A 57,671-nucleotide genomic window follows, 5' to 3' on the forward strand; every position below is an offset into this window, starting at 1 on the left:
ATGGCTAAATGTCAATTAACTCCTCCAACGATTGAAATGCCGTGGCAGGTCTTAACCTGAATATGTACCAGCATTATAACCTATGTTTTCGCGACTGTAAACACTTACCTTAAAGGTTTAGTTAAATTAACAAGGTTAGTAAAACGAGTAACGTGACGAGGGATGGCATTCCTTGAAGCCAGAAAATTTCTTTTTTTACGGTCAAGCTACCGAAGAGAGCTACGACGACGATAAAGATTAGAAAAATCGCGGTTGTGATGAGTTGCGAGCGGCCATTGAGAACCCACTGGCTGATCAATAGGCTCACGCCAACCATCCCGTTATAGATACCCTGATTAGCCAAGGCCTTTTGTGCTGGAACCTGGCGGACGAATTCGAGTGGCATCCCAAAGGTTTTAGATTGTGTCTCTGGGCGTCCCCACATTTCCAGACCCATAATAGCCAGATGTTCGAGTGCAACGATGTAGATTAGAAAAGTGAGTATGATATCCATAAGTAATTCCTTCTTTCTGAAGTAAGTTCATGTTAGAATAACAAGTTGTTAGGGGTCACCAATAAAACCAAAAAAGGTTAGGACTTTAAGTTAGTTTTTAGTTTGATGTGTAGAATAGTATTGTAAGCGTTAAATTAACGGGGAAGAGCGGAAAGAGATCGAATTAATCTGCGGCATATCAGGCTTGATGACTAATTGAATGGAGGAATTATCTATGAGACTCCTAGATTTAAGTGGACAACAATTCGGCAGACTGACGGTTATTCGTCGTGACGGAACCGCAAAAAACGGAAATGCCACCTGGCTGTGTAAATGTAGCTGTGGACGCTTGGTGACGGTTGATAGTTACCGGCTACGCCATGGTATCACAGTCAGTTGCGGTTGCTACCGCCGCGACATTAGTAAGGCACGGTTGACTCAGGATCCCCGGACGCGTAAGCAAATTGGGAATGCTACCAACCTGCCGTTGGTTAATGGCTCTAACGTTGCGGCCTTAACGAAGATTAGTTCCCGCAACATTTCGGGGGTTATTGGGGTTAGCTTCGATAAACGCTCCGGAAAGTGGGCTGCACGCTTATTCTACCACGGTCGCTACGTGTTGAATCAAACTTTTAGTAATTTTGACGATGCAGTGGCCGCACGGCGACGAGCAGAGCAACAACTCGTGAAAAATAATCAAGTTCAACTGGAGGAAACGGTCGAGGGTTAAGGGCGGTCTCAAGTTGAAACGAAACCAAGTCATCTTTAGATAGGTGGCTTTTTTGTTAGGGATGCTTGACGTTGGTGACTGGGGCCGATATGCTTGGAAAAAGAGATTAGATGAGAGAGGCGTGATGAGATGGCGTATCGAGAAGAAACGGATACTATTGGCACGGTGAAGGTTCCCGCGACGGCATTGTGGGGTCCTCAGACGGAGCGGAGTCGTCACAATTTTACGACGGGACCACTGATGCCCTTGCCAGTCATTCGGGCCCTCCTGCGGATTAAACGGGCAGCAGCGGTGGCAAATCGCGACCTGGGTGAGATTCAAGAACAGAAGGCCCAGTTGATTATCCAGGCGGTGGACACCTTATCGGCTTTAGATGATGCTAAACTCCAACAAGATTTTCCGCTTCACGTCTACCAGACAGGTTCGGGGACACAGACCAATATGAACGTCAATGAGGTTATCGCGCACCAGACACAACGGCTTGATGTGACCAGCGGGGTTCTGGCTAATGATGATGTCAATCACAGTCAAAGCTCCAACGATACTTTTCCCACAGCGATGACGATCACGGCGGCTGTAGCAGTTCGAGACTTGTTGTCGATAGTAGATAGGTTAATTGCCGAATTTCAAAAGAAGGAAGAAGCCTATCAACATGTCGTCAAAGTCGGGCGTACGCACCTTCAAGACGCGACACCGCTGACCTTTGGCCAGGAGGTTAGTGGATGGGTCAGCATGCTGACCCATGACCGTGATTATCTGAAGACTTTGGCGCCAACACTATTGGAATTACCGATTGGAGGAACTGCTGTCGGAACGGGTCTGAATGCCGCTCCGGGTTTTGCGATTGCGGTGACAACGCAATTAGCCACGGATTACGATCTGGCATTTACCGCTAAGACCAATAAATTCTTTGGCTTGGCCGCTCATTCCGGATTGACAGTCGTGCATGGTGCGCTGACCACGCTGGCCAGTGATCTCATGAAGATTGCCAATGATATCCGTTTTCTGGCGAGTGGTCCGCGGGCTGGATATGGTGAGCTGGCTATCCCAGCTAATGAGCCGGGATCTTCGATCATGCCAGGAAAGGTCAATCCAACGCAAGCTGAAGCGTTAACGATGGCGGCGACGCGAGTGATGGGAAATGATGTCGTCATGACTGTCGCAGCGTCTCAAGGTAATTTTGAAATGAATGTGTACAAGCCCATCTTGATCGCTACTTTTTTGGAATCGACGGATGTTCTGTCTGGGACGATTGAAGGATTTACCACAAAACTTGTTGCAGGACTGACCGTCAATGCAGATCGGATGGCAGCATTAGTTGACCAGTCCTTAATGTTAGTCACCGCCTTATCACCTCACATTGGCTACCATGCCAGTGCGGCGATTGCGCAGGAAGCTGAACGCTCAGGGAAAACATTACGTGAGGTGGCCTTGCAATCAGGCAAGGTGACCGCCGAGCAGTTTTCGGCTTGGGTTGATCCGCTGAAGATGACTAATGTGGACCGCCAAAAATAATAAGCTGAATGTAACCACGAGTGATGAGTAACGATCAATCGTGGTTTTTAAGTGCTGAAAAACTGGGCGGGAAAGTTGCCTGGAACAAGCAGTTTATATGTCTGTCACGTGTTTGTGAAGATATTTGAGATAAATTTGGTGTTACGACCGGGTACGTTGCAGGGATATCTGTATGATGTCGTGTGATCACCCTATCTGGATCATTATCGCTGTGAATGGCGGTATCGTGACTTGCTGGTCCAGTACCTAGTATTAAAAAAAGCGGCGTGAAGTTAAAAGCTTCATGCCGTTTGACGATCCATTTATCAAGGCTCAGCGACCCATATGAGGGGTCCAACGTCGCCAGTCAGTGAGGACATAAGTGGCACCAGTTGCAACCAGTCCAGCTAATAAGACAATGCCGAGGCGATTCAAAATATGTGACCAGCTGGTTGTCGGCGTGCCGGCATCTTGTTTAACTGCGGACCAACGTAGTGGAATCGTTGCTGCCCGCGTGATTACCGTGTGAGAAACTGGGGCTAAACGGTAGGAGTCGGTGGCAATAGTTGACCCAGAGGCCACCAACTTAGGTCGTTCGATAGGGAGATTATCATTGACTGGCAGTCGGTCAGCGTGACCTATCACCGGCGAAGCCAGAATGAGTAACCCAAAGCAACCAATTACAGCAACGATACCAGTGCGCCAGAACTTTTTCATAAAATCACCCTCCAGTCAAATATGGGAACTCTTCTTTACTGGCAACGACCATAACTTACCACCTTTAGTGAGGAGGGGGGAGATCATGGTTCTTATTAGTTAGGTAGATGGCCAGACTAGATCTGAGATCAAAAAAGGACGACTATTATCAGTCGTCCCGCAAATTAAAGATTAGTTTAGGGTGATGTAGTAGCTAGGTGCCCAGTAGGTTTGACTGAAGACGCCAATCCCATCATTTTCGTTCTGGGCAGCCACGTATTGACCGTTGCCTAAGGAAATTCCATCATGGTAAGGGGCACTTTCGGAACCCCAGAACAGGATGGCACCAGCTGGCGCATTAGCCACGTCATAGTGGTGTGTGCCTAGGGTTGTTTGCTGATAGGTAGTCCGGGCACTCAGGCCAAAGGCATACTGAACCAAGCCTGAACAGTCAAAGCCAGATAAGCTGCTACCGCCGTAGACATAAGGAACGCCACTCTTGGCAACTGATAAGGCTTTGGCCACAGCGCCAGAAGCATTGCTAGTAGTTGCTGTATTGACAGTATTCGCTGCTTGACCACTCGTGTGTGTGTAGCTCGTATTCGTGGTTGACCCAGTTGTAGCCGTGGTTACTTGCGTTGTTTGGGTTTGTGGCGTTGAAGTCGTCATATGGGCCGAAGCTGTTTGCGTGCCAGCCAGTAACATGGCCGCTGCCCCTAAGGTACCGATTAAGATCTTTACAGTAGTTGTATTGATAATGTTCACTCCGCTTTTTTTGTATTTGGTATCGCAATTAACTAACGATAAGGTCAGTATACCTGGTAAATTTTGCGAGAGGGTTGCGTCGAGATGACAAATGAAGACAGTTCGATTACCAATATGACGGCGGTGCCGAATCAGTCATGTATTCAGTTGTTGAACTAAAAAAAGCATGTGTTACCAAACGGTAATCATGCTTTAGATTATATTCAAATTAATGTTGAAACGGTGAACTAATCAGTAGACAGGTGACTGGAGCGCTTGCCCGTGACGTGGTCCAATGACATTTCGTAAACGGCAAAATTTCCTTTTTCAGAGGCGATGTATTCGCGACCACCCTTGAGCAGACCAGGTGCGTATTTTTCGGAGGTTAACTCCATCGCATGCTGCATGACTTCAGGGTCAGTCACTAGGGTCGCAGTTCCGAATGCAATCACACTAGTGTAGTACATCGTGTAAGATTTAGATTGAACGGAGTGGCTGCCAACGACGGACAAAGAAATCTTTTGATGATGGGTTAATAAGTCGTTTTTGAGTCCGGTTGTTGCACCATGGAAATAAATTTTATTGCCATCATAAACATAGCTAATTGGCACAGAATAAGGATATTCTTCGCCCCATAAGGCCAAGGTGCCATAGTCGGCTTTTTTTAGAATTTGTTCTGAATCAGTATCTGAGAGCTGTTGTTTAGCTAAACGCATGTCACGAAACATAGGCGATTCCTCCAAAGTCGTTAATTGTCAGTGACCATGAATGCTTTTGTAATCTCTAAAAAGTTATGATGATTGCTGACTGTTCTAATTATAGCACTTTATTGTAATTGCAACATAACAAACAAAGCATGCAAACGATGGGTGTGAGAGCCATAAATCACGAGTTGTGGCGAGCGATTTATGATGAGATGTTCAGTGCTTATGTCGCTAGAAAAATAAATTAGTAATCTATTATAGGGGGTGAGCAAATTAGAGAGAGAAGAGCCTCTGTGATTAGCAGCGGCTCTCAGGGAAAGAATTAATGTTCTTTACGCAAGTGGTACCCAATATATCCGAATCCAAGACTAAGTGTGAGTAGACCAAGTCCTAAAATGATCAAGTTCTGGTTTGTGTGTTCGCTCGTTTGTGGTAGGATCTTCATTTGCTGATTGGAAGAAGGGGTGGTTGCACTATTTGAACTCTTTGATGAGGAATATTGACCAGATTGTTCAATGGACCCTCCTGCACCACCAGAGACAGTTGGAACGCTGGTTCCTGGATGTCCTGGAGTCGTCACTGTTGGTTTTTCTGGATTAGTGATGCCGGGAACTGAAGGGGTAGGATGAGGTACAGTAACTCCTGGTACTTCGGGTTCTTCTGGGTCCTTAGGTTCTTCAGGTTCTGGGATTTCGGTTCCAGGATTTTCAGGGCCAGGTGTTTCGGTCCCAGGGTTCTCAGGGCCAGGCGTTTCGGTTCCGGGGTTCTCGGTCCCAGGATTTTCAGGCTCTGGTTCAGGTTCTGGTTGAGGTTCTGGTTCAGGCTCTGGTTCAGGTTCTGGTTGAGGTTCTGGTTCAGGTTCAGGTTCTGGTTCAGGTTCTGGTTCGGGCTCTGGTTCAGGCCCTGGTTCAGGGTCTCCTTCTATCCCAGGCCCCTCCGTTCCGGGTTTTGAAGGGACATATGGAATGTTAAGTCCGCCGTATCGAGAGTGACCGGTCGTGAAGTAATTATTAAAGGTAATGATACCTGTGTTTTGAAATGCTGGAATATGAACTTTTCCGGCAGAAGTTACGCCCATCTTCAATGGAAAATTAAAGTCCCCATCACAGTGAACATTAGCAGGAAGGTAGAAGTACATCACATCGCCACTTTTGATAGGAATCGAGTTGTCAATGGTCCATCTATAACGCACAGTGAACTTTAAATTTTCGAGATTTTCAGTGTGGGAATAAATTTTTCCATTGGAACCGACAATGACGGCATCTTCGGCTTGTAATCCTTTTCCTTGAACGACTTTGGCTTCACCGATAACTGAAGGGGTAGCTAGTAAAAAGCCAATCAGTCCCGATGCTGCTAATAAACTAAAACGCCAAAATTTTTTCATGACTAATTCCTCCTAAACGATTAGTTTTGGTTCCTCCTCAGCACACAAAAAATAACATGTTCATAGGATAAACGTTTATAAAGGACATTTGTTTGTTAACTAGCCGAATGATGTATGTAAGTTGCCACGACAGCGATGTTCGTCGATTTAGTGTTAGGGGTAGACGATTGTCACGACAATATAATGGACTTTTCAAGGCCAATCTGGTTGGTATGCCTTATGTCCAACAAGTTAGTGGATAGTTAAGTCCTCTCAAGGGTGACCGGGTGATATTGTAAAGGAGTGGCAGAAAACGGGCATGGCGTAGATTTCTAATGATAAAAAGATACCGTCGGGTTGAAATCATTTTGAGTCAGAATATGGCTAGAAAGCCATGGAAAATATAAAAAAAGCCCGTCATAACGGCCGATCTATCAGCCAGTTACAACGGGGTTAAAATTATTTATGGAGCCGGCGGGGATCGAACCCGCGTCCTAGCATATTGCCACCTCAACGTCTACACGCATAGGCAGACTATTTGAATTTTCGCTGAGCAACTTGCCGTCTGTCAGGGCCCTCATGCTCAGCTAACCTGATTTTTCTCTTCTAACGTACTTCAGGTGGGAGTCGTTAGCGTAAGCCCGTTAAATTTAGGACCCAGATCTAGACCGCGGGCAAGCCTAGGAGGATCTACGTTAAGCGCCTATTAAGCAGCTAAAGCGTAAGAATTGTTATTATTTTTTGCAGTTATAATAAACTGGACCTTTTAACGTAGATGCCGCTACGGCGCGCAGCTCAGGCTCAACCTATACCAGTCGAATCCAGAACGGCCCCATGACAATACTGTTCTAGTCTACCATAATGTTGCGCTGCTGCAAACAATTTACCTTGTCGGGGGCGAATTTAAGGAAAATTTCCATCTCACGGTATAGTATAATAGGTAGTTAAGGAACCACATGGCTAAGGGACTGCCGGTAAAAGTTACAGAATCTTCATTATTCCATCATGACGCCTTCTGATTATCCTGTTAATTTCAGGACACTATGGCGCACCGACCTTTTACCGGCCCCGAATTTAGTAGCCCTAACTTTGGAGGTCACAATGAAGTTATTAATGATTGAAGATAACCATTCGGTGTCACAGATGATGTCGATGTTTTTTAAAAAGGAACAATGGGATGCGGAGTTTGCCTACGATGGTAATGAGGCCGTGAAGCTTTTTGCAGCTTCACCTAATGACTGGGATATGGTCACGTTGGACTTGAACCTTCCAGGACTAGATGGCATGCAGGTTAGTGCGGAAATTCGAAAGTTATCACCAACCGTGCCGATTATTATGCTGACGGCTCGTGATTCAGAAAGTGATCAGGTCTTAGGTCTTGAGATGGGGGCGGACGACTACGTGACAAAGCCCTTCAGTCCAATTACGTTAATTGCGCGGATTAAGGCTTTACATCGGCGGGCAGAGCTGGGACCGACCACTAAGACAACGGCAACCGAGTCGTTAGATGATACAGAAGCTTTTGACGTGGTGACGGAAAACTTTAAGCTGAATACCAAGACTCGTGAAGCCTACCTCAATGGCCAGCAAATTCACGATTTGACTCCCAAAGAATTCGATCTGTTGAAGACCTTAGCTCAGAAGCCACGGCAGGTCTTCTCCCGTGAACAGCTTTTGCAACTGGTCTGGGATTACGAATACTATGGAGATGAACGGACCGTGGACGCTCATATTAAGAAACTCCGACAAAAAATTGAAAAGGTTGGCCCTCAGATTATTCAAACGGTTTGGGGGGTGGGTTATAAATTTGATGATAGTGGAGCCGATCAGCGATGAAGTTAATGTATCAACAAATGCTAGGGTTCTTTGCGGCCATCATGATTATCCTAATTATCATGGGGGTCTCGTACTCACAGATGACTCGGCACATGGTTTACAGCAACACCTGGAATTCTCTTGAGAAGTATTCCAATAGTTTGATTGAGCAGTCCCTGCGGATTAACTCCGAGGACAGTCACGATGTGGATTTCGATACAGAGTCTTTGGAAAGTAGCGAACAGTTACTTCAGAATCAGGCGGTGAGCACCACCATTTACAGTGCAAGTAACAAGGTGGTTTTCCCGGCTAACGTCTACCAACAGGCTATCAACCAGTCAGATTGGAAGAAACTTAAACAAAATAAGATTATTCACAAGGTCGTCGACAAACGGGTTCGCACCAAGAATGGTCGAATCAGTCCCGCGATGACCGAAGTCATGAAGCCCTACTTCTACAATCATCGACTAGTGGCGGTTGTCGTGATGGGGGCCTTCGTGTCTGACATCAATACCAGTGTCAATCAGATTAACCGCAACCTGATTCGAGCCCTCTTAGTGTCTATTGTAGTGGCGATCGTGGCCAGCTATTTGCTAGCTCGGTACTACACGTCACGGATTAATCAACTTCGAAAGGCTACCAATCAGGTTGCCAAAGGAAACTATGACGTCGAAATGGCCAGTCGCAATCGTGATGAGATTGATGACTTGATTAACGATTTCAATGGCATGACGCATTCGTTAAAAGACTCACAAGAAGAGATTCAACGACAAGAACAACGACGACGAGAATTTATGGCCAACGCCTCTCATGAGATGCGAACACCGTTGACCACAATTAACGGGCTTCTCGAAGGTTTAGCCTACAACGCCATCCCCGAGGAGAGCAAAGAAGAGAGTATCGACCTGATGCGGAGTGAAACCAGTCGGTTAATCCGGTTGGTCAACGAAAACCTGGATTATGAGAAGATTCGGTCCAACCAGATTTCACTCAATCTCCATGAATTTAATGCCGTAGATGCGCTCCATAATATTGTTGAACAGTTGAAACAGAAGGCTGATGACAGTGACGATCAGTTGGAGTTACAGGCGCCTCAGAAAATTCCGGTTTACGCCGACTACGACCGATTCGTGCAAATTATGTTTAACATCACGCAGAATGCCATCCAGTTTACCCAGCAGGGGACCATTACCATTTCCGCACAGCGTGGCTATGAGGAAACGATCGTGAAGGTTGCCGATACGGGGATGGGGATGTCTGATGAACAACTGCAAAACATTTGGGAACGTTACTACAAGGCCGATCCTTCCCGGAAGAATACTAAATATGGGGAATCTGGTTTGGGACTTTCGATCGTTCACCAGCTGGTTCAGCTGCATCATGGTAAGATTAGTGTGACGAGTAAGGAGCACCATGGGACCACGTTTACTGTGATCTTCCCTGATCAACACCAGACAAACTCTCAAAGAGCGAAGACAAATTCATAAATTCCCCGGTGATCAGGGTGTTCCCGTGATACAATGAGAAGAATCATTAAGGAGGAAACTTTTGAAGCAAGTACAAATTACAGGGAAGTCTGTCCGTAAGTTTGAGGATGGCTATCCAATCGTGTCCGTGACCGATTTAGAAAACAAGAATGATTTTGAAAATGGTGCCTGGGTCCAATTAGAGAATCATGGTCATTTCGTTGCCACCGCTTATTTTGCCAAACAACCCCGAGGAATTGGGTACGTCCTGAGCCTACGGGAAAATGAAAGTATTGATGATCGTTTCTTTGCCACCAAGTTCAGAGCCGCTGCAGCTCGGCGTTCAGCGATCACTGGCAGTTCCGCTTACCGTCTATTCAATGGAACCGGTGATGGTTTGGGTGGTTTAGTTGTCGACGTGTATGACGGGACCTATGTCTTTCGTTGGCAGAACACGGCCTTGAAACAACAGGCTAAGTTAATTTACGCTGGTTTTGCCCGTGCTATTGGGAAGAACCAAACGATTGTGGCGACTACGCCAGGCCAAGAACATGGGCAGCTTATCCAGGGCGACCTGGGCAAGCAACCTTTGACGGTGATGGAAAATGGTGTGGTTTATCCTGTTGATCTGTTAGCGGGACGTCAACAACTCGCCTTGGAATTCCGTGACATTCGGGCCTGGGCTAAGGAAAATAGTCAACAGCGCCGGATCTTGAATCTCTTCAGTGCTGAGACAGGGATTGTGACCGCAGCCATGCTTGGTGGTGCTGTAGAAGCCGTTACAGTTGATCCAACAAACCGGGCTACAACGGCCTTGCAAGCACAATTAGATGCTAACAATTTAGACCAAGCGGCTGTTGAGATGCGAACGATGGATGTTGCGAATTACTTGGACTATGCCATTAAGCATGACTTGAGTTTCGATACTATCTTCATTAATCCACCAGCCTTTATTCGTGGTAAGAAGCGAACCTTCACTTTGGAACAAGACCTGCAAGACTTGCTTGAACAGGCCCTCAAGGTGGCTCACGCTGGGACACAAGTCGTTTTGACGACGACTACGCCAATGTATGGCATGAAGCGCCTTAAGGAGACGGTCGGGGATGCCTTACAAAATTATACCGGTCATGTAAGTGTTTCCAATAACTACCTTTCACCAGTTGATTTTCAAACGAATCAAGCTGACCGCCACAGTGAAGCCTTAAAGGGTTTACTATTGACCATTAATTAATGAAAGCACAATGAAAGCAATGTAAAAGATCCTGATTGGTAAGATAGACCACTTGCCATTCGGGATTTTTTTAGAGAGTTTGAGTTTACAATTCGAATCGAAACTATTAAACTTACTAATGCTAATTGAGAAGGCTTACAATTATACAGGACTAAGTTGAAACGAGAGTTGAGGGTTACAAGATGAATATCTATATTTTAATGGCTTTAATCCCCGCGGTTTGCTGGGGAAGCATTGGATTAATCAGTGGACGCCTGGGCGGAACGTCATATCAACAAACATTGGGAATGACGGTCGGGGCGGTAATCTTTAGTCTATTTGCACTATTCTACTTCCACAGTCACTTAACTGGTATGTCATTGCTGGTTGGGATCGTTTCGGGTCTCTGCTGGGCTGTTGGTCAATTTGAACAATTCCAATCCATGAAGTTCATTGGAATTTCACGAACGGTGCCCATCTCAACCGGGTTACAATTGGCTGGGACGGCGTTAGCTGGTGTTGTGCTGTTTGGTGAATGGAACACGACACGAATGATTACCTTGGGTACGATTGCGGTTATCATTCTGATTGCTGGAGCGGTCTTAACTTCACTGCGTGACCCGAACGCCAAGGTAGCGGTCGGTGACAAGCAGATTCAGGCAGGTAAGGGAACCGTCGCCCTCGTGATTTCAACGGTGGGCTACATTCTCTATACGGTAATTGTGAAGTTCTCTGGCCTCAAGTCAGAAACAATTCTGTTCCCGCAATCATTAGGAATGGTTTTGGGCGCGTTGGTCTTTGTGATTTTCTCTCGTCAACAGGTGTGGCACAAGGCAACAGCTAAGAATATCTTGACCGGGGTTGTCTGGGGAATCGGAAACTTCTTCATGTTTATGGCAATTCCACGGGTTGGCTTGGCCATCAGCTATTCTCTGGCACAATGTGGGATTGTTATCTCCACATTCGGGAGCATTTGGTTATTAGGTGAAAAGAAGACGGGGCGTGAAATGGTGTACATCACGATTGGTTCTCTCCTCGTTGTTGCTGGTGGGGTAACGTTAGGAATTATGAAATAGCTATTTAGCGGGATTGACCGAGTTCGGCCAGTCCCGTTTTAAAACTTAAAATTGGACTAGGCCATTTACATTTTAGCAAGATGCGTTATAATTAACTCGTCAATAACAATAAAAGTGAGGTTATCTAAATATGGCACATATCGCCTTTGATCGTTCCAAACTTGAACCATTTGTTCACGACAACGAACTCGGAGAAATGCAAGCGCTCGTAACCGCTGCAGATGCCGAATTACGTCAAGGTACCGGTGCTGGTAGCGATTTCCGCGACTGGTTGACGTTGCCTACGGACTTTGATCGGGATGAATTTGCTCGGATTCAAGCTGCCGCTAAGAAGATTCAGTCGGATTCAGAAGTTCTTGTTGTCATTGGCATTGGGGGGTCATACCTCGGTGCAAAGATGGCCGTCGATTTCTTAAACGACACCTTCTTCAACTATCTGCCAGCCGACAAGCGTCAGGCGCCACAGGTCTTCTTTGCTGGGAATTCTATTAGTCCCGACTACGTGCACGATTTGATCAACTTGATTGGTGATCGTGACTTTTCTGTTAACGTCATTTCAAAGTCTGGGACCACAACGGAACCTTCCATCGCCTTTCGCCTCTTTAAGGAAATGTTAGTGAAAAAGTATGGTGAAGACGGTGCTAAGGGTCGGATTTATGCCACGACTGATAAGGCACGTGGGGCCCTCAAGACAGAAGCTGATGCCGCTGGCTACGAAACCTTCGTCATTCCTGATGGCGTTGGTGGTCGTTACTCCGTCCTGACTGCTGTTGGATTATTGCCAATTGCCGCTTCTGGCGCTGACATTGACCAATTGATGAAGGGGGCTGCTACTGCTCAGAAGGATTATACCAATCCTGATTTGAACGAAAACGAAGCCTACCAATACGCGGCATTACGGAACATCCTTTATCGAAAGGGTTACACCACTGAACTGTTGGAAAATTACGAGCCACGTCTGCAATACTTTGCAGAATGGTGGAAGCAATTGACTGGTGAGTCTGAAGGAAAAGATCAGAAGGGGATTTATCCATCTTCAGCTAACTTCAGTACCGATTTACACTCCTTGGGTCAATATATTCAAGAAGGTCAACGGAAGCTTATGGAAACCGTTATTACGGTCGACAAGCCACAACATGATGTGGCTGTGCCAACGGCTACTGATGATCTCGATGGCTTGAAGTACTTGGAAGGCAAACAAATGAGTTTCGTCAACCAGAAGGCCTATGAAGGCGTTGTGTTGGCTCACACCGATGGTGGTGTACCTAACATGAGTGTTCACATTCCTGATCAGACGCCATTTACCTTAGGCTACTTGATCTATTTCTTTGAAGTCGCGATTGCAATTTCTGGCTACCTGAATGGAATTAACCCATTCAACCAACCAGGTGTTGAAGCCTATAAGACCAACATGTTTGCTTTGTTAGGTAAGCCTGGCTTCGAGAAACTCAGTAAAGAATTAAACGATCGTCTCTAAAAATAAAGTTGATTAGTGACTTTTAAACCTAAAATGAACCCCCAGCGTTGGACATAAAATCCAACACTGGGGGTTTTGTTAGGTGCATTCTGAGATGAGGTATCTAGACGAATAATCGTCCGTAAAAATGCATTTAGCTTGATTAATTATTATTCCACTTGGTATAATCCCCGTCTAAAAGTTAAAGGGGAGATGATGTTGATGGTCACAACCGTAATGGTAAAAATGAAATTAAATTTTTGGGGGCTAGCGGCAACACCCGTCTTACTGAGCATGGGAGTTTTCGGTCGTATTCATGGGTGGCCAGGCAACTGGTTATGGATGGCAGTTACTAGTGCGATTGCTCTAATCTGGCAATTTGGATTACCTGCCTTCCGCCAGTTTTGGGGTAAGCTCGCCCGACACAGTTGGCTCATCATTCCGGGCATGATGGTAATGAGCCTAGTGTTAAGTTTCAGTGCTGCAGGGATCGGAAAAGTCTGTCATTTACTACGTTTTAATGCCAACCCCACGGGTAACATCCTTCAAACTCAAGGTTTGTGGCAAAATATCATCACCCTTTTACAAGTGGCCGGTCAAATTGTTGGTGAAGAAATCTTCACTGCGGCCATTGCCTTGCCAGTCATCTACCTGGTCTCTCGTCGGTTATCTTCACGTACTAGCTGGTGGATTAGTTGCTTGGTGAGCGCCCTCATATTTGGGGGCATTCACTTGACGACGTACAATTGGGATCTCTATCAATGCTTTGTTGTGATTGGTCTGACGCGAATTCCCTTTAATGACGCCTGGCGCAAGACTAACAGTCTATGGGGTGGTGTAATCGCTCATGTTTTATATGATTATTTGTTGTTGGTCAAAAATTTATTCTGATTATTTACCAGGCGAATTGCCAGACCAAGTGCAACACTTGATCAAATAAAATTTTTTCTGAGGTCTAGTAGTCTAGAGCCCTTTTCAGACGGTAATTGGATTGTCATTGGCAATCCAATTACCGTCTGGTGGCAGGTCTAGGCTTTTATTTTTAGAAAAGGCTTCTTAAACGCTTGTCGCAGCCTAAAAGTATCCAGACTAAGGAACTGGCTATATGCTTGATCGACGAACTTATACACCAGGCGCAATTAGTGCCCACATCGCCTCAAACCGAGGTTGGTAATCTGGCCATTCCCAGGTGTCCTTAAAGTTGGGTAACGTAAAAATTGAAAACGCCGAAAGAATCGTTTCTGCTCGTTCAAAATGTGGGTCGTGATAGGCCATCAGCTGATCAATGTGTTGGCAGGCAGGTTGTAAGACTTGCCGTAACGCCAATGGGTTGTTGTCAATGTAGCGAGTATTTAAAGAAAACATCTGTGTGTCTGCTTTGTTGGCTGCTTTTTTAGCGGTGACAAAGGCCCACAACCAATCGTGAAGTTCGGTTGCGGCGTCTGTGTTCGGCCTGGGTGTACGCGATGAAAGGGTCTGTGTCACGTGATCAAGTATTTGTGTTTGGAACCACTGTGAGGCCACAGCTTCCCAGAGTTCTTGCTTATTATTGAAGTGTTTGTACAGGGCACCATGCGTGATGCCCAGTTCATCAGCAATCATGTTTAAAGAGATATTTGTGCGTCCAGTTTTGGTAATTAACTCACTTGCGGTGCACACGATTTTTTCTTGGCTAATTTTTTCCACTAGAGAAGCCTCCTAACGAGATTATTTCTCGACTAAAAAGATAACATAAAAATCATTTGGTAACAATTATTGACAAAAGTTACTAAACAAGCTGTGATGGTCCAAGTAACAAAAAGTTACTGAACCTGTAAATGGAGGAACTGTGATGAAAGCAGCTCAATTAATGCGCTATGCAAAGGACTATCAACTGGATATTCGGACGGTGGCTACCCCACATCCAACCGCTTCTCAGGTATTGATTAAAGTAAAAGAAGCTGCTGTAAACCCGCTTGACTCACTGATTGGAACTGGTAGCTTACGGTTGATCCAAGATTACGCCTTACCTCAAACGATGGGAAATGAATTGACCGGGATTATCGTCGAAGTTGGGCAGAATGTCACGGAGTTTAAGCTGGATGATGCCGTGTACGCGCGTCTGCCAATCACACAGATTGGGGCCTTTGCAGAATATGTAGTCGTTGATGCGAACGCGGTGGCCTTATTGCCGAAAACCTTAGATTTCAAGACGGGGGCTGCTGCGGCATTAACTGGGCTGACAGCCTATCAGGGATTACACGAAATTCTTAACGCGCATGCAGGGCAAAGCTTATTTATTCCCGGGGGTTCAGGCTCGTTTGGCCAAATGGCTATCCCAATTGCAAAGGGGATGGGGCTTACCGTGATTGTCAGTGGTAATGCGGAAGCACGTGAACGGACGCTCGCTGCGGGTGCTGATCGCTATTTTGATTTTAGAACTGAGAACTATTGGGAGAAGCTGGCGGATATCGATTTCGTCATTGATACCTTAGGACCAGGTGAATTTGACCATGAGCTGGCCATCATGAAGCAGGGCGGGCGACTCTTGTCACTTCGCATGGGGCCCAATGGCGACTTTGCGAAGACCAATCAAATGCCATTTTGGAAGAAAATTCTTTTTAAGGCCAATGGACTTAAATTCGACCGACAAGCTAAACGCCATGGAGTTGATTACCGATTTATTTTTGTTCGGAGTGATGGGGCCCAACTGCGTAGACTGAGCCAACTGATTGATCAACGAGCAATCGTACCGGCCGTTGACGCGACGGATTTCACCCTAGATCAGGTCAATGAAGCACAGAAATTCTTGCAAATAGTCATCCCAAAGGAAAAGTACTTATTCATTTTGATTAAGGAGATAGGTCAATGACAGCCTATGTTGATGCACCAACTAAAACAATTGAAACCACCCAGGGCAATACTTTTGCCTATCGTGAAGTCGGAGATCCTACGGGTATTCCGCTGATTGGTGTCATTCACCTTTCTGGGAACCTGGATAATTGGGACCCAGTGGTGATTGATGGTCTTGCCAAGAAACATCATCTTCTATTACCAGATTATTTGGGTGTCGGTGGTTCGGTTGGTCGACCAGCAGCAACAATTCAGGAAATGGCAACGGATATGTTAGAATTTATCCATCATTTTGGCTTCACTAAAGTTGATATCCTAGGCTTCTCAATGGGTGGCTTTGTGGCACAAGAAATGATTACGCAGGAGCCAGAATTGATTCACCGGGCCATCTTAACGGGGACTGGCCCACGTGGGGGACGCGGCATCAGTGACGTTACCCGTATCTCAGACCGGAGTCTTGTCAAAGCCATTCTGACTCGTGAAGATGTTAAAACGTATTCGTTTTTTACAAGAACGCCGAACGGCAAGCAACGCGCACATGAATTTTTGTCGCGATTGAAGTTACGTCAATGTGATCGTGACCAGCAGATGACGTGGCCTGTCTACCGCAAACAATTGAAGGCGATTAATAAATGGGGAGCTGAACAACCAATCGATTTTTCCGGTATTGCTTTTCCAGTCCTCGTAGCCAATGGCGAGAATGACTTGATGGTGCCAACGCGTCCCAATAGCTACGAGTTGGCGAAGGCGTTTAAAAAATCGCGGTTAGTGACTTATCCGGATGCTGGGCATGCTGGCGTATTTCAGTACGGAACGGCGTTTGTTAAAGAAGCTAATCAATTTTTGCAGTAAGATGAATTGATGTAAAGAAAAAGTCCACAAATGTTGTTTTATCAACGTTTGTGGACTACTTATCACCCGCACGGGGCTCGAACCCGTAACTCCGCCTTGAGAGGGCGACGTCTTAAACCAGTTTGACCAGCGGGCAATGTCATTTACTAGCAATATCTAATTTACGCTATTCGCCAAAAAATGTCAATCTTTCTCTGCATAAAATTACATCGAGCTGGGAATTCATACAGTTTAGCGAACTTTTTCTTGGAAATTTGTTGACACTAATAGCCAAACAAGTTACTATTAAATAGTTGTTTCGATAACGGAAACAGGCTTATTGGGTATTAGCCAAATTGGTAAGGCGGCGGACTCTGAATCCGTAATTTACTGGTTCGAGTCCAGTATACCCAATTATTGTTTTACATTAGTCGCTATTAGACCTCACGAGGGTTGGTATAGCGGCTTTTTTAGTACATTGGGCTTTAAATTGGTGTCCATACGAGGTAGCCATATGACAGCCAAGTGACAGCCAAAATGACAGCCAGTTTTAGAGCAACTTCCCTGCTAACCATAAATCTGCGGTAGTTAGAAATCTAAATAGCTGGCAAGTTTCTGTGTTGCCTCGTTCTTTTCCTTATCCGTAACCGCTGTGTAAATATCTAAGGTGGTCTTGTAACTAGAATGTCCTAACTGGTCTTGTACTGACTTGATAGACGCTCCTGCCTCGAATGCTAGTGTGGCATATGTGTGCCGGAAAGCGTGAACGGTGACGTGTTTCAAATCATATTTTCTGAGAGTGTGTTCCAACCACTTTCTAGGTTTAGTCGGTTGGCACATGTCGTTATTCTCGTTAGCAAAGATAAGGTTGTGCCCCTGATTGGCGTTGAATCCGTATAGCAGTAGTCGCTTTCTCTGGTCAAGCTGCCACTGCTGTAAAATACGGCATGTCTTGGGGTCAAGGTAAACGGTTCGGTTACTGCGCGCGGTCTTGGGTGATTGCACCAGCAAACGCGCATTGTCGCCCCGTGATTGTGTTTTAGAGACGGTTACCGTGTTCTTGCTGAAATTAATGTCAGACCATTGCAGGCAGAGCATTTCAGATTTACGCATACCACTGAAAGCCGCTAACCTGAAAAACACATTGGCTTGTGGGTCGTTATCATCATCGTTCAAACACTCAAAAAAGTGTTCCAGTTCTGCCCGGTCAAAATAGTTTTCCAGATTGCTGCGGGAACGATTGTCTTTATTAACGGGGATGATTACCCGTTTAGCCGGGTTGTCTTTAATGAGTCGCATGTTAATTGCAAAGTCCAAAACACTAGACGTGTAGTTTAGCAGAGTATGGTACTTAACTAGCCCTGCTGTGAACCAGTCGTTAATCGCATTCTGACAGACCGCAATTGTAATCTTGCTAACACGGTACTCACCGAACACGGGTAGAACGTGAAGTCTGAACATCCGTTTAGTGGTTGCCCACGTGCTTTCCTTAACGGTGTTCTGATATTGCGTGAACCACAGGTCGTAAACGTCTCTGAAAGTTGAATAGTTCTGCTTAGAGGGAACCCCGTTAGTGTCTGCGTCTACTTGTAGCCGTGAAATAACTAATTGGGCTTCCTTTTTTGTTTTCAGACCTCTGCGGCGTGTATGCCGCTTTTTACCTGTCAGTGGGTCTATACCTAAATAAACCTGAACCATGTAACGCGTGTTACCTTTCTTGTCCTGATATTTCTTGATGTTAGCCATGATAATCCCTCCCAATAACTTGCGTGCTCTGGCAGGGCAATGGTTATGTAGGAGTATCACGTTGTAGATCTACGGTACTTTGAATCATCCCCGTTGATGGTTCTCTAATACTGGGGGTGGGTGACTAGGACTCTAAAACGTCAATAAGATAACTGAATTGTTCTTCTAGTTCGTCAATGGCTTGCTGCTGCGCGTCACTGTTTCCTGCAATCGCAGGGTTAACATTCATGCTTAGCAAAGTTATAAGAGTCTGAATACTAGACGCTAAACCGGGCTTGCCCGAACTCTCTGCGCTGTGCACCATCTTAACAGTAGTTTTAATGGTTCGTAGCGCTGGGGTGCCTAAGCCTGCTAGTACATCCGTTGCAACTGATTTTTGAATATCATTAATTAGTTGTGCATTTTCAGCATTTTTCATTTCGTCTAGTTGGCCGCCCACAATGCCCTCACTCACCTTTTCCGAATCATCCCCGGTTAGGGTGTCACCACCTTGCCAACCCTCAATAGCCTTGAAAATAGAATCGTTAGTGTGGGGTGAACCATTTAGTAAGTAGTCTACTGATACGTTACCTAGTTTTGCGATGGATTGCAGACGCTTGTTGTTCGGCATGTTAACGCCCCGTTCCCACCGCGAAGCAATACTAGCTGAGGCCGGTGGGTTAATCTGCTTCCCGAATGTTTCAAGGTCAATCCCCTGCGATAGCCGCAGTGACTTTATGCGGGCTCCAATTTCCTTACGCTTACTTTCTGGTTCTGTCATTACTAGCACCTCCTGCAAACATAATAACATAATTTGACGCCAATTGAATTATAAAGTTGAATTACATGGGATATTGTTGTATTATAATGACGTTATATGAACTAACGAATTAAAATTCCATATGGAGATGACTCTAAATGAATTCAAATGACGTTTCACGTTACATGTCATTTAAACAGGCCTGCGCGTACCTAGGGATTAAATCCCCGAACACGCTGCACAAGTACATCAACAACGGGTTGCCAGTGATTAACGTTGATGGCTCTAAGCGGATTGATAAGTTAGACGCTGATACCTTTATGGCAGACCATAAGCATTAGCAAACATCCGTTGCAATCTGGGAAAGTATCTATACAACCTAAGTACCATAAGTAATTATAGAGGTACATTCCCGGTAGTGGGGATGAAACATCCGTAGGAGGTAACGACTATGCAAATCCCTTTTGAACTAGCAGACACCGCAGTTAACCAACTGGGCGACGTTATGAAGACTATGGCAGTGAAAGCATTTAAGGAAGCTGGCAAGCAACAAGCGTTCGGCCCTTACATGACTAAACAGGAAGCTGCCAAGTATCTGCACGTTTCATCACAGACTCTTAACACATTCATTGCTGAGGGTTTAGAGGTCACAACGATTGGAAACATTATCCGTATCAGTAAAGATTCTGCAAACAAATTTATGGAAGCACACACAATCTAAGTCTCTGGCAGGGCAATGGTTATGTAGGAGTATCATGGGTGTAGGTCTACACCGTTTTGAATCATCCCCATTGATGGTTCTCTGATACTGGGGATGTCACTGCATTCAATTCTGACAACGTTATTTTCGTTCTAAGCGATTCTAAGGTGCTCCGGCATAGTTAGCCGTGATGTTTCTTAAACGCTCACACGTTAGAAACTGGCTTGTCAGGATTAATGGCTATCTAAAAACACGCACCACCAAATCACGGTAAAAGTTTCAGAGCAAAGTTGTAGCAAAGTACCACAGCAAAGCATGGGAAGGATGGAACACAATGACAGTCACTCAGTTACTACACATCTTAAACAGAGGCACCAACTTACACGCTCGCATGGATAACGATACCCTGTACCTTGAAGGTAGCCGTTTCTTGACCGTAGACAGTCACTCAATTATGTTTTGGCAGCGACCCTCAACTACTCTGACCCCTGCCGGTCTTGTGGCTATCGCAAGGTATGCTGCTCAATTCGCTAGAGTAGCTAAAACTCACAAGTAATTGTGAATTCCGCTATAAAAAAGGGGGGGCGCCCGGGTCTGCTGCGGATGTCCGTATATCAATACAGTAGGCTTACAAAAAATTCCAGTTTCAAAATAGCTTTCGTTAGGGGGGTAAACTACAACAGCTTACTCCCCTGAGTGTTAAGGGGGATGTTAGTGCAATGAGAACTGGCACATTTCATTTTTTAGAAGGCATACTGCGGGATTATCCCCGTTCTGATAAAATCATTGCGAACTATGAAGAGTCACTGCGGGTTCCGTACCATGATGGCAGGGATGAAAATATTGGTGGCGGTCACATGCAGAACAATCGTGATACCCGTGTAGAGGATATGGCAATTAGCATTGCTACTGACCGAACGTTACGCAACCTGCGCTTATACAAGGAAACGGTAGCGAGAGTTCTCGCGTGGAGTGACCCAGATACCCGCGCAACGATTGAATTGCTATACTTCCATCCGGGCAATCAACTCAATATGTCAGGGGTTGCCATGAAGTTGCACATTGGACGTACCGCAATCAGCAGGCGGCGTACTGCATTCTTTAAAACATTGGCCCGTGAGTTGGGCTACCTGTACTAACGGCAGTAGTTTCATACTGACAAGCGCGTTCTGCTGCATTTAAAACTAAGCAGGTGGGTAGTTGTCCACCAAATTAACGTGTGAGGCGTCCTGATATGCAGGAACGTCTTTTTCTTTTGCTCCAAAACGGAAACACCGTAGATCTACACCGTTTTGAATCATCCCCGCAGCAGAGTTTAGGTGCCTTGCACCGTGTTCCTGCTGACGGTCGAAACCAGCACACTTAAATCTGACAAGCTCATTTACGTTCTAAGCGATTCTAGGGGATGTCTGGCATACTTGCCCGTGATACCCCCTTAAACGCTCACAGAAATAAAACTGGCTTGTCACTTTTAGCAGCAGGCTATTAAATTCATCCCCGCAGTAAGTTGAATCAGTAATCAGGGTGGTATAAGTGTTTTAGTTTTACTTTTTGTTTTACTTTTTAAGGCCAATCTAAAACACCACTTAGCCCCTCTATACAGGCATTTATAGGTGCTTTGTTTTACTGTTTTACTTTTAAAGTAATATTTATTACTAAGGGTTATGCCTCTATATCTACCCCGTATACGTAAATAAGTTGTGCTAAAACACCCCAATCTAAAACAAAAGTAATTCAATCCCTTGGGGGAGTAGTGAACTAGCTGTTTTGCAAGCAATGTTGAAAGTAAAACAAAAAGCAAAAGGTAAAACAATAATTTAATACGAAACAATACGACGCTTAGAGCGCCAAGGGATTAGAAAGAACTTTGAAAATAATGCAACTCAGAACCATGCTGAAACACCTCTGCGCCCCTGAATCGAATCATCCCCATATCTGATTGCGCCCACCTTATTCCTGCTGACACAGACCGGCAACTATCAATCTGGAACCGCGAACGTGGCCTCTGAGAACGTCTCACTGCACCGGAAACGTTCCATAACGCTGTGGCCCACATCCGGGGATGATTGCGGCAGGCTACTGCCTATGCCATCCCCAGAGCAGGGCCTAAACACATCAGCATTGCCATCATAGACAATCGTGATATACTCAGCCCATGGAGTGATAGTCATAATTTAATTTGTGTCAGGCCAACCTATCACCAGCGCGATAGTATGAGAGTCCTGCTCAATCTGAGTCAGGCTCTTTTTTGATACATGAAGACAAAATAAAAACTGCCAGCCATTAAGCTAACAGTTCCATCGCCCTGCCAAAATAGAATCATGAATATGTGTGATTTACTGCCATTGACAGCCAAAATGACAGCCAATTTATAGTCGGATGTATGCAAATGCTGCTGCAATAGTCTTTCTAGGGGGTATGGTTCGTTCCCAGTATACCCAATCATTATCAACTCGGTAGTCGTTAGTGAGACGTGAAAACGTTGCGCTAACGGCTTTTTTAATGCTTTTAACTAACTAATAATTGCGTTTGATAAACGGCTGACTATCCTGTTATCATTCGCCATGGATGACTTATGTGCGCATCGGGCAAGCGTCCTGATGAAAAGCCAAACCATAGGGGGCGATGACAATCTTAACTTACTGGATTAGTGCCTTTTATAAGAAATCGTTAGACGTGTTTATGGTCATTTACTTATTCGAATTTGGGCTCCTGTTAGTCTTATACTCGCGTTTAAAGAGCAAAGTACCCTTACAATTGGATATGAACGGTGTGGTTGCCGTGACCGCTGCTAAGTATGTTGTTTTGCTAGTCCCGATAGCAGGCATGGTTGTTGAATTCTTATTGAAACCAGAATTTATTGATAGTAAATACATTGCAGATAGTTTACCTGGAAGTACGGTGAAGATATTATTTTTCTTGATACAGGTTTTACTGGTCGCCGCTTCCTTGTCATATTTATATATTGTGCTTACGGCTTATCTTAAATAAAGTCACTAGAGATAGTGGCTTTTTAGTTACAGCGAATAAATTTTCTGGTCTGACATGTTTTCAACCAAGTTATCTGCCACTTGGGTTTGCTGGCAATGGGCGTGTTAAACTAAAGAAGTAGTGCAACTGATATCCTGGGGAGGAATCTTTAATGAAGAAACAACTGATGTGTGTGCTTTTAGGTGTGACTGCCGCTATGGCAATTAGTCTAATCGACACAACCACGGTTCAAGCGGCTTATAAATATAGAACAGTAACTATTGCCGGTGAGACGGTTGACAGAGACCATTTGAATATGAGTACATATTACAAGGCAACCAAGACGGTTTCGGTTAAAATTGAGTATGAAAAAAATACAGACGAAACAAAAGGCTATACGAAAACAATGAAACTACCTAAGGGAACTATTGTTGCTGGAATGATTGTGCCCAAACATAAGTTGTCTAATGGAAAATGGGACGACCAGCTTTCCTTCGTGGTAGAAAATAGGTTGAACTATGCGTTGTTCAATCGGAACGTGAGGAAAGGCTATCGAGCCGGATACGGTATTGCTTATCCGGTAAGCACCTTCAAAAAGATTAAGACGCCTGCATACATGCCCACCTGGAGCTATGGCGATTTGTATTTAGGTGGCGCTAAAGCTATTGATACGACTTCCAAACGCAGTGCGCAGATAACCACAAATGGATACGTGGAACTTCATGAGATTAATAAGAATGCCACTTTAGACGAGCAATATACGGGAAGACCTTACAGCACAGCGAAAATCGCTAAAACACGGGTGAAGGATGCAACGCGCTATCTGTATCTGAAAGGCAAGTTAAAGGGATTGAAGACGGTTCGTGTGGGGGAAAAGGGGGCATATCAGTATCGATTGGCTCTAATGAACCGGCATCAGCCACAGAATCGTAGTTCTTACGATGATGATCGTGGCGAATACTATGACTTTTATAGTCTCTACGCTTTGGGTGGTGTGACTTATTACACGGCGATCACTTCGGGAAGTGACGTGGAAGACTAGGACTATTGAGAAGTGTTCGGTTTAACGGGGTGATTTTAAGCCTTGGTTTTACAAATAGATGGCGAGCCACCGGAAATGTCTGGTGACTTGCCATCTATTTTTCGAACCAGCCAGTGATTCAAATTTTGATTGCGGTCAACTAAAAAAATCCATCCACAAGAGATGAATTCATGTCGTTAAAGCTTAAAAAGATGTGGTTTACCGTAGAACCAGCCTTGTCGGAGGTCAACGCCAATACGATTGGCCATATCGTGTTCAGCTTGGTTTTCAACACCTTCCAGGATCAGGCGCAGCTTGTATTGGATCGCAATCTTTTGCCAGAAAGCGAGGGCTTCCGGGATGTCGGCTTCTCGCTTTTCTTGACGAAAGTTCTGCATGGCGAATTTGATCTCACTGGCATAGGACAAGATGGGCTCAAGGTGTTCATAGGTATTTAGCCCGGTTCCAATGTCATCTAAGCTGAGTTGAATACCTTGCTCGTCAAAGTAATGGACCTGATCGATGAGCTGCTGGTGGGAGACTTCATCGTCGGTGACTTCCTCTGTAACTTCCAAGACCAAATTAATTGGATAGATCTGGTGTTGGGCATTTACGATAGCTGTCGCAATGGTCGGATCAACGAACTGACTCTGATTGACGTTAAATGAGATGGAGCCAATCTTAAGCAAGAGTTTTTTGGCCGTGCGCTGGATCAGATCGGCCTGGACATCGATTGGAATCGAGGCGAAGTCGTGGGGAAGGATCCACTTGCCATCAACCTGCTGGCGAATCAGTAATTCATAGCCAATCAATGAGTTATTGGAAGTGTCTAACTGTGGCTGAAGAAAATAACGATACATGATTTGCAATCCTCCTTGCAGGTTATCTTTTACCATCATACTGTATTTTAAAACGTTTAAATAGAGGGAGCTAGTAAAACTTTTTGGGGACTAGCAGTTAATTAGTTACTGAATGGGTCGTTTATCTTATGTAAAGATTTATGGATTTATTAATCATCCTGATTTATGATAGAGAAGTGCTGGGATTTCCGGCAGAATTCAGTGATGGTTGCGACTATCACGCATTAAGGAGCGCGTTGAGTATGGCTTGGTCACTTTGGCTAGTTCCCCCAATCATTACCAGTATCTTTTTCGTTTTGGGTGTCATTACCCTTTACTGGGCTATTTTCAGCTGGATTACGGCGCATGTGAAAGCATCGAATAGACCGATCGATGTTAAGAAGGTCCAAATTGCCGTGGGCACGCTCTGTGCGGTGGGGTCAGTCTTTGCTCTGCAGCTGCTGGTTCGTGATAGTCATTTGTCGTGGACCTTTACAACCTTTCAATTATTGCTCTTAATATTTGTGGCGTATTTTCTTCAATTACGTATTCCCTATTGGGTAATTTTCATCGCATCTGTGGGCTTCATGTTTTTAAACGGCAATGTGAATCAACCACTCTCATGGGCCTACACAGTCCTCTTTGTCCTGTTTTACGTGGTCTCGTATCAGCAGAGTGTTCATCTGTGGCGTCGGCCTTTTTTGCGTTACCTAAGCATCGCGGTAATTTTCGCCGCAGTCCTTTGGGGCATTGTCTGTCTCCGGTTTCACTTGGACTGGCGAACGTATGCCGAAGAATTAGGAAACTATACGATCCTAGTCGTCTTGATGTATGGTTATTTTCAGATTCAGGATCGTGATCGGCGTATCAAGGAACGACTCTTCCAATCGGCCAACTGGGATGCACTGACTCACGTCCAGAACTTTGCTGCCTATGACCGAGCGGTGGGACATTATTTCCGACATAGCGCCAACCACCAGACAAGATTAGCTATGATTATGTTCGACATTGATCACTTTAAACAAGTGAACGATACCTATGGCCATTTGGCCGGCGATGAAGTTTTGAAACAGGTCGCTGCGCAAGTCACAGCGGTGCTAAAGAAGTCAGACCCGAAGGCAGTGCTCTACCGAACAGGTGGGGAAGAATTCAACATTCTCTTACCTGATTATGATCTAACGATGAGTACGGCTGTGGCGCAGCGAGTCTTCGAGGGGGTCAGGGATCTACGGATTACCTATAACGATGTTACTATTCGGGTTACCATCTCGGTTGGAGTTTCCGAACTCCGGGAAATGGATAGTAATCCCTTGGATTTTTACAAGCGGGTTGATGCCAACCTGTATCGCTCCAAGAAAAATGGTCGAAAACAGATTACGGTCGAGTAATTAAAAATTTTATCAAACGCGGAGGTTCTGCCGTGAAACTTGACAAAGAATAGTGTAAACTTGCTCCTAGTTATAACGAATGGAGCGATGACGGTGATTCTTTTATTATTAGCACTTCTTCTATTGTTCCCAATCCTGCGGCTGGTTTTTGGCCTGGCAGGATGGGTCTTAGGATTGGTTGGTACCCTAGTGATTGGAATCGTCATTCTCGTGGCCTTTGCTGCCTTATTTCGTTTTTTCTTAGTGGCAGTATTGGTCGTTGGGGGTGGCGTTTGGGCTGGACGCGCCTTATTTAATTGAGATAATCAAAAAGCTTCGGCAATGCCGAGGCTTTTTTCAGGTCACTATTCAAATGAGAGTTCCACGAGGTAGGTCTTTTTCGCAGTGACGTAGCCAGTGGTAATCCAGACCTCTTGGTAATCTAATTTAGAACTGGTGGTCCGTTCGAAAAAATAGGTGAGAAGATCGCCGTTCTTGGCTAGAAAGTCGTCATCCATTCGGTTAACCAGTAAGTGGTTTACTGGAAAGTAAATTTCGGGGTCCGAGACCGTCACGGAATCGGGGACACCAATGGCGACAACATTGCTATTGACCTGTGGAATGAAGGTCACCTTTTGTGGGTGTCGATGAATATAGGTTAAGACATTATAGATTGAGTCTGAATTACTCGCCACGGTTTGATTACTCCCTTCGGTGTCTTCATTGTAACAAATATTTGAAGCTTTACCAGTGCCTAGTCTGTTCCAAATCCTGTATTGCAAACGGACTTCAGGCGAGTATAATTATCGCATATGTAGTTTATAGAGTTACTCGATTGTCAATTAAAGAAAGAAGGCCGAGATTCAATGATACGACTTGCCCGAAAACATTTGGACTGGTGGGCGGTATTCCTGGCTGTGGCATTCATGGTGGTTCAAGTTATCTGTGATTTGTCATTACCTACGCTGACCTCTGATATTATCGATAAGGGGATTGCCCAAAACGATATCGGTTATATCTGGTCAACCGGTGGACGGATGTTACTATTAAGCTTTATCGGCGTACTGGGGTCTGCAGGAAACGTTTATTTTGCGGCAACTCAGTCCCAGAAGATGGGGCAACGCATCAGATCATCGATCTTTAAGAAGGTCACATTCTCCTCAACCGAAGAGTTTGAGACGGTTGGGAATGCGTCTTTGATTACCCGGACCACCAATGACGTGGTTCAGATTCAAAACGTTATGGTGCAAATGCTCCGGATGATGTTAATGGCACCTATCATGTTGATTGGTGCCGGGGTTCTGGCATATGTCAAGAGTCCACAACTCACGATGGTCTTCCTGGTCGCATTGCCTGTATTAGCAGTCTTTACCGGTGCGATCATGTACTTTGCTGTTCCGCTATTTAAGAGCTTACAAAAGAAAATTGATCGTATTAATTTAACCTTTAGAGAAGGGCTAACGGGGGTTCGGGTTATCCGTGCTTTCAATCAAGATCAATTTGAACAGGATCGTTTTGAAGGGGCCAACCAGGACTACACGAAGACTGGGATTAAGGTTTTCATGATTGTGTCGCTGATGTTTCCAGTGATTACTCTCATTATTAGTGGAACTAATATTGGGATCGTTTGGTTTGGGGGACAATTGATTGCTAACCAATCCATGGCGGTCGGAAACCTAGTGGCGTTCATGACCTACGCCACTCAAATCTTGATTAGTTTCATGATGGTTTCCATGATTTTCGTTTTCGTGCCACGAGCTCAAGCCTCAGCTGCACGAATTAACGAAGTCATGGATCTGAAGTCTAAGATCAACGATGTGGATCAACCAGTTAGCTTGAAGGACAGCAAGTCGAGCCTTGAGTTCGACCACGTGAACTTCCGCTACACCGGTGCCGAAGAGCTCGCCCTAAAGGACGTGAACTTCAGTGCCACGGCTGGGCAGACGGTTGCTATTATTGGGGGAACTGGGTCGGGGAAATCGACACTGGTTAACCTGATTCCCCGATTATTTGACCCCGAAAGCGGTCAAATTCGGGTCAATGGAACCGCGTTAACGGCAATTAGCCAACACGATCTTCATGACGTTGTGTCCATCACGCAACAGAAGGCTGTGCTCTTCTCCGGCGATATTCGGGGGAACATGACTTATGGCATGACAGACGCGACGGACGACCAAATTTGGCATGCTCTGGACGTTGCCCAAGCGAGTGATTTCGTCAAGGAAGAAGGCGGGCTTGAGGCCACCGTTGAACAAGATGGGGCAAACTTCTCTGGTGGTCAACGGCAACGACTCGTCATTGCCCGGACGATTTTGAAGCGCGCTAGTGTCTACATTTTCGATGACTCCTTCTCAGCGTTGGACTTTAAGACGGACTCTTTGTTACGGCAGGAGTTGCGTAAGGACCAACAGGTTCAAGATGGGGTTACCGTCATTGTGGCCCAACGGGTCTCAACGGTTGCTGATGCCGACTTGATCTTAGTGGTTGATGAAGGCAAAATCGTGGGTCAAGGGACGCATGATGAACTGAAAGCAAACAACAAGACTTACCAAGAAATTCTCGAATCACAACTGCGGAAGGGGGATGTTGTCGATGCGTAATGGACGTGGATCGGCCATGAAACAGCGGCCACAAAGCTTTTGGAAGACGACGTTCCGCTTGTTCCGCTACATGAAACGTTGGCTGTTTGGGATTTTTATTGTCCTGGCTTTTGCCGCGGTAGCGGTTATTCTGCAGATTAAGACGCCCAAGATCTTAGGAAAAGCAACGACTGAGTTATTTAAGGGTGTTCTGAAGGGCCAAGCAGAACTGAAGGCTGGGTTGCCCATCCATAGTTTTCCGGTCGACTTTGGTAAGATCGGTCAAATTTTACTGGTTGTTGGGATTATGTATGGGGTTGCGGCAATCTTTAACGTGATTCAATCGGTTATCATGAATTGGATTGCGCAAAAGGTGGTTTACCAACTTCGGAGTGACTTGAAGCACAAAATGCAACGGCTACCAATCAGTTACTATGACACTCATAGTAATGGGGATTTGATGTCACGGATGGCCAATGATATGGATAATATCGGAGGAACCCTACAACAGACCCTTTCACAACTTGTGACGAGTGTCTTGACCTTCTTTGGGGTCTTATACATGATGCTCACAATTAGTGGGTGGTTGACCCTGGTGGCGTTACTTTCCGTGCCATTGAGTCTGGTGGTTGTGATGATTGTGGCACCAAAGTCACAACGTTTCTTTGCAGGTCAACAAAAGAACCTGGGGCTATTGAACAATACGGTTGAAGAAACCTATGCTGGTCACACCGTGGTCAAGACGTTCAACCGGGAAAAAGCGACACAAGAACAATTTGAAGAACACAATAAGAAATATTATCAGTCAGCCTGGAAGGCCCAATTTGTCTCCAGTCTGATCTTCCCATTGATGAACTTCGTCAAGAACTTGGATTATCTGGCTGTCGCCGTTATTGGTGGAATTCAGGTGGCTCATGGTCAAGTGAGCTTGGGGAACGTTCAAGCTTTCTTGCAATACACCAACCAATTCTCACAACCCATCACGCAAATGGCCAACTTGACCAATACAATTCAGGCCACGATTGCCTCTGCAGAACGGGTTTTCGCTGTCTTGGATGAGGAAGAAATGACTGAACCGGAAACGACGCCGTTACCAACGGCAACTGCTGCTGGTGACAGTGTGATTGAATTTGATGACGTTGCTTTCCAGTATAACGAAGAAAACCCATTGATCGCAGACTTCAATCTGAAGGTGAAACCAGGTGAAATGGTGGCCATTGTCGGACCTACCGGGGCCGGGAAGACGACGATTATTAACCTGTTGGAACGCTTCTACGATGTTAACTCCGGACAAATTAAGTACCGGGGTCAGGATACGAAGACAGCGAAACGGTCTGATCTCCGTCGGAACTTTGCTATGGTGCTTCAAGATACTTGGCTCTTTACGGGGTCGATCTTCGATAACATCAAGTATGGTCGTGAGAACGCCACGGAGGATGATGTATACGCCGCCGCCAAGGCTGCTCACGCTGATACCTTTATCCGTCAATTACCGGAAGGGTATGACACTATCTTGAATGAGTCCGCAACGAACATTTCACAAGGGCAACGCCAATTGTTGACGATTGCGCGGGCCTTTGTGGCGAACCCCGATGTCTTGATCTTAGATGAGGCAACAAGTTCCGTGGATACTCGGACTGAAATGCTGATTCAACACGCTATGGAACGGCTGTTAGCTGGCCGGACCAGCTTCGTGGTGGCTCATCGACTCTCGACAATTCAAAATGCCGAGAACATCGTGGTCATGAATCATGGGCACATTGTTGAAACGGGTAACCATGACAGTCTCTTGGCTGCCAATGGGTTCTACGCCGACCTGTACAACAGTCAATTTACCGGAAACAACTTAGCCTAATTTATGCAATTAGAATAAGGACCCGTAGCGCTTGGCGCTTGGGTCCTTTTTGGTAATTATTTGGTAAACTTCTGTTCTCGAGTTCGGGATACCGTTGCAATCGGTGACTGTCGATGGGTAGAATGGGAGAAAGAAACAGGAGGTGGCAAGATGGGTTATCCACATACAAAGGCAGCCCTCCAGCGGCTCGTCACGGAACACGTGGTGCCGGGAGTTAGTTACGCCTTGATCGATGGTGATCGGGTCGAGACCGGTCAGATGGGGGTGGCGGCGCTGGTTCCTCAGCGTGAGACGTTACGTCCAGGAATGCAGTATGACGTGGCTTCCTTGACGAAGGTTGTGGGCACCCTATCGGTAACCTTACAGCTCTTGGCCCAGGGGCGGCTTAGTCTTGAAGATCCGATTACCCGTTGGCTACCAGAATGGGGAGATTCGCGGGTCACGGTGCGTCACTTGTTGACGCATACCTCCGGAATTACCGGGTATATTCCCAATCGAAACAAACTGCCGGCCGATGGCTTAAAGGCGGGGTTATTAGGCCTTCACGTGGGACCAACATTTAATCATAAAATGGTCTACGCCGATGTGAATTATATCTTTATGGGGTGGATTATTGAGAAAATATTAGGTCTGTCGGTGCAGACAGCCATTACGCAGCGAGTTTTGGAACCATTGGGGATGCGTCACAGTACATTTACACCCAATAACCCTTTGCAGTGTATTCCCACAGCTGTTGAACCTGGGCGGGGCTTAGTTCGAGGGATCGTTCACGATCCCAAAGGCTGGGTTTTGGCCCGTCACTGTGGATCGGCCGGGTTGTTCAGCACGGTTGATGATCTGGTACTCTTCTGTCAGGCCTATTTACATCCCGAGAGGGTAGCCAGCGTACTCCCCCCAACCCTGATTCATGATTTGCTTCGGGACTGGACGCCTACTGGTCAGGCTGGTCGATCGCTTGGGTGGGCCCTGACCGCGACCGCTTGGCCGCAACCCCATCGGGTGCTGTGGCACTCTGGCTTCACGGGAACCTATCTGGTATTGGATCCCGTGGCCGATCAGGCGATGGTCTTTCTCTCTAACCGGGTTCATCCCGTGGCTCCGAACGAACCGTATCTTGATCAGCGAAATGCGGTGATTGGAACTTACTTAGCGGAGAAGTCCCGCTTATAAATAATCGTAGTAATGAAAAATGCCACTCCGAGAAGCCTTTCTCAGAGTGGCATTTGTATTTAAATTTAGAAGGTAGCAGGAATTGGTAAGGCTTCCTGTTGACTAAAGTCGGCCGTTGGGAACTTCCGCTTTAGGGCGGCAACCAAGAGGTGCTTGGCGATGTCGCCGTTGCGAGTCAAGATGGGGCCGTGAAAGTAGGAGCAGTAAACGTTCTTGTAGATGGCACCTTCAGTGCCATCCTCGCCGTTATTACCCTTACCGGAAACCACGTTACCCAAGGGGCGTTCGTCAGTTCCTAGGAAGGTCCGACCTTGATGGTTTTCGAAACCGTGGTAGGTCTCGCCAGTCTCCTGGTTCTTGATCACGATATTACCAATAAATCGATTGTTGTTCTGGGCCAGCGTATAGTGGTCGAGGGCACCAATCCCAGGCAACTTTTCCCCGTTGGCCCCAATGTAGTAGTGACCTAAGAGTTGAAAGCCCCCACAGATGGCAAGCAACGGACCGTCGGACTCGATGAACTTGGTCAGTTCGGCTTTTTTAGTTTGGATGTCTTGGGAAACGATGGTCTGTTCGAAGTCCTGGCCCCCACCAAAGAAGGCGAGGTCATAGTCAGCAGCGTGGAAGTTTTCCTCCAGGCTGACGACCTTAACGTTTAAGTGAACATCCATTTGCTTGGCATAGTAGTTTAACGCTAGAATATTGCCGACGTCTCCATAGGTATTCATTAAGTCTCCATATAGGTGAGCCACGTTTAATTCGTAGGTCATACGCCTAATCCCTCCTTAATGTAGCCCTTAGCGGCTAAAATCTTTCGCATCTGTAGCATGGCCGTGTAGGTTGCCAGAACGTAAACACGTTCAGTCGGAACCCGTTTAATCTGTTCAACGACCTTTTCCAAATCAGGTTCAACGATGTGACGACTATCTGGAATGCCGGCCACCTTGAGGCGGAAGGTGATATCCTTGTAGCGTTCGCCACCGGTGATGACGGTCGGAATGTCCAGATTGGCTAGTTGTTCAAAGTCGCCATCCCAGATCCAACTCGTATCAATTCCGTCGGCGTAGTTGGCGTTGAGGAGTCCTACAAGAGAGAATTGATGGGTATCAGTACCAATCATATGAAGGACTTGATCCAAACCAACGGGATTCTTGACTAAGATAATCGTGACCTGCTTGCCATCAACGTCGATGACCTCTTGACGACCGAAGACGCGCTCATTGGCAGTAAAGGCCTGAGAGATCTGGTCGGGTGAAACCTCTAGAAAGCGGCCAACTGAGTAGGCGGCTAGGGCATTGTAGATGTTATACGTTCCACCGACACCGATTTTATAGGTATGTCCGTCCAGGTCAAAAGTTGATGATGTTGGGGTCTGTTCCCCCAACTTGGTCAACCGGTACGTCAGTTCTGGGCGGTGGAAGCCACAGTTAGGGCAGAAATACTTGCCCTGGTTACTGTAGGTTAGGGAATGATAGTGCAGAATGTGCTCACAAACGGGACATAGGACGCCGTCTGTGTTGGGCTTAGCCTTGAAGTCACCGTCTGGTTGGTTGTCAAACCCATAGTATTGAATGGGGTTTGGCAGTTCCTTAGAGTTAAAGATCGGTGAATCTCCGTTGGCAATGACGGTCGCTTTAGGTGCGAGAGCTACCCCGTCTAAAATCTTCTGATAGGTCGTGTAGATCTCTCCATAACGATCCATCTGGTCCCGGAAGATGTTCGTGAAGACGAAGGCCTTAGGCTGGATGTATTTGGTAACCTTGATCACGTTAGCCTCGTCGACTTCTAGGACGGCAATAGGCCGGCCGGTCTTGGGACGTTTGGCGTTTAGAAAGGTTGTGACAATCCCTTGTTCCATGTTAGAACCGGTTGGATTTGTCAGGATAGAAGGATACTTCTGACCCAGTACGGAGACGGTGAGGGCCGTGGTCAAAGTCTTCCCGTTGGTCCCGGTAATGACGATGACATCGTAGTTGGCCCCCAATGACTTCAAAATGTTAGGGTCGAGCTTTAAGGTAATCTTCCCAGGGAGAGAACTGCCCCCGTGAAGAAAGGTGTGGAGAAACCAGTAAGAGGATTTCCCCGCAAAGGTGGCAAAGCCGCTTCTCAATGACATGAATTGTCGCTCCTTAATTGCACTAATTTTTTAAAATTGCCGTTTCATTAATATTCAAACATTCATTTTAGCATTTTTTCCGTAAATAGGGGAGCGGTGGGCCTGAACTTTGTTAAATCGCAAGGAAAGTTTGCACGGCCTGAGGTCGAATTTTTAAGTGTAATCAGCTATAATAGATAGAAACTGTCAAAAAGGTGGGAGTAACGTGGCACAGCTGTTTTTTCGGTACGGTGCAATGAATAGTGGGAAAACGATCGAGATTCTAAAGGTCGCGCATAACTACGAGGAACAACATAAGCGGGTCATCATCATGACCAGTGGCCTGGACACCAGAGATCAGGTTGGTTACATTGCCAGCCGAATTGGGCTGAAGCGAGAAGCCCATCCAATCTTTGAAGAGACCAACTTGTATGACGAGGTCAAGCGCATCGACGAACACGCCAACTGCGTGTTAATCGATGAGGCCCAGTTCCTTACCAAAGCTCACGTATTGGAGTTAGCACGGGTGGTGGATGAGTTAAAGGTTCCTGTCATGACATTTGGTTTGAAGAATGACTTTAGAAATGAACTGTTCGAGGGATCCAAGTATTTGTTACTGTACGCAGATAAGATTGAAGAAATGAAGACCATTTGCTGGTTCTGTGCCAAAAAGGCCATTATGAATTTACGGTTTCACGACAACCAACCGGTTTACGAGGGCGAACAAGTCCAAATCGGGGGAAATGAGGCTTATTACCCCGTTTGTCGGCGGCATTATTTCAATCCACCATTAGATCAAATCGGTAAATAACGAAACGAGGTTAAGTAGAGAATGGACGAGATGTTTGACAAACTGCAAGCCGTAGCGGACCGCTACGACGAGCTGAATGAATTAATTAGTGACCCTGCAATTATTGCGGATACCCAACGTTTCATGAAGCTTTCGAAAGAAGAAGGTGAATTGCGTGAAACGGTGGATAAGTATCACCAATTCGAGGATGTCACCCAGCAAATCAAGGATGACGAAGACATGTTGTATGAAAAACTAGACGATGACATGGCTAGTATGGTCAAAGACGAATTGAAGGACCTGGAAGCACAAAAGGAACAGTTAGAGGAAGATATCAAGCTGTTACTGTTACCTAAGGATCCTAATGATGACAAGAATATCATTATGGAAATCCATGGGGCTGCCGGTGGGGATGAGGCCAGTTTATTTGCGGCTGATCTCTTTAGCATGTACTCCAAGTACGCTGAACGCCAAGGTTGGAAGATTGAAGTCGTTGATGAGAATGCCACCGAAGTTGGTGGCTTCAAGGAAATTGTCCTCATGATTACCGGAGACAAAGTTTACTCGAAGCTTAAGTTTGAGAATGGGGCTCACCGAGTGCAACGAGTGCCAGCAACCGAATCAGCTGGACGCGTGCACACCAGTACTGCGACGGTTGGGGTCATGCCTGAGGAAGAAGACGTCGATATTGACATCGATCCTAAGGACATTCGGACCGACGTTTATCGGTCTTCTGGTGCTGGTGGTCAACATATTAACAAGACCTCTTCCGCCGTGCGAATGACCCACTTACCAACGGGGATTGTCGTTGCTATGCAAGATGAACGGTCACAACAACAAAACCGGGCCAAAGCCATGCAGATTCTGCGGGCTCGAGTTTACGATTACTATAAGCAACAAGAACGTAGCGCCTACGATGCCGAACGGAAGTCCGCAGTGGGGACGGGGGACCGGTCCGAACGGATCAGAACCTACAACTACCCACAAAACCGAGTTACCGATCATCGGATTGGGTTAACGTTGAATAAACTCGACCGAATTATGAATGGGGAACTCGATGACATCATCGATGCCCTGATTCTTTCCGATCAAGCGGCTAAATTGGAAAATTTAAAGAACAATGACTAATGAGTACACGTATTTGGCAGCATTACGGTGGGGTGAGGACCAACTGAAGGAGACGACGGCCGATCCGGCTGCCGCACAGTACCTGCTACTGGGAAGCCACCAGTGGTCATTTACGCAATTGGTGCAACACTATCGTGAGATGATGCCGAATGCTGAATGGGCGACCTATCAGGCACAAATTGCCCGGATTGTTGCCGGTGAACCTGCTCAATATATTTTAGGACAAGCGCCATTCTATGGACAAAGTTTTCGGGTCACACCTGCCACGTTGATTCCCCGTCAAGAGACGGAGGAATTAGTCGCTTGGATCCTAGACGATGTCGTCGCTGTCAGCCAACGCGTGTTAGATGTGGGTACTGGGAGCGGCGCCATTGCCGTGACTCTCAAAGCCCAACGTCCCGAGTGGACGGTGACGGCCACGGATATTTCAGCTGAGGCTGTGGCCGTCGCTCGTGAGAATGCGACGGCCCAGCACGCTGAGGTGACTTTTGCGGTCGGAGATCTATTTACCCCGGTCGCTGACCAGCAGTTTGACGTGATCGTGTCTAATCCGCCGTACATTGATCGTTCGGAGACGTCTGTGATGGATGACAGCGTGAAACGCTTCGAGCCTGATCAGGCTTTATTTGCGGCGGATCACGGTCTGGCGTTCTACCGCCGTTTTGCTGCAGAATTATCCCAGCGATTGACGCCAACGGGACAATTCTTCGCTGAAATTGGCTATCAACAAGGCGCTGCGGTACGAGCGATCTTTGAAACCGCACTGCCAACGGCAACCGTGACGATTCGTCAAGACATCAACGGGCAGGACCGAATGGTTCGAGTTCAACTCTAAGTTTAGGGAATGGGAGAGAAGAGACGGAATGGAAACGAAAATTTTTAAACCCAACCAGATTAGCGAAGCGGCGGCTGCCATCAAGGCAGGACAACTCGTGGCCTTTCCCACTGAGACCGTGTATGGTCTAGGCGCGGATGCCACAAATGAGGCCGCCGTGAAACAGGTGTATTTGGCCAAGGGACGTCCGAGTGACAATCCCTTGATTGTTCATGTGACGGGCCAAGCAACCGTGGAACAATATGCTGAACCCTTGTCAGAAAAGGCGAAAGCACTGATCAAGGCCTTTTGGCCGGGGTCACTGACGTTAATCTTCAAGTTACAACCAGGGGCTTTTTCGCCTGCTGTAACTGGGGGCTTGCATACGGCTGCTTTCCGGAATCCGGACAATCAGGTGACCTTAGACCTCATTAAAGAGGCCGGGGTTCCTTTGGTGGGACCATCTGCCAACACCTCTGGTAAACCCAGTCCAACTTTAGCCAAGCACGTCTACCATGATTTAAATGGCAAGATTGCGGGAATCTTGGATGACGGGCCTACCGAAGTGGGGGTTGAATCGACGGTCTTAGACATGTCAACCGACGTCCCAACGATCTTGCGTCCGGGGGCCGTCACTGAGGAAGAACTCGAGGCAGTTATTGGCACCGTCCGGTCAACTCATCATAAGGTTGGTGCGACTGAAGTGCCTAAGGCGCCGGGAATGAAATACAAACACTATGCCCCGAATGCTCAGGTCTACATCGTCGATCACGTGACAGACTGGACGGCAGCTCTCGAATGGGCTGGTCAGCAGGACGATGCCATCGGGGTCATGGCACTCGATCACACGTTGAGTGGGTTGACGTTACCTAAGAATGCTGAATTTTTCTCACTGGGTCGCGATTTGCCCAGTGCTAGTCACCGATTGTTTGCTGGGTTGCGACACTTCGACCTGGAGTCACCTGTCAAGGGCATCTTAGCTCAAGGTTTCTCCGATGAGGGCTTGGGTGCAGCTTACATGAACCGACTTAATAAGTCTGCAGGTCAGGTTCACTTTACAAAAGCCTAATTATTATAAGTTTGATGAGCAAGGCGGTCCCGCCAGAGCTGAAAGTTTGGTAAAATGAAACCAACTACAGTTCAGGAGGGACCGCCATTGAATTTTAAAGAACAGGATCCAGCTTTATGGGGTGCCATTGCACATGAGGAGCAACGGCAAGAGGACACTATTGAGTTGATTGCCTCTGAAAACATCGTCAGTCACGCCGTCCGCACGGCACAAGGCTCCGTTCTTACTAACAAGTATGCCGAGGGATATCCTGGCAAACGGTATTACGGGGGAACACAGTACATTGATGTTGTCGAACAACTGGCGATTGACCGTGCTAAGAAGCTCTTCAACGCCGAATATGCCAATGTGCAACCCCATTCCGGTTCACAGGCTAATCAGGCGGTTTATGCGGCCTTTTTGAAGCCCGGGGACACCATTTTGGGAATGGGTCTGGATGCCGGCGGTCACTTGACTCACGGGGCCAAGGTCAATTTTTCGGGCAAGCTCTACCAAGCTTACAGTTATGGATTGAATCCGGAGACCGAACTCTTAGATTATGACATGATTCGTGATCTCGCCTTAAAGGTCAAGCCGCAATTGATTGTGGCGGGGGCTTCAGCTTACTCACGGACGATTGACTTTCAGGCCTTCAGAGACATTGCCGACGAAGTTGGGGCTTATCTGATGGTCGATATGGCCCATATTGCCGGGTTAGTTGCGGCTGGACAACATCCTTCACCAGTAGGGATTGCCGACGTTGTGACCACGACAACGCACAAGACTCTTCGTGGGCCGCGAGGGGGTCTCATCCTCTCGCAGGCGGAGAATGCCAAGCGACTGAATTCAGCTGTCTTCCCCGGTACACAGGGCGGTCCTCTGGAACACGTGATTGCTGGTAAGGCCGCAGCGTTCTTTGAAGACCTCCAACCTGAGTTTACTGATTACGCCCAGGCGATTATCGATAATGCCCAGGCCATGGCCGATGAGTTTAACAAGTTACCAACGGTTCGCGTCGTTTCCGGTGGGACCGACAATCACTTGATGACCTTAGACCTTTCGGCCACCGACTTAAATGGGAAGCAAGCCCAAGAGCTGCTGGATAGCGTCATGATCACGACGAATAAAGAAGCGATTCCTAATGAAACGCTGAGTCCTTTCAAGACCTCAGGTATTCGGTTAGGAACGCCAGCTGTGACAACGCGTGGGTTTAATCCAGACGAATGTCGCGAGGTAGCCCAGCTCATCGTGAAGACCCTCTTAAATCCTAATGACGAGACGGTGTTAGCTGAGGTCCGTGACCAGGTCAGAATATTGACAGCGGCTCACCCACTGAGTGCATTAGATTAATTATCAAAAAAACGTTTTCATTTTAAATTAATCCGTTGCAATGGCTTAGATAATGGTACAATTGTAAGAAATCACAAAGGAGCGTTTATTCATGGGGAAGTTTCAAGTACTTGACCACCCGTTGATTCAACACAAATTAACAATCATTCGGAACAAAAACTGCGGAACGCGTAGTTTTCGCGAGGTTGTTAACGAAATTTCGACGCTGATGGCGTATGATGTTTCACGCGATATGCCACTGCAGGACAAGCAGATCGAGACGCCAATGGGCAAGATGACGGCAAAGGAGTTAGCTGGTAAGAAAGTTGCCATTGTGCCAATCTTGCGTGCCGGTATCGGAATGGTCGATGGTATCTTAGAGTTGATTCCAGCCGCTAAGGTGGGTCATATCGGAATGTACCGTGACGAGAAGACTTTACAACCCCACGAATACTTTGTTAAGTTGCCGTCTGACATTGACCAACGACAGATTTTTATTGTCGACCCAATGTTGGCAACTGGTGGTTCTGCTATCATGGCCATTGATGCCCTGAAGAAGCGGGGCGCTAGCAACATGAAGTTTGTATGTTTAGTATCAGCACCAGAAGGTGTCAAAGCCTTACAAGAAGCCCATCCAGACGTTGATATTTACACGGCTGCGTTGGATGATCATTTAAATGAAGATGGCTACATTGTTCCGGGATTAGGCGATGCGGGTGACCGCTTGTTTGGGACAAAGTAAACAGAATTTTCAAGTCTGACCGAGTCCCCGGTCAGGCTTGTTCTTTTTATGAAAAAATGATGAGTAAGCGGCCAAATCAGCGGTTTAACGGGCTCTTGCTGGAAGCGTTCTCATTGTTTTCACAGCGCTTTTTACAAAGCTATGAAAGAAAATGATTTTCTTAGTGAAAAATAGGAAATAGGCTTTGTCTTTTCCCAATATTGGTGGTATCATTTTTAATGTGTTTGGGCGCGCTTTCTTACGTCTAAAAATTCGCGACAATGGTCTTAAATGATTACAGGTTGAAAGGACCAGGCGAAAATGTCTTCGAAAAGAGGTGATATTAGGTGGGAAGTGGTACAGTTTCAACCTTTCAAATTTGGAAGCTAACATTTAGTACTGCTAATGTGTTGTCAGGTTTGGTGGTGTTCATCCTGGCATTCGCAGTTATCTTCTTTACGTCTCGACATGTTTCGATGCGGCCTTCAAAAGGCCAGAACTTTCTCGAATGGTTAATTGACTTCACCAATGGTATCTTAGGTGGATCGATTCCAGCCAAGGAAGTGAGTGGATTTGGACTTTGGGGATTCACGTTATTCCTGTTTCTCTTTCTTTCAAACCAACTTGGTTTATTCTTCAACGTTGCGATCAATGGTTCTGCAATTGTTCGAAGTCCAACATCTGATCCAATTGTGACATTGACGATGTCAATGATGACAGTTGCTTTGGCTAACTACGCTGGACTTCACAAGTGGGGAACCAAGGGCTACTTGACGAGTTTTATCAAGCCATCGCCGATGTTCTTGGCATCGAACCTGTTTGAACAAGTCTCAAGTTTTCTGACTCTCGGTCTTCGTATCTTTGGGATTATCTTCTCTGGTGAAGTCTTACTAGAAATGGTTTGGACTTTCGCCGAATCAAAGGGTATTCCAACGTTGATCGCGGCTGTACCAATTGAAATGGCTTGGCAAGGACTCTCAGTATTCTTGGGCTCCATTCAAGCTTATGTTTTCTTAACACTATCTTCAGTATACATTGGTCGACAATTAGAAGGTGAATAGGCAATAGACCTATTCCAAATTCAAGGAGGAAATATTAATTATGGGTGCATTAGCAGCAAGTTTTACTATGATCGCAGCAGCATTAGCAGGGGCTTTCGGTGACGCTATCGTTATCGTTAAAACGCTTGAAAGTATGGTTCGTCAACCTGAAATGGCCGGTCAATTCCGTACCACGATGTTCATCGGTGTTGGGTTAGTTGAAGCTATGCCAATCCTAGGCTTCGTTGTCTCACTGTTGTTGATGAACAAGTAATGTTTCAGGTTACTTTGGATTCAGCAAAAGTTGACAATGAAGGAGGTGTCAATAGATGCTCTCACATTTAGTGATTGATGCAACGCTCTACAACGGTGATTCGATCTTTTACGTTGTAACCTTCCTTCTGTTAATGTGGCTCGTCAAGATTTTCGCTTGGGGTCCCATTACGAAGATGATGCAACAACGATCGGATAAAATTTCCGATGATATTGACCACGCCGAGAAGTCACGCGCCGAAGCTGCTACTTTAGCAGACCAACGTCAGGAAGCCTTAAAAGGTTCTCGCGTTGAGGCGCAACAAATCGTCAGCACGGCGAAGAGTGATGGACAGGAACAACGGGGTCAAATTATCGATAAAGCCGAAGCCGATGCTCAGGCCTTGAAGGCCAAAGCCAAGGACGACATTGCCCAGGAACGGGAAGCCGCTTTGGTTAGTGCACGGAACGATGTGGCGGATTTATCTATTGAGATTGCTTCCAAGCTAATTCAGCGTGAATTGAATGCTAGTGATCAAAAAGAATTGATCGATTCTTATATCGAAGGGTTGGGGAAACCACATGAGTCTTAATCGAACAACTGCAGCGAAGCGTTACGCCAAAGCATTGTTTGAACTCCTGGCCGAAAAGGACCAGTTAGACTCCGGTTACAGTGATCTTCAACAGCTTCGGCGAATCTTCGAAGACAATCCTAGTTTGAGTACGGTACTTTCGAATGCTAGTTTAGAATTGGACAAGCGAGAAGCCTTAGTCGCCGATTTAAAGCGCGATGCTTCACCTTACATCCAAAATTTAATTCAAATGGTCTTTGACTATGATCGTATGGATATCATGGTCGCCATTATCGAGCAATTTCAAGTTTTATATGACGAAAAGCAACAGATTGTATATGCAGATGTCACGACTGCTGTGGCGCTGGTTGGAAACCAAGCCGACGTTCTCAGTCAGACATTTGCCAAGCGCGTTGGGGCCAAAAAAGCAATTTTACGGTGCCAAGTCGACGCTTCTATTCTGGGCGGAGCCATTGTTAAGTCTGCCGGGATTGTCTATGATGGCAGTCTCCAGACCCGCATGAACCAGTTGCGGCAACGACTTTTAGCTTAGATTCTATGGAGAAAGAGGTGAAACTTTCATGAGCATTAAAGCTGAGGAAATCAGTGCTCTAATTAAACAACAATTAGAAAACTATACAGATGAACTCTCAGTTGAAGAGACTGGTACAGTAACTTACGTTGGTGACGGGATTGCCCGTGCCCACGGTTTAGACAACGCCCTTCAGGGTGAACTGTTACTGTTTGATAACGGGGTTTATGGGATGGTCCAAAACCTCGAAGCCAGTGACGTTGGTATCGTTATCTTGGGTGATTTCACTGGAATCACTGAAGGCGACACCGTTAAACGAACTGGCCGAATCATGGAAGTTCCCGTTGGTGATCAATTGATTGGCCGAGTTGTTAACTCATTGGGTCAAGCAATCGACGGTAAAGGGGACATCAAGACCGATAAAACGCGACCAATCGAACATAAAGCACCAGGTGTTATGGAACGGCAAGGGGTTAGTGAACCCCTACAAACCGGGATCAAAGCCATTGATGCCTTGGTTCCAATTGGCCGAGGTCAACGTGAGTTGATTATCGGTGACCGTAAGACGGGTAAGAGTTCTATTGCGATCGATACCATCATTAATCAAAAGGGTCAGAACATGATCTGTATTTATGTGGCTATTGGTCAAAAGGACTCAACTGTGCGGTCACAAGTTTCCACTTTGGAAAAGTTTGGCGCTATGGATTACACCATTGTCGTCAGTGCCGGACCATCTGAACCAGCACCATTACTGTACATCGCACCATATGCCGGTGCAGCCATGGGTGAAGAATTCATGATGAATGGCAAGCATGTGTTAATCGTCTATGATGATTTAACTAAGCAAGCCGATGCTTATCGTGAACTTTCCTTGATCTTACGTCGGCCACCAGGCCGTGAAGCGTACCCTGGGGATATTTTCTATACCCACTCTCGTTTACTCGAACGGGCAGCTAAGTTGAACGATGAATTAGGTGGCGGGTCAATGACCGCGTTACCAGTTATCGAAACCAAGGCTGGGGACGTTTCGGCTTATATTCCAACTAACGTTATTTCCATCACCGACGGGCAAATCTTCTTGAACAGTGATTCCTTCTATTCAGGGATTCGGCCAGCCATTGATGCCGGGACTTCAGTTTCTCGGGTTGGTGGGGATGCTCAAATCAAAGCCATGAAGAAGGTTGCCGGGACTTTGCGGTTGGACTTATCCGCATACCGGGAACTGGAATCATTCGCACAATTCGGTTCTGACTTGGATGCTGCTACCAAGGCCCGTTTGGACCGTGGTGCTCGGACCGTGGAAGTCTTAAAGCAAGGCTTGCATGAATCTGTACCTGTTGCCAAGGAAGTTATTATTCTCTACGCCTTGACCCACCGGCACCTTGATAAGCTCGAAGTGAGTGACGTTCTACGTTACCAAAACGAATTGTTTGCGTTTATGGACACGTCTTACAAAGCACTTGAAGATGAAATCACCAAAACTGGTAATTTACCAGAAGGCGATGCATTGGATGACGCACTTGCTGAGTTTGATAAGACTTTCCAACCGACCAAGCATAATGCTGAAGCGGACGACGATGATTCAGCAGAAAACTAGAATTGCTTGAAGGAAGGATGGTGAGAAAAAATGGCTGAATCTATCCATGACGTCCAACATCGGATTTCGTCAACCAAGGCAACCCGACAGATCACTGCCGCGATGCACATGGTGTCGACTGCGAAGTTGAACAAGATTCAGAAGCATACGGCTGGCTATCAAGAGTACGTCTCAAAGATTAAGTCAGTAGTCATGCGCTTATCTCAGTCTCAACTGTTTGATAATTCCTCAAACAAGTTACAGGCAGACCGTCCAGTTAAGAAAACGGCTTATTTAGTCATAACTTCTGACCGCGGTATGGTGGGGAGTTATAACAGTAGTGTCTTGCGCGAAGCCAATGAATTCATTGACAAGCAGACACCTAACCCAGATGATTATATGATTCTGGCTGTTGGGGGTACCGGAGCAGACTTCTACAAGAACCGGGGCATTAACGTGGCTTATGAATATCGCGGTGTAAGCGATGTTCCCGAGTTTAACGAAGTCCGGGAAATTGTAAAGACCGTGACGACCATGTTCGATAACGAAATCTTTGACGAACTTTACGTTTGTTATAACCATTTCGTTAACCGTATTACGTCGTCATTCCGGGGTGAAAAGACATTGCCAGTGGACCGTGAAACACTTGCGGGTAAAGCTGTTAGTGAGACGCCAACGTCCAATCTTGCAAACGATTATGAAACAGAACCTTCAGCGCAGGAGGTCTTGGATTCTATCCTGCCACAATACGCTGAGAGTCTGGTTTATGGTGCTATTTTGGATGCCAAAACTGCTGAACATGCATCAAGTTCTAATGCGATGCAGTCAGCCACTGACAACGCTGATGACCTGATCTCGGATCTGCAATTACATTACAACCGGGCTCGGCAAGCAGCGATTACGACTGAAATCACCGAAATTACTGGTGGTCAAGAAGCCTTAAAGAATTAATGACGGGAGGAATTAACGAATAATGAGTACTGGTAAAGTTGTTCAAGTTATCGGACCAGTTGTCGACGTTGAATTCCCATTAACTGATAAATTACCCGACATCAACACCGCCTTAAACATCAAACGTGATGATGGCACTGTTCTTGTAACCGAAGTTGCCCTTGAATTGGGTGACGGGGTTATGCGGACGATTGCCATGGACGGTACCGATGGTCTTCGCCGGGGCATGGAAGTTGAAAACACAGAGTCTTCCATTTCCGTTCCCGTTGGTGATGACACCTTAGGTCGAGTATTTAATGTTTTGGGTGATCCAATCGATGGTGGTGCCGAATTTGGGCCTGATGCCCAACGGATGCCAATTCACCGTGACGCACCGAAGTATAGCGAATTGAACCCTACGACTGAAATCCTAGAAACTGGGATCAAGGTTATTGACTTACTCGAACCTTACGTTCGTGGTGGGAAGATTGGGTTGTTCGGTGGTGCCGGTGTTGGTAAAACCGTTTTAATTCAAGAATTAATCCATAACATTGCGCAAGGCCACAACGGGATTTCCGTTTTCACCGGTGTTGGTGAACGGACCCGTGAAGGTAACGATATGTATTGGGAAATGAAAGGTTCCGGAGTTCTGAAGCAAACGGCCATGGTTTATGGTCAAATGAATGAACCTCCTGGTGCCCGGATGCGGGTTGCCTTGACTGGGTTAACGATTGCGGAATACTTCCGTGATGTTAAGGGCCAAGACGTTCTGTTGTTTATTGATAATATCTTCCGGTTCACGCAAGCCGGTTCTGAAGTTTCTGCCTTGTTAGGTCGGATTCCTTCAGCCGTTGGTTACCAACCAACGTTGGCCACTGAAATGGGTCAGTTGCAAGAACGGATCACGTCAACGAAGAATGGGTCGATCACTTCGATTCAAGCCGTTTACGTGCCTGCCGATGATTACACCGACCCTGCTCCCGCCACGACTTTCGCCCATTTGGATGCCACGACCAACTTGGAACGTTCTTTAACGCAACAAGGGATTTACCCAGCCGTGGACCCATTGGCTTCAACGTCAACTGCCTTAGCCCCTGAAATCATCGGCCAAGAACACTATGACGTTGCAACCGAAGTTCAACACGTTTTGCAACGTTACCATGAATTGCAAGATATCATCTCGATCTTAGGGATGGATGAACTTTCTGAAGAAGAGCAAACGATTGTTAACCGTGCACGGCGGATTCAATTCTTCCTGTCACAACCATTTACTGTGGCTTCCCAATTCTCTGGTTTACCAGGGAAGTACGTGAAGTTGGAAGATACCATTGATGGATTCAAGCAGATTCTGGAAGGTAAGTACGACAAGCTGCCAGAAGATGCTTTCCGTAACTGTGGTGGTGTCGAAGACGTCGTGGCTAAGGCCAAGGAAATGAATGACGCCGTCGCCAACAACTAGGGAGGAATTCTAATTGGCTGATAAACCAGTTTTATCCGTTAGCATTGTGACTCCCGATGGTCGGGTTTATGAACAGAAAGGTGACTTTCTGATTGTGACCACGACCTATGCGCCGATGGGGATCTTGCCAAATCACGTTCCCGTCCTTGCGACGTTGAAAGTTGATGAGGTTCGTTTCAAGCATGACGGTGAACAAGACCGGATTGCCGTTAATGGCGGATTTATTGAATTCTCCAATAACGTGGCAACAATTGTTGCCGACAGTGCTGAACGTCAGGCTGATATTGATGTCAGCCGGGCACAGAGCGCTCAGGAACGGGCTAAAAAGGCGATTGAAAAGGCAAAGGCCGAGAAGGATCCCGATACCTTAGCACGGGCTGAAGTGGCATTACGCCGGGCTATTAACCGGATTAACGTTGCCAATCACTAAGCACGATGCAAGACAATAATCCTGAATAGGACTCTGAAGCAACTTTTCTCTAGGGAAAAGTTGCTTTTTTGTTCCAGCGGATCTCGTTTTTGGCGGCGTTACGTTGTCCATGTCGAAGGTTACACATCTGCTAAAGTGGTGTAAAGCATCCAATTCAAACCAATGGAAATTGAATTTATTTCCGAACGATGTGCTGTTTTTCGACCTGAAAATAAGTTGTTCTGTTCAGGAAGAATAATTGCGGATTTTGAAATGATTTCACCACGTAAAACCTTTTAGGTCGCCGTTTGGTCGGTCACTGGTCATAAACGGATGAAATGTAATATTACAAACGCTGAATTTACAGGAATTTCGGGGACAACTATGAAAAATTATGATATAGTGGGTGAGAATGTTTGGAAAGGATTGGGCGAATGAAACTCATTGGGTTACAGGGAATATTAACGATTATTAGCCATTTAGCCTTTATTGGCCTTGCATTTTGGGCAATATCAGCGTTACACATTGAACGGTTAATGACGTTTTACCCGCGCCAGTCACGAGTGCTTATCGTGATGTTGGCGGTGGCCATCGGCTTTGGCTGCAGCTCATTCTTCCTAGACTTCATTAACAACGTTCGTAACCTGGGCTATTTACTTTAAAGCAGCAAACGGCTCATAAAATTCTTTGGAGGTATCCCATGGAAAAAATTATCGTTCATGGTGGGAACCGCTTAACCGGTGTGGTTCAAATTGAAGGCGCTAAGAATGCCGTTCTTCCAATTTTGGCGGCGTCAATTCTTGGTCAAGATGGACTCACCCACTTAGCAAATGTTCCGGTTTTATCTGATGTTTATACGATGAATAAAGTCTTACGCTTCCTGAATCTCCGCGTTGATTTCAACGAAGAACAACGGGAAGTCACGATTGATGCGACACGCCAAGTCTCTAGTGAAGCGCCTTTTGAATACGTTTCCAAGATGCGTGCCTCAATCGTTGTGATGGGTCCGCTCTTAGCGCGGTTGGGTCATGCTCGGGTTGCTTTACCTGGTGGTTGTGCCATTGGGACACGCCCAATTGACTTACACTTGAAGGGTCTAGAAGCCCTTGGTGCTCGGATCGAACAACACGATGGCTATATTGAAGCCTTCGCCGATCGTTTAGTCGGGAACCACATTTACTTAGATTTCCCTAGTGTTGGGGCCACTCAGAACATTATGATGGCCGCTTGTTTGGCTCAAGGAACGACTGTGATTGACAACGTTGCTCGCGAACCAGAAATTGTGGATTTGGCCAATGTCTTAAACAAGATGGGGGCTCACGTTCGCGGTGCCGGTACGGAAACACTCCGGATCGACGGAGTAGAAAAGATGCACGGGACTGAACACAACGTGGTTCAAGACCGGATCGAAGCCGGCACATTTATGGTTGGCGCTGCCTTGACTCACGGGAACGTTTTGATTAAAGACGGGATCGTTGAACACAACAAGCCACTGATCTCCAAGTTACAGGAGATGGGTGCCAAGGTTACTGAAGAACCAGAAGGAATTCGGGTTATTGGCCCAGAAAAGCTACAATCAACGGACGTGAAGACCTTACCTTATCCTGGTTTTCCAACTGATATGCAGCCTCAAATGACCATCTTACAGTTAGCTGCTGCTGGAACCAGTACCATGACCGAAACCGTTTTTGAGAACCGCTTCATGCACCTGGAAGAACTTCGGCGCATGAACGCACAGTACCAAGTGAATGGACGGACTGTTGTGATGCATGGCCCGACTGACTTTAATGGAGCTGAAGTGGCTGCTACCGACTTGCGGGCTGCTGCGGCATTGGTCCTAGCCGGATTAGTCGCGGATGGCTATACACAGGTGACCAATCTGAAATACTTAGATCGCGGTTATTATGACTTCCACAAGAAGTTGACGGCATTGGGCGCACAAGTTGAACGCGTCACGGTTGCTGACAACGACACCGTGGTGTTAAAAAACTCACACGTAAATAACTAGACAACGAGGGTGGCGTAAGAGCCACCTTTTTGTTTGATCGAGAAATCATTTTTAGTTTAATGAGAGTATGTTATAATGATATGTTGAAAATTGGCTTTTAAAATCAGGAGGGCACTAAGTATGGCGAAAGATATTGGGATTGATCTGGGGACTGCGAACGTTTTAATTTACGTAGTCGGCAAGGGTATCGTATTAAATGAACCATCCGTCGTTGCAATTGACACGAAGACGGATAAGGTCCTGGCAGTGGGTTCAGAGGCTTACCGCATGGTGGGTCGGACTCCAGGGAATATTCGGGCAATCCGTCCCTTGAAAGACGGGGTCATTTCCGATTTTGACATCACTGAGGCCATGCTCTCCTACTTTATCAATAAGCTAAGCGTCAAGGGGTTCTTGTCCAAACCAAACATTATGATTTGTGCACCAACCAACATCACCGAGATCGAACGGAAGGCTATCATTCAAGCTGCCGAAAAGTCTGGTGGCGCCAAGGTTTATTTGGAAGCTGAACCTAAGGTTGCCGCTTTGGGTGCCGGTATGGATATCTTCAAGCCTAGTGGTAACATGGTTATCGACATGGGTGGGGGAACCAGTGACATCGCTATTCTGTCTCTAGGGGACATCGTAGCCAGTCGGTCTATTCGTGTCGCTGGTGACCGGATGAATGCTGAAATCGTGAACTACATGAAGCATGAACACAACCTGATTATCGGGGAACGGACAGCAGAAACCATCAAGATTAAGATTGGGACTGCTTATCCAGAGCCTGAGAACGAACAGAGGACAATGGCTGTTCGAGGCCGTGATTCCGTTAGTGGAATGCCAACCGAAACGACTATTACCGCCGCTGAAGTCGAAGTTGCCATTCACGATTCCGTGGACCAAATTGTGGCTGCTGCGATGTCAGTTCTGGAGACTATTCCACCTGAGTTGGCTGCGGATATCATTGATCGCGGCATCATGTTGACTGGTGGGGGTGCCTTGTTAGATGGTATCGACAAGCTCTTCTCAGAACGTTTGACGGTTCCCGTCATCATTTCCGAAGACCCCTTAGACAATGTTGCTAAGGGTGCTGGTGTCCTTCTGGAGCACATGGATACTAAGACGGCAAAACAAAACAACGACTAGCATACAGGAGGTGGCGTGATGCGTTGGCTATTGACGATGTTCGTACGTGGGTACCAGCGATTCATTTCGCCACTATTCCCACCGACCTGTCGGTATTATCCGACTTGTTCGACTTACATGTTGCAGGCGTTAGAAAAACATGGGGCGCTTAAGGGCGGTCTCATGGGGGTGGCGCGGATCTTACGGTGCCATCCATTCGTGCGGGGCGGGATTGATCCCGTGCCGGACCACTTTAGTCTCCGCCGTAACACAAAAGCGGAAGCAGAATACCGAGCGGCGATGCATCTGGATCAGCTGCCGCCCACTAAATAAAGGAGAGTTGGCATGAGTAAACGAGAAAAAGCAGTGCAAGTAACCATCGATGAACAAAAATTACCAGACGGCCAAATGATGTCCGTTCTGAAGATTGGTTCAGAGACGATTGGAACCGTTACACCTGACGACGACCGGTTCTCGGCCCAGTTGAATGACGGCGATGTTTACCGTGTAAAGACGGTTGACGAGGGTGTCGAGCTGTTATTGCGCGATTACCACTTACACCGGGGATAATAAATTTTCGTAAAGTTGGCCGGAGTGCGACGTGTTCGTCCACTCCGGCCTTTATAATGAAGACAAATCTTAGTTTGAATTAAGGAGCAATCATAGTGGCAAAGAATGCGACAGAACAGCGGACCGAGACCGAGTCGCGAATCGACTGGGGGATTATCTTCTGTATCCTCATGTTGGCGTTGATCGGACTCGCTTCTATCTATGTAGCGGCAACCCACGATAGCGGGTCGACTAGCATTACTTCTGCGGTGGTTTCCCAATTGGTATGGTATGTCATTGGGACCGTGGCGATTATTATTATCATGCAGTTTGATTCCGAGCAGCTTTGGAAGGTGGCCCCCGTGCTCTATGGGCTAGGCATCTTCCTGCTGTTGGCCGTGTTGGTTTTTTACAGTCGAACATATTTTGACAATACTGGTGCCAAGAGTTGGTTTGCGATTGGGCCTTTGACTTTCCAACCTTCTGAAGTCATGAAGCCAGCTTTTATCTTGATGCTGGCGCGAGTGGTGACGGAACATAACAATGCTAATCCAATACACACGATGCGTACTGACTGGCAGCTGATTGGTAAATTGATCCTTTGGACCTTGCCGGTAGCGGTGCTCTTGAAATTACAAAATGACTTTGGGACGATGCTGGTGTTCTTCGCCATCGTTGGTGGGGTATTGTTGGTTTCTGGGATTACCTGGAAGATTATCGCACCAGCATTCTCCATTATTGCCGTTGTCGGAGGCAGTGTGTTAGCCCTTGTGACGACGGATGGTGGGCGTAGGATCCTCGAGAAAGTTGGCTTTCAAGCTTACCAATTCTCCCGGGTTGACACCTGGCTTCATCCGTCGGCAGACACTTCTAACCAGGGTTATCAACTCTGGCAGAGTATGAAGGCGATCGGGTCTGGTGGGATCTTTGGAACTGGTTTTAACGTTTCACACGTCTACGTTCCCGTTCGAGAGTCTGATATGATTTTCTCCGTTGTCGGGGAAAACTTCGGGTTTATCGGGGGCTGTGTCCTCATCTTCTTGTACTTCCTATTGATTTACCAAATGATTCGAGTGACATTCGATACCAAGAACGTGTTCTATGCCTACATCTCAACTGGGGTTATCATGATGATTCTCTTTCACGTGTTTGAAAACGTTGGGATGAGCATTGGTCTATTACCGCTGACCGGGATTCCGTTACCATTCGTGAGCCAGGGGGGGTCCGCATTAATCGGAAATCTTATCGGGATTGGTTTAATCATGTCAATGCGGTATCATTATAAGAGTTACATGTTTAGTCGAAACGAGTCTTTCGAATAAAAAGGAGCGGTTAGTATGGCTGAAATGGTACAGTACTTTTGGACAAAAAAGGTGACTGATGGCACCCGAATCGGTTTGACCAGTGAGGGTCAGTCCGAATTAGGCACGATCAGTTTTGCCAAGTTGCCGGCTGTTGGGGACCACGTCGTCGATGGTGAGAGTTTATTGAGTGTTGAAGCGGACAAAGCCGTCTCAGACATTTCAAGTCCCGTGACTGGGACCGTGACGGCCGTCAACCCCGCCTTGGATGCAGATTTCGACGCCCTGAACGGCAACGATACGAATGCAGCATGGTTCGTCGATGTGCAAGAAGCTTAAACTAATTATTAAGGTGACCGACTCTTTGCTTGCAAAGGGCCGGTTTTTTAGTGGTTTCCTAGCCAGTCGGGTATAATAAGGATAGTTGACGTTTAGGGGGGCGGTGAGTGCCGTTCCATTAGACCGAATAAATGGGGAATGGAGTGAGTCTAAATGAAAGAAAAAAATGTCATTCACATGAACGGCTATCTCGGACTATTGTTAGTCCTGGCATTGATCGTGTTTGCGGGGTGGCTGATCGTGATGGCGGGGATGATAGTGACGGGGACCGTCCTGCTAATTGTGGCAATTCTAGCCGCCAGCAGTTTGACTATCATCAGCCCTAACCAATCCAAAGTACTGACGTTCTTCGGCCAGTATATCGGTACGATTCGCGAGTCGGGTTTATTCCTGACGATTCCACTGACAAATAAGGCAACGGTGTCCTTACGGGTTCGTAATTTTAACAGTGCCATTCTCAAGGTTAATGACCTGCAAGGGAATCCCGTAGAAATTGCGGCAGTCATTGTTTTTAAGGTTGTGGATACCAGTAAGGCACTTTTCTCCGTCGAAGACTACGAACAATTTGTGGAAATTCAAACGGAGTCGGCCGTGCGTCACGTGGCTTCAGAATATGCGTACGACAACTTTGGTGACGGTGAGGCATTGACCTTGCGGAGTAATCCTACCGAAGTCTCAAATCGCTTGACGCAGGAACTTCAGGAGCGGCTCGACGTTGCCGGAGTTAAAATTATTGAAACGCGGTTGACACACCTAGCCTACGCCACGGAAATTGCTTCAGCCATGCTACAACGGCAACAATCCCAGGCTATCCTATCGGCACGAAAGATTATTGTTGAAGGGGCTGTGTCGATCACGGAAGGTGCGATTAGCAAGCTCGCCGATGAGACAGATTTGAAATTAACGGACAACCAAAAGATTCAATTAATTAATAACATGATGGTTTCAATTATTAACGAACGGGGCTCACAACCGGTGCTCAATACCGGAAAGATTGAGTCTTAGTTAGATGCTCAGGAGGCTTATTTGATGGATGAACAGATTGGGACGCTTCGACAGCAGATGGCGGACCTCAATGCGGAATTGAAGGCGGGACAGGTGTATCAGTCCCTGGGACATCGAATTGGGGAGGTTATGGATGGTATTCACCGGCGACGGCGGACGACTGTCGAGTTACCGGACGATTCAGATGGTATTCAGGAACTCCTGGACCAACTCAATGAGCAGCTTGCCCATCAAGAAGAATTAGCGCTGACGCCGGCCAACTTACAATTTCTCTTACGCCATTTGGCATCGCTCGACCCTAAGATTCGCTACAATGGCGTGAACTTCACCTTGTATGATGCGTTGCAGCAGGATGCCATTGGTGAACAGGGAATGCGGCGACTGATTTCGACACTCAGCAGTGACCAAGTTCTCTTTAATCACGTCCTGGAACCCGCAAATGTGGCAGTCTTTGGTCGGGCCAGTGCGGCTTCGTTGCTAGCCGTTGTCCTGCACTTCGTAAACGAGCAGTCGACGCCACTAGACCTAGACTGGCATCGGTTGGTGATTCAGGTGGCAACTTATATTTGTGTCGAGACGGATACCCGGGGATTTGTAAACCAACAGGGCTGGGCACATGCCTATGCGGCCATTGTGGACTTGCTAGCCGTGTTAGCGGCCAGTGACCAGCTGACGCGAGCAGATAAGCTCTTTTTGTTGGTGACCTACATGGAACGCCTCAAGCGAGTGACAACACCACTAATTTACGGTGAGAACGATCGGATGGCGGCCTATTTGGTGGAACTGACGAATCGGCACAGCCTGTATGAAACGGCTTTTCTGGACGCGTTGAAACATTGGCGGCAGGAAGTCGCCAAGCGACGTCGTCCGGACAACCTGGCGGGGTGGAACCAATTTTTCAACCGTAAACGCCTGTTAGACGCCTTACGGTTGAAGGTGGGGCTCTCGCCGGCTATAAAAAAGTATTTAAATTCAACTATCGATTTTTTAGGTTAAAAAATATACGCATTTTTTTTGAGAAATGGTATACTGAAGGCTAACCGAAATCTATACGATAGGATGAGTGACAAACAAGATGGAGAAGAAAACAAAGTTACACGTAGGTCTACTATTCGGTGGAAATTCTTCGGAGCACGACGTTTCCAAGCGTTCGGCCCACAACATTTACGACGCAATGGACAAATCCCATTATGACGTTAGCCTATTCCTGCTGACGCGTAGCGGTTTTGTTTTAAGCGACGCTGCTTCACGGCGCGTATTTGACGGTGAGGACGAGGCAACAGTCGCCGCAGAAGAACTCACCAAAGTAGATTCTTCCAACCCCTTGGCACCCATTTGGAATTTATCTCAGGCAAAGGACATTGATGTTTTCTTCCCAATTATTCATGGTAACTTGGGTGAAGATGGTACGATCCAAGGGCTTTTCCGTCTCTTGAAAAAGCCTTTTGTGGGGAGTGGCGTCTTAGCATCAGCGACGTCCTTTGATAAGGACTTAACGAAGCAAGTGTTGACCACACACGGCATCCGGAACACCAAGTACGTGGTGATTACGCCGGATAACCGTAATGAAAACGACTACGAGACAATCAAGGCTAAGTTGGGCACCAACGTATTTATCAAGCCTGCTAACCAGGGATCATCCGTAGGGATTCATAAGGCAACAAATGCAACGGAATACAGTGAAGGTTTAGCCGATGCTTTCCGTTATGACTTTAAGGTATTGGTTGAAGAAACCATTGCTGGTCCAGAAGAGGTTGAAATTTCCATTTTGGGTAACGAAAAGCCTCAAGCTTCTCGGTTGGGTGCTATTCGGGTACCGGAATCTGATGTCTTTTATGACTACAATAATAAGTTCGTGGATGCTAGTGGCGTGACCTTCGAAGTTCCAGTCGACTTACCAGCCGACCTGACGACGGAAATCACGACGATGGGTCTGAGGACCTACGCGGCTCTTGGCTTAAAGGGAATGGCGCGGATCGACTATCTGGTTTCTAAGGATGGCGTGCCATACGTTGGTGAAGTGAACACCTTGCCAGGGTTTACCAACATTAGCCTTTACCCACAACTGTGGCAGGCTTCCGGGATTAGCTATGCTGACCTGATCGATCGGCTGATTCAGTTGGCCCTTGACGAATTCGATTATCAAAACGAATTGGCTTACGACTTTATTCCGTTGGACAATGCGTCAGCGGCATCAACCTACAAGCCGAAAGCAAAGTAAGTGTTAAACGTCGGTGGGCCACGGTAACGTGACTCATCGATTTTTTTATGGGGAGGATTTTCTGTGCGACGGTATCGGCACCAATTGAATTGTGTTTGGCGATTGAGTCTCACGCACACCGGACTTTTGATGGGGTGGGGTGGCTTGATTAGTCTATTACTAGGTGTGCGCTGGCTGAGTCAGCGGCCAGGTTGGTCAGGAGCCCTGGTGGTGAGTGTCGTTAGTCTTTGCTTAATCGCAATTTGGCAACTCACTCAGGTGGCGGTAGTCGTCTCTGGCAAGTCGATGACCCAGCCAGAAATCTGGCGCCGTGTCTGGCAGTACAAATGGGCGTGGGGATTAGTGCTCTTGGTATCGGTTGTCTTGGCTTTGCCGTTTGGCTTGTGGGGCCTGGGAAGTCGTTTTTGGGCGCGCCTGGTGCTACCGGCCACTCTGATTAATTTTGTGACGCTGAATCGGCGGCCTGTACTGGTGGCTGTGGGGGGATTCTATCTGCTTCTCGCTGGGATTTTCTGGTTACGGGGCCCCCACTGGTGGTCCCAAGGTGAAGCCACTACTGGAGGATCGGCACGACAAATCGGAGGCGCTCTCAGTATTTGGGCTGGTCTCGCCGCCGTTTGGATTGTTGGCAGTGAAGCCTTGGTAGCCGTGCTTCATGTGGTGACGGGCCGATTGATGCTGATAGTGGCTGTGTTTATCGTCCTGCTGGGGTTCTGCTTGATGACCATTTTGGGACTAACGACGGTTGTTTGGGCCTGGTGTGGTCAGCCGCAGCCACAGCAATTATTGGACAGACGGCGTGGCTTACCTGGGGCGCTGGTCTTATCGCTAATAAGCCTGGTCATGATGGGGATGGTGACGTCGCAAACAGTCTTTGCCCAACCAGCGTGGGGACCAACCACCCTGATTAGCCATCGCGGGGTTGACCACGGTCATGGGGTCCAGAATACGGTAGGGGCCTTGCGCCAAGTGACAATTCATCAACCGGACTACGTTGAGATGGATCTGCATGAGACCCGTGACCATCAGTGGGTCGTATTGCATGACGAGAACCTTAAAGTGTTGGCTGGTCGGGATGCAACACCCCATGATCTGACCCTCCGACAGTTACAGCGATTGATGCTCCATGAAAACAGGCAGCAAGCTCGACTCAGCAGCTGGCCAGCTTACCTGCGGGTGGCTGAAGCGCAACATCAACGGCTCATGGTAGAGATTAAGACAACGCCGCATGACTCACAGAATGCCATCCGACGGTTTGCCACGACCTATGGTGACCGGTTACGGCATGATGGCAGTGTTGTCCACTCACTGGATTACCGGGTGGTGCGGCAGTTACGTCAGCTACAACCACGTCTAAAGGTAGGTTTGATTCTTCCGTTTAACTGGGTTAATCCTCGATCGATTCCCGCGGACTTTTATTCCTTTCAGCGACTATCCGCCAGTCAACAATTTATTGCGGCTGCCCATCAAGAAGGGGTACCGGCATATCTGTGGACGCCTGACACGACGGCAACGATGATGCGGATGTGGGCGTTGGGTGCCGATGGCCAGATTACCAATGAATTATCGCGACTACGTTGGGTTACCCAGCAATCGGCGACAGCAACGCGATGGGCGGTCTTACAGAACTTTGTTTTAAGCTATGCATAGGTTGCGGGATTATCAGATTAATCGATTATTTACGTACAATAAAAACCATGGCGGGAAAGATGTCCGCCTTTTTAAAAACCTTATTATTACAGTTTTTATATTAAAATGAGTGAATGGACTAGAAAGATTAGATTTTCTTAATGATATCGCATATTGCTTGTAATTCTCTATAAATCGCCTATTATTGTAATTAACGATAAACAGGCCGAATCTGGCCAGTCATTACCAGGGGCTGAATATTAACGGATGAAACAACTTAAGTGTCGGGGAATGGTCGTTGGTCACGTTTTGAGTAATGTTCGGCTTTATCATGTTGGGTACCTAACGTTACGACTCGTGAGGGAGAGATGAGATGCGTTTATTAGGGAGTAAAGTTAAACAATATCGGAAGCAGAAGAACTTGTCACAACAAGAACTAGCCGAAGGGATTTGTACCCAAGCGACGGTTAGTCTGATGGAAAAAAAGAACAAAGTACCGAGCATCAAGATTATCTTACAGATTTGCCGGCGGCTCAATATTTCATTAAATGATGTTTTATCCGGTCTCGGGAGTGGGATGGATGAACAATTCGACGATATTGCCGGGGCGATCCGTCGTGAGGACTATGCGCTCGCGGATGATCTGCTGGGTAAGGTTAATATGACGAATGTTCAGAATGCCTTTGACCGCGAACGCTACCATTACTACCGCGGTTTTGTGGAACTTGGCGCTCGTAATCGGCCGGACGAAGCAATCTTTCACTTTAACTTGTTGCTTCACCGCGCCTACCGGATGCCGTGGGATCTGTATGCGATTGTCGGTAACGTCGGCATGGCCACGGCTTACCTCAATCGTCAGGAACTCGACAAGGCACGTTTCTATTTGAATGCCGCAGTCGGTTACCTCGATGATTTTGAATGGCATGACGAAGATAACTTTAA

General features: G+C 46.8%; 58 protein-coding genes, 2 tRNA genes and 1 other RNA gene (1 of these 61 only partly in view). 47 read left to right on the top strand and 14 right to left on the bottom strand.

Translation table 11 applies throughout. From position 1 onward, the window contains the following. Nucleotides 1-121: 121 nt before the first annotated feature. A complete protein-coding gene (locus tag EKM71_RS03815; RefSeq protein ID WP_125573340.1) occupies nucleotides 122-493 on the bottom strand; it encodes a DUF1304 domain-containing protein in 372 nt (123 codons plus the stop codon). A 214-nt stretch (nucleotides 494-707) separates the two neighbouring features. Here EKM71_RS03815 and EKM71_RS03820 point away from each other — a divergent pair, with 214 nt between their 5' ends. Both EKM71_RS03820 and EKM71_RS03825 read left to right on the top strand, forming a co-directional pair. Continuing rightward, complete coding sequence (locus EKM71_RS03820) at nucleotides 708-1,202, top strand: alcohol dehydrogenase (protein ID WP_125573341.1); 495 nt, start codon at nucleotides 708-710, stop codon at nucleotides 1,200-1,202. 129 nt (nucleotides 1,203-1,331) lie between these two features. After that, nucleotides 1,332-2,717: a class II fumarate hydratase gene (locus EKM71_RS03825; RefSeq protein ID WP_125573342.1), complete on the top strand. Its 1,386-nt coding sequence runs from the start codon at nucleotides 1,332-1,334 to the stop codon at nucleotides 2,715-2,717. A 312-nt stretch (nucleotides 2,718-3,029) separates the two neighbouring features. Here the strand turns inward: EKM71_RS03825 and EKM71_RS03830 are convergent, their stop codons facing one another. From EKM71_RS03830 to ssrA, 5 genes are all read right to left on the bottom strand, one after another. Beyond that, nucleotides 3,030-3,413, bottom strand: coding sequence for a hypothetical protein (locus EKM71_RS03830; protein WP_125573343.1), 384 nt, complete (start codon nucleotides 3,411-3,413; stop codon nucleotides 3,030-3,032). 171 nt (nucleotides 3,414-3,584) lie between these two features. Further along, a complete protein-coding gene (locus tag EKM71_RS11250; RefSeq protein ID WP_318530869.1) occupies nucleotides 3,585-4,157 on the bottom strand; it encodes a C40 family peptidase in 573 nt (190 codons plus the stop codon). Between the two features lie 227 nt (nucleotides 4,158-4,384). After that, a complete protein-coding gene (locus tag EKM71_RS03840; RefSeq protein WP_125573344.1) occupies nucleotides 4,385-4,864 on the bottom strand; it encodes a pyridoxamine 5'-phosphate oxidase family protein in 480 nt (159 codons plus the stop codon). 298 nt (nucleotides 4,865-5,162) lie between these two features. Continuing rightward, nucleotides 5,163-6,224, bottom strand: coding sequence for an Ig-like domain-containing protein (locus EKM71_RS03845; RefSeq protein WP_125573345.1), 1,062 nt, complete (start codon nucleotides 6,222-6,224; stop codon nucleotides 5,163-5,165). A gap of 442 nt (nucleotides 6,225-6,666) precedes the next feature. Next, nucleotides 6,667-7,037: a transfer-messenger RNA gene (gene ssrA / locus EKM71_RS03850) on the bottom strand. Nucleotides 7,038-7,304: 267 nt separating this feature from the next. Between ssrA and EKM71_RS03855 the strand changes: the two genes are divergently transcribed. The 6 genes from EKM71_RS03855 to EKM71_RS03880 all read left to right on the top strand — a co-directional run bounded on the left by EKM71_RS03855 (nucleotide 7,305) and on the right by EKM71_RS03880 (nucleotide 14,117). Next, entirely contained in the window at nucleotides 7,305-8,039 is a 735-nt protein-coding gene (locus EKM71_RS03855; protein WP_125573346.1) for a response regulator transcription factor, read from the top strand. After that, nucleotides 8,036-9,505, top strand: coding sequence for a sensor histidine kinase (locus EKM71_RS03860; RefSeq protein WP_125573347.1), 1,470 nt, complete (start codon nucleotides 8,036-8,038; stop codon nucleotides 9,503-9,505). Before EKM71_RS03855 ends, EKM71_RS03860 begins: the two co-directional genes overlap by 4 nt. Before the next feature lie 61 nt (nucleotides 9,506-9,566). After that, a complete protein-coding gene (locus tag EKM71_RS03865; RefSeq protein WP_125573348.1) occupies nucleotides 9,567-10,715 on the top strand; it encodes a class I SAM-dependent methyltransferase in 1,149 nt (382 codons plus the stop codon). 188 nt (nucleotides 10,716-10,903) lie between these two features. After that, nucleotides 10,904-11,770: a GRP family sugar transporter gene (locus EKM71_RS03870; RefSeq protein WP_125573457.1), complete on the top strand. Its 867-nt coding sequence runs from the start codon at nucleotides 10,904-10,906 to the stop codon at nucleotides 11,768-11,770. Between the two features lie 130 nt (nucleotides 11,771-11,900). Further along, nucleotides 11,901-13,247: a glucose-6-phosphate isomerase gene (locus EKM71_RS03875; RefSeq protein WP_125573349.1), complete on the top strand. Its 1,347-nt coding sequence runs from the start codon at nucleotides 11,901-11,903 to the stop codon at nucleotides 13,245-13,247. A 201-nt stretch (nucleotides 13,248-13,448) separates the two neighbouring features. Continuing rightward, complete coding sequence (locus EKM71_RS03880) at nucleotides 13,449-14,117, top strand: CPBP family intramembrane glutamic endopeptidase (RefSeq protein WP_164504715.1); 669 nt, start codon at nucleotides 13,449-13,451, stop codon at nucleotides 14,115-14,117. A 231-nt stretch (nucleotides 14,118-14,348) separates the two neighbouring features. Here EKM71_RS03880 and EKM71_RS03885 read toward each other — a convergent pair whose 3' ends face one another. Further along, complete coding sequence (locus EKM71_RS03885; RefSeq protein WP_125573351.1) at nucleotides 14,349-14,912, bottom strand: TetR/AcrR family transcriptional regulator; 564 nt, start codon at nucleotides 14,910-14,912, stop codon at nucleotides 14,349-14,351. Nucleotides 14,913-15,057: 145 nt separating this feature from the next. Here EKM71_RS03885 and EKM71_RS03890 point away from each other — a divergent pair, with 145 nt between their 5' ends. Together EKM71_RS03890 and EKM71_RS03895 are read left to right on the top strand one after the other, a co-directional pair. Then, a complete protein-coding gene (locus EKM71_RS03890; RefSeq protein ID WP_125573352.1) occupies nucleotides 15,058-16,077 on the top strand; it encodes an NADP-dependent oxidoreductase in 1,020 nt (339 codons plus the stop codon). After that, the gene (locus EKM71_RS03895) at nucleotides 16,074-16,910 is read left to right on the top strand and encodes an alpha/beta fold hydrolase (RefSeq protein WP_125573353.1); all 837 of its coding nucleotides are present in this window, start codon (nucleotides 16,074-16,076) and stop codon (nucleotides 16,908-16,910) included. Before EKM71_RS03890 ends, EKM71_RS03895 begins: the two co-directional genes overlap by 4 nt. A 62-nt stretch (nucleotides 16,911-16,972) precedes the next feature. Here EKM71_RS03895 and EKM71_RS03900 read toward each other — a convergent pair. Then, nucleotides 16,973-17,046, bottom strand: a tRNA-Glu gene (locus tag EKM71_RS03900). A 184-nt stretch (nucleotides 17,047-17,230) separates the two neighbouring features. Between EKM71_RS03900 and EKM71_RS03905 the strand changes: the two genes are divergently transcribed. Further along, nucleotides 17,231-17,303, top strand: a tRNA-Gln gene (locus EKM71_RS03905). Between the two features lie 174 nt (nucleotides 17,304-17,477). On the opposite strand, the gene EKM71_RS03910 is transcribed toward EKM71_RS03905, so the two are convergent. Both EKM71_RS03910 and EKM71_RS03915 read right to left on the bottom strand, forming a co-directional pair. Further along, nucleotides 17,478-18,635, bottom strand: coding sequence for a site-specific integrase (locus EKM71_RS03910; protein WP_125573354.1), 1,158 nt, complete (start codon nucleotides 18,633-18,635; stop codon nucleotides 17,478-17,480). 124 nt (nucleotides 18,636-18,759) lie between these two features. Next, nucleotides 18,760-19,395, bottom strand: a complete 636-nt coding sequence (locus tag EKM71_RS03915) for a helix-turn-helix domain-containing protein (RefSeq protein ID WP_164504716.1) — start codon at nucleotides 19,393-19,395, stop codon at nucleotides 18,760-18,762. A 137-nt stretch (nucleotides 19,396-19,532) separates the two neighbouring features. Between EKM71_RS03915 and EKM71_RS03920 the strand changes: the two genes are divergently transcribed. From EKM71_RS03920 to EKM71_RS03940, 5 genes are all read left to right on the top strand, one after another. Continuing rightward, nucleotides 19,533-19,715, top strand: a complete 183-nt coding sequence (locus tag EKM71_RS03920) for a helix-turn-helix domain-containing protein (RefSeq protein ID WP_125573356.1) — start codon at nucleotides 19,533-19,535, stop codon at nucleotides 19,713-19,715. A 110-nt stretch (nucleotides 19,716-19,825) separates the two neighbouring features. Continuing rightward, nucleotides 19,826-20,095 (top strand): helix-turn-helix domain-containing protein, encoded by a 270-nt coding sequence (locus tag EKM71_RS03925; RefSeq protein WP_125573357.1) that lies wholly within the window; start codon nucleotides 19,826-19,828, stop codon nucleotides 20,093-20,095. A gap of 698 nt (nucleotides 20,096-20,793) precedes the next feature. Beyond that, nucleotides 20,794-21,213, top strand: a complete 420-nt coding sequence (locus EKM71_RS03930) for a hypothetical protein (RefSeq protein ID WP_125573358.1) — start codon at nucleotides 20,794-20,796, stop codon at nucleotides 21,211-21,213. A gap of 1,486 nt (nucleotides 21,214-22,699) precedes the next feature. After that, nucleotides 22,700-23,065 carry a hypothetical protein gene (locus EKM71_RS03935; RefSeq protein ID WP_125573359.1) on the top strand — a complete coding sequence of 122 codons (366 nt, stop codon included), beginning with the start codon at nucleotides 22,700-22,702 and terminating at the stop codon, nucleotides 23,063-23,065. A gap of 151 nt (nucleotides 23,066-23,216) precedes the next feature. Further along, nucleotides 23,217-24,086 carry a hypothetical protein gene (locus EKM71_RS03940; RefSeq protein ID WP_125573360.1) on the top strand — a complete coding sequence of 290 codons (870 nt, stop codon included), beginning with the start codon at nucleotides 23,217-23,219 and terminating at the stop codon, nucleotides 24,084-24,086. 176 nt (nucleotides 24,087-24,262) lie between these two features. On the opposite strand, the gene EKM71_RS03945 is transcribed toward EKM71_RS03940, so the two are convergent. Then, nucleotides 24,263-24,925, bottom strand: a complete 663-nt coding sequence (locus EKM71_RS03945) for an EAL domain-containing protein (protein ID WP_125573361.1) — start codon at nucleotides 24,923-24,925, stop codon at nucleotides 24,263-24,265. 242 nt (nucleotides 24,926-25,167) lie between these two features. Between EKM71_RS03945 and EKM71_RS03950 the strand changes: the two genes are divergently transcribed. After that, on the top strand, nucleotides 25,168-26,292 hold the full coding sequence (locus EKM71_RS03950) for a GGDEF domain-containing protein (RefSeq protein ID WP_125573362.1): 1,125 nt from the start codon (nucleotides 25,168-25,170) through the stop codon (nucleotides 26,290-26,292). Between the two features lie 87 nt (nucleotides 26,293-26,379). Next, complete coding sequence (locus EKM71_RS03955) at nucleotides 26,380-26,592, top strand: hypothetical protein (RefSeq protein ID WP_225417990.1); 213 nt, start codon at nucleotides 26,380-26,382, stop codon at nucleotides 26,590-26,592. 44 nt (nucleotides 26,593-26,636) lie between these two features. Here the strand turns inward: EKM71_RS03955 and EKM71_RS03960 are convergent, their stop codons facing one another. Further along, nucleotides 26,637-26,966: a hypothetical protein gene (locus EKM71_RS03960; protein ID WP_125573364.1), complete on the bottom strand. Its 330-nt coding sequence runs from the start codon at nucleotides 26,964-26,966 to the stop codon at nucleotides 26,637-26,639. A 171-nt stretch (nucleotides 26,967-27,137) separates the two neighbouring features. Here EKM71_RS03960 and EKM71_RS03965 point away from each other — a divergent pair, with 171 nt between their 5' ends. From EKM71_RS03965 to EKM71_RS03975, 3 genes are all read left to right on the top strand, one after another. After that, complete coding sequence (locus EKM71_RS03965; RefSeq protein ID WP_125573365.1) at nucleotides 27,138-28,871, top strand: ABC transporter ATP-binding protein; 1,734 nt, start codon at nucleotides 27,138-27,140, stop codon at nucleotides 28,869-28,871. After that, nucleotides 28,864-30,705: an ABC transporter ATP-binding protein gene (locus EKM71_RS03970; RefSeq protein ID WP_125573366.1), complete on the top strand. Its 1,842-nt coding sequence runs from the start codon at nucleotides 28,864-28,866 to the stop codon at nucleotides 30,703-30,705. The genes EKM71_RS03965 and EKM71_RS03970 overlap by 8 nt, the downstream gene beginning before the upstream one ends. A gap of 150 nt (nucleotides 30,706-30,855) precedes the next feature. Then, on the top strand, nucleotides 30,856-31,875 hold the full coding sequence (locus tag EKM71_RS03975; RefSeq protein WP_125573367.1) for a serine hydrolase domain-containing protein: 1,020 nt from the start codon (nucleotides 30,856-30,858) through the stop codon (nucleotides 31,873-31,875). A 65-nt stretch (nucleotides 31,876-31,940) separates the two neighbouring features. Here EKM71_RS03975 and EKM71_RS03980 read toward each other — a convergent pair whose 3' ends face one another. Both EKM71_RS03980 and EKM71_RS03985 read right to left on the bottom strand, forming a co-directional pair. Beyond that, nucleotides 31,941-32,645, bottom strand: a complete 705-nt coding sequence (locus EKM71_RS03980; RefSeq protein ID WP_125573368.1) for a type 1 glutamine amidotransferase — start codon at nucleotides 32,643-32,645, stop codon at nucleotides 31,941-31,943. Further along, complete coding sequence (locus tag EKM71_RS03985; protein ID WP_125573369.1) at nucleotides 32,642-33,991, bottom strand: Mur ligase family protein; 1,350 nt, start codon at nucleotides 33,989-33,991, stop codon at nucleotides 32,642-32,644. The genes EKM71_RS03980 and EKM71_RS03985 overlap by 4 nt, the downstream gene beginning before the upstream one ends. Nucleotides 33,992-34,196: 205 nt before the next feature. Here EKM71_RS03985 and EKM71_RS03990 point away from each other — a divergent pair, with 205 nt between their 5' ends. From EKM71_RS03990 to EKM71_RS04115, 26 genes are all read left to right on the top strand, one after another. After that, nucleotides 34,197-34,781, top strand: coding sequence for a thymidine kinase (locus EKM71_RS03990; protein ID WP_125573370.1), 585 nt, complete (start codon nucleotides 34,197-34,199; stop codon nucleotides 34,779-34,781). A gap of 21 nt (nucleotides 34,782-34,802) precedes the next feature. Then, complete coding sequence (prfA, locus tag EKM71_RS03995; protein ID WP_125573371.1) at nucleotides 34,803-35,888, top strand: peptide chain release factor 1; 1,086 nt, start codon at nucleotides 34,803-34,805, stop codon at nucleotides 35,886-35,888. Beyond that, on the top strand, nucleotides 35,881-36,723 hold the full coding sequence (prmC, locus tag EKM71_RS04000) for a peptide chain release factor N(5)-glutamine methyltransferase (RefSeq protein ID WP_125573372.1): 843 nt from the start codon (nucleotides 35,881-35,883) through the stop codon (nucleotides 36,721-36,723). The genes prfA and prmC overlap by 8 nt, the downstream gene beginning before the upstream one ends. A 28-nt stretch (nucleotides 36,724-36,751) precedes the next feature. Next, the gene (locus EKM71_RS04005; RefSeq protein WP_125573373.1) at nucleotides 36,752-37,771 is read left to right on the top strand and encodes an L-threonylcarbamoyladenylate synthase; all 1,020 of its coding nucleotides are present in this window, start codon (nucleotides 36,752-36,754) and stop codon (nucleotides 37,769-37,771) included. 87 nt (nucleotides 37,772-37,858) lie between these two features. Then, nucleotides 37,859-39,100 (top strand): serine hydroxymethyltransferase, encoded by a 1,242-nt coding sequence (glyA, locus tag EKM71_RS04010; protein WP_125573374.1) that lies wholly within the window; start codon nucleotides 37,859-37,861, stop codon nucleotides 39,098-39,100. A 91-nt stretch (nucleotides 39,101-39,191) separates the two neighbouring features. Next, a complete protein-coding gene (gene upp, locus EKM71_RS04015; RefSeq protein ID WP_125573375.1) occupies nucleotides 39,192-39,821 on the top strand; it encodes a uracil phosphoribosyltransferase in 630 nt (209 codons plus the stop codon). 326 nt (nucleotides 39,822-40,147) lie between these two features. Then, nucleotides 40,148-40,861, top strand: a complete 714-nt coding sequence (atpB, locus tag EKM71_RS04020; protein ID WP_125573376.1) for a F0F1 ATP synthase subunit A — start codon at nucleotides 40,148-40,150, stop codon at nucleotides 40,859-40,861. Nucleotides 40,862-40,901: 40 nt separating this feature from the next. Then, the gene (atpE, locus tag EKM71_RS04025) at nucleotides 40,902-41,114 is read left to right on the top strand and encodes a F0F1 ATP synthase subunit C (protein ID WP_125573377.1); all 213 of its coding nucleotides are present in this window, start codon (nucleotides 40,902-40,904) and stop codon (nucleotides 41,112-41,114) included. 55 nt (nucleotides 41,115-41,169) lie between these two features. Next, complete coding sequence (atpF, locus tag EKM71_RS04030; RefSeq protein WP_125573378.1) at nucleotides 41,170-41,685, top strand: F0F1 ATP synthase subunit B; 516 nt, start codon at nucleotides 41,170-41,172, stop codon at nucleotides 41,683-41,685. Continuing rightward, entirely contained in the window at nucleotides 41,675-42,217 is a 543-nt protein-coding gene (atpH, locus tag EKM71_RS04035) for an ATP synthase F1 subunit delta (protein WP_125573379.1), read from the top strand. Before atpF ends, atpH begins: the two co-directional genes overlap by 11 nt. Nucleotides 42,218-42,245: 28 nt before the next feature. After that, nucleotides 42,246-43,793 (top strand): F0F1 ATP synthase subunit alpha, encoded by a 1,548-nt coding sequence (atpA, locus tag EKM71_RS04040; protein WP_125545956.1) that lies wholly within the window; start codon nucleotides 42,246-42,248, stop codon nucleotides 43,791-43,793. A gap of 30 nt (nucleotides 43,794-43,823) precedes the next feature. Continuing rightward, nucleotides 43,824-44,723: a F0F1 ATP synthase subunit gamma gene (locus tag EKM71_RS04045; RefSeq protein WP_125573380.1), complete on the top strand. Its 900-nt coding sequence runs from the start codon at nucleotides 43,824-43,826 to the stop codon at nucleotides 44,721-44,723. Between the two features lie 22 nt (nucleotides 44,724-44,745). After that, complete coding sequence (gene atpD, locus EKM71_RS04050; RefSeq protein ID WP_125545954.1) at nucleotides 44,746-46,161, top strand: F0F1 ATP synthase subunit beta; 1,416 nt, start codon at nucleotides 44,746-44,748, stop codon at nucleotides 46,159-46,161. Nucleotides 46,162-46,174: 13 nt separating this feature from the next. Beyond that, nucleotides 46,175-46,591, top strand: a complete 417-nt coding sequence (locus tag EKM71_RS04055; RefSeq protein WP_125573381.1) for a F0F1 ATP synthase subunit epsilon — start codon at nucleotides 46,175-46,177, stop codon at nucleotides 46,589-46,591. A 413-nt stretch (nucleotides 46,592-47,004) separates the two neighbouring features. Then, nucleotides 47,005-47,232, top strand: a complete 228-nt coding sequence (locus EKM71_RS04060; protein ID WP_125573382.1) for a DUF1146 family protein — start codon at nucleotides 47,005-47,007, stop codon at nucleotides 47,230-47,232. A gap of 38 nt (nucleotides 47,233-47,270) precedes the next feature. After that, entirely contained in the window at nucleotides 47,271-48,578 is a 1,308-nt protein-coding gene (gene murA, locus EKM71_RS04065; protein WP_125573383.1) for a UDP-N-acetylglucosamine 1-carboxyvinyltransferase, read from the top strand. A 120-nt stretch (nucleotides 48,579-48,698) separates the two neighbouring features. Then, nucleotides 48,699-49,706, top strand: a complete 1,008-nt coding sequence (mreB, locus tag EKM71_RS04070) for a rod shape-determining protein (RefSeq protein ID WP_125573384.1) — start codon at nucleotides 48,699-48,701, stop codon at nucleotides 49,704-49,706. Between the two features lie 18 nt (nucleotides 49,707-49,724). Then, on the top strand, nucleotides 49,725-50,018 hold the full coding sequence (gene yidD / locus EKM71_RS04075) for a membrane protein insertion efficiency factor YidD (RefSeq protein ID WP_125573385.1): 294 nt from the start codon (nucleotides 49,725-49,727) through the stop codon (nucleotides 50,016-50,018). Between the two features lie 12 nt (nucleotides 50,019-50,030). Continuing rightward, the gene (locus tag EKM71_RS04080) at nucleotides 50,031-50,255 is read left to right on the top strand and encodes a DUF2969 domain-containing protein (RefSeq protein WP_125573386.1); all 225 of its coding nucleotides are present in this window, start codon (nucleotides 50,031-50,033) and stop codon (nucleotides 50,253-50,255) included. Nucleotides 50,256-50,350: 95 nt separating this feature from the next. Continuing rightward, on the top strand, nucleotides 50,351-51,556 hold the full coding sequence (locus tag EKM71_RS04085) for an FtsW/RodA/SpoVE family cell cycle protein (protein WP_125573387.1): 1,206 nt from the start codon (nucleotides 50,351-50,353) through the stop codon (nucleotides 51,554-51,556). A 15-nt stretch (nucleotides 51,557-51,571) separates the two neighbouring features. Then, nucleotides 51,572-51,874 carry a glycine cleavage system protein H gene (locus EKM71_RS04090; RefSeq protein WP_125573388.1) on the top strand — a complete coding sequence of 101 codons (303 nt, stop codon included), beginning with the start codon at nucleotides 51,572-51,574 and terminating at the stop codon, nucleotides 51,872-51,874. Nucleotides 51,875-52,027: 153 nt separating this feature from the next. Next, entirely contained in the window at nucleotides 52,028-52,879 is an 852-nt protein-coding gene (locus tag EKM71_RS04095; protein ID WP_125573389.1) for an SPFH domain-containing protein, read from the top strand. A gap of 24 nt (nucleotides 52,880-52,903) precedes the next feature. Next, the gene (locus EKM71_RS04100; protein WP_125573390.1) at nucleotides 52,904-53,875 is read left to right on the top strand and encodes a DUF2785 domain-containing protein; all 972 of its coding nucleotides are present in this window, start codon (nucleotides 52,904-52,906) and stop codon (nucleotides 53,873-53,875) included. Nucleotides 53,876-53,954: 79 nt separating this feature from the next. Then, complete coding sequence (locus EKM71_RS04105; RefSeq protein ID WP_125573391.1) at nucleotides 53,955-55,100, top strand: D-alanine--D-alanine ligase family protein; 1,146 nt, start codon at nucleotides 53,955-53,957, stop codon at nucleotides 55,098-55,100. Nucleotides 55,101-55,163: 63 nt separating this feature from the next. Further along, a complete protein-coding gene (locus EKM71_RS04110; protein ID WP_225417987.1) occupies nucleotides 55,164-56,750 on the top strand; it encodes a glycerophosphodiester phosphodiesterase in 1,587 nt (528 codons plus the stop codon). A gap of 352 nt (nucleotides 56,751-57,102) precedes the next feature. Beyond that, nucleotides 57,103-57,671, top strand: the 5' portion of a protein-coding gene (locus EKM71_RS04115; protein ID WP_125573392.1) for a helix-turn-helix domain-containing protein. 292 nt of this gene lie beyond the right edge of the window; 569 of the gene's 861 nt are visible here — the first part of the coding sequence; it begins with the start codon at nucleotides 57,103-57,105; its stop codon lies beyond the right edge, outside the window.

The organism is Levilactobacillus huananensis (assembly GCF_003946145.1).
Lineage (GTDB): Bacteria > Bacillota > Bacilli > Lactobacillales > Lactobacillaceae > Levilactobacillus > Levilactobacillus huananensis.

Bases quoted from the DNA above. Each gene is read 5' to 3' on its own strand.
- EKM71_RS03815 (WP_125573340.1), bottom strand. From the start codon at position 493: ATGGATATCATACTCACTTTTCTAATCTACATCGTTGCACTCGAACAT.
- EKM71_RS03820 (WP_125573341.1), top strand. From the start codon at position 708: ATGAGACTCCTAGATTTAAGTGGACAACAATTCGGCAGACTGACGGTT.
- EKM71_RS03825 (WP_125573342.1), top strand. From the start codon at position 1,332: ATGGCGTATCGAGAAGAAACGGATACTATTGGCACGGTGAAGGTTCCC.
- EKM71_RS03830 (WP_125573343.1), bottom strand. From the start codon at position 3,413: ATGAAAAAGTTCTGGCGCACTGGTATCGTTGCTGTAATTGGTTGCTTT.
- EKM71_RS03840 (WP_125573344.1), bottom strand. From the start codon at position 4,864: ATGTTTCGTGACATGCGTTTAGCTAAACAACAGCTCTCAGATACTGAT.
- EKM71_RS03845 (WP_125573345.1), bottom strand. From the start codon at position 6,224: ATGAAAAAATTTTGGCGTTTTAGTTTATTAGCAGCATCGGGACTGATT.
- EKM71_RS03855 (WP_125573346.1), top strand. From the start codon at position 7,305: ATGAAGTTATTAATGATTGAAGATAACCATTCGGTGTCACAGATGATG.
- EKM71_RS03860 (WP_125573347.1), top strand. From the start codon at position 8,036: ATGAAGTTAATGTATCAACAAATGCTAGGGTTCTTTGCGGCCATCATG.
- EKM71_RS03875 (WP_125573349.1), top strand. From the start codon at position 11,901: ATGGCACATATCGCCTTTGATCGTTCCAAACTTGAACCATTTGTTCAC.
- EKM71_RS03880 (WP_164504715.1), top strand. From the start codon at position 13,449: ATGGTCACAACCGTAATGGTAAAAATGAAATTAAATTTTTGGGGGCTA.
- EKM71_RS03890 (WP_125573352.1), top strand. From the start codon at position 15,058: ATGAAAGCAGCTCAATTAATGCGCTATGCAAAGGACTATCAACTGGAT.
- EKM71_RS03895 (WP_125573353.1), top strand. From the start codon at position 16,074: ATGACAGCCTATGTTGATGCACCAACTAAAACAATTGAAACCACCCAG.
- EKM71_RS03910 (WP_125573354.1), bottom strand. From the start codon at position 18,635: ATGGCTAACATCAAGAAATATCAGGACAAGAAAGGTAACACGCGTTAC.
- EKM71_RS03915 (WP_164504716.1), bottom strand. From the start codon at position 19,395: ATGACAGAACCAGAAAGTAAGCGTAAGGAAATTGGAGCCCGCATAAAG.
- EKM71_RS03920 (WP_125573356.1), top strand. From the start codon at position 19,533: ATGAATTCAAATGACGTTTCACGTTACATGTCATTTAAACAGGCCTGC.
- EKM71_RS03925 (WP_125573357.1), top strand. From the start codon at position 19,826: ATGCAAATCCCTTTTGAACTAGCAGACACCGCAGTTAACCAACTGGGC.
- EKM71_RS03930 (WP_125573358.1), top strand. From the start codon at position 20,794: ATGAGAACTGGCACATTTCATTTTTTAGAAGGCATACTGCGGGATTAT.
- EKM71_RS03935 (WP_125573359.1), top strand. From the start codon at position 22,700: ATGACAATCTTAACTTACTGGATTAGTGCCTTTTATAAGAAATCGTTA.
- EKM71_RS03940 (WP_125573360.1), top strand. From the start codon at position 23,217: ATGAAGAAACAACTGATGTGTGTGCTTTTAGGTGTGACTGCCGCTATG.
- EKM71_RS03945 (WP_125573361.1), bottom strand. From the start codon at position 24,925: ATGTATCGTTATTTTCTTCAGCCACAGTTAGACACTTCCAATAACTCA.
- EKM71_RS03950 (WP_125573362.1), top strand. From the start codon at position 25,168: ATGGCTTGGTCACTTTGGCTAGTTCCCCCAATCATTACCAGTATCTTT.
- EKM71_RS03955 (WP_225417990.1), top strand. From the start codon at position 26,380: ATGACGGTGATTCTTTTATTATTAGCACTTCTTCTATTGTTCCCAATC.
- EKM71_RS03965 (WP_125573365.1), top strand. From the start codon at position 27,138: ATGATACGACTTGCCCGAAAACATTTGGACTGGTGGGCGGTATTCCTG.
- EKM71_RS03970 (WP_125573366.1), top strand. From the start codon at position 28,864: ATGCGTAATGGACGTGGATCGGCCATGAAACAGCGGCCACAAAGCTTT.
- EKM71_RS03975 (WP_125573367.1), top strand. From the start codon at position 30,856: ATGGGTTATCCACATACAAAGGCAGCCCTCCAGCGGCTCGTCACGGAA.
- EKM71_RS03980 (WP_125573368.1), bottom strand. From the start codon at position 32,645: ATGACCTACGAATTAAACGTGGCTCACCTATATGGAGACTTAATGAAT.
- EKM71_RS03985 (WP_125573369.1), bottom strand. From the start codon at position 33,991: ATGTCATTGAGAAGCGGCTTTGCCACCTTTGCGGGGAAATCCTCTTAC.
- prfA (WP_125573371.1), top strand. From the start codon at position 34,803: ATGGACGAGATGTTTGACAAACTGCAAGCCGTAGCGGACCGCTACGAC.
- prmC (WP_125573372.1), top strand. From the start codon at position 35,881: ATGACTAATGAGTACACGTATTTGGCAGCATTACGGTGGGGTGAGGAC.
- EKM71_RS04005 (WP_125573373.1), top strand. From the start codon at position 36,752: ATGGAAACGAAAATTTTTAAACCCAACCAGATTAGCGAAGCGGCGGCT.
- upp (WP_125573375.1), top strand. From the start codon at position 39,192: ATGGGGAAGTTTCAAGTACTTGACCACCCGTTGATTCAACACAAATTA.
- atpE (WP_125573377.1), top strand. From the start codon at position 40,902: ATGGGTGCATTAGCAGCAAGTTTTACTATGATCGCAGCAGCATTAGCA.
- atpF (WP_125573378.1), top strand. From the start codon at position 41,170: ATGCTCTCACATTTAGTGATTGATGCAACGCTCTACAACGGTGATTCG.
- atpH (WP_125573379.1), top strand. From the start codon at position 41,675: ATGAGTCTTAATCGAACAACTGCAGCGAAGCGTTACGCCAAAGCATTG.
- atpA (WP_125545956.1), top strand. From the start codon at position 42,246: ATGAGCATTAAAGCTGAGGAAATCAGTGCTCTAATTAAACAACAATTA.
- EKM71_RS04045 (WP_125573380.1), top strand. From the start codon at position 43,824: ATGGCTGAATCTATCCATGACGTCCAACATCGGATTTCGTCAACCAAG.
- atpD (WP_125545954.1), top strand. From the start codon at position 44,746: ATGAGTACTGGTAAAGTTGTTCAAGTTATCGGACCAGTTGTCGACGTT.
- EKM71_RS04060 (WP_125573382.1), top strand. From the start codon at position 47,005: ATGAAACTCATTGGGTTACAGGGAATATTAACGATTATTAGCCATTTA.
- murA (WP_125573383.1), top strand. From the start codon at position 47,271: ATGGAAAAAATTATCGTTCATGGTGGGAACCGCTTAACCGGTGTGGTT.
- mreB (WP_125573384.1), top strand. From the start codon at position 48,699: ATGGCGAAAGATATTGGGATTGATCTGGGGACTGCGAACGTTTTAATT.
- yidD (WP_125573385.1), top strand. From the start codon at position 49,725: ATGCGTTGGCTATTGACGATGTTCGTACGTGGGTACCAGCGATTCATT.
- EKM71_RS04080 (WP_125573386.1), top strand. From the start codon at position 50,031: ATGAGTAAACGAGAAAAAGCAGTGCAAGTAACCATCGATGAACAAAAA.
- EKM71_RS04090 (WP_125573388.1), top strand. From the start codon at position 51,572: ATGGCTGAAATGGTACAGTACTTTTGGACAAAAAAGGTGACTGATGGC.
- EKM71_RS04095 (WP_125573389.1), top strand. From the start codon at position 52,028: ATGAAAGAAAAAAATGTCATTCACATGAACGGCTATCTCGGACTATTG.
- EKM71_RS04100 (WP_125573390.1), top strand. From the start codon at position 52,904: ATGGATGAACAGATTGGGACGCTTCGACAGCAGATGGCGGACCTCAAT.
- EKM71_RS04105 (WP_125573391.1), top strand. From the start codon at position 53,955: ATGGAGAAGAAAACAAAGTTACACGTAGGTCTACTATTCGGTGGAAAT.